General features: G+C 59.9%; 53 protein-coding genes, 1 pseudogene and 1 riboswitch (1 of these 55 cut by a window edge). Of the genes and pseudogenes, 41 read left to right on the plus strand and 13 right to left on the minus strand.

From position 1 onward, the window contains the following. Nucleotides 1–150 precede the first annotated feature (150 nt). The 29 genes from argF (at nt 151) to DXD94_RS00145 (ending at nt 32151) form a co-directional block, all read left to right on the plus strand. Entirely contained in the window at nt 151–1146 is a 996-nt protein-coding gene (argF, locus tag DXD94_RS00005; RefSeq protein WP_006234279.1) for an ornithine carbamoyltransferase, read from the plus strand. A 138-nt stretch (nt 1147–1284) separates the two neighbouring features. Continuing rightward, on the plus strand, nt 1285–2772 hold the full coding sequence (locus DXD94_RS00010; protein ID WP_369831392.1) for a YfcC family protein: 1488 nt from the start codon (nt 1285–1287) through the stop codon (nt 2770–2772). A gap of 481 nt (nt 2773–3253) precedes the next feature. Next, a complete protein-coding gene (locus DXD94_RS00015) occupies nt 3254–4735 on the plus strand; it encodes a DUF1846 domain-containing protein (RefSeq protein ID WP_117743749.1) in 1482 nt (493 codons plus the stop codon). A gap of 212 nt (nt 4736–4947) precedes the next feature. Continuing rightward, a complete protein-coding gene (locus DXD94_RS00020; RefSeq protein WP_117762837.1) occupies nt 4948–5286 on the plus strand; it encodes a hypothetical protein in 339 nt (112 codons plus the stop codon). Nucleotides 5287–5464: 178 nt separating this feature from the next. Beyond that, the gene (locus tag DXD94_RS00025) at nt 5465–7126 is read left to right on the plus strand and encodes a CTP synthase (RefSeq protein ID WP_117762838.1); all 1662 of its coding nucleotides are present in this window, start codon (nt 5465–5467) and stop codon (nt 7124–7126) included. A gap of 2 nt (nt 7127–7128) precedes the next feature. After that, entirely contained in the window at nt 7129–8070 is a 942-nt protein-coding gene (gene xerD, locus DXD94_RS00030; RefSeq protein WP_199406619.1) for a site-specific tyrosine recombinase XerD, read from the plus strand. A gap of 461 nt (nt 8071–8531) precedes the next feature. After that, on the plus strand, nt 8532–8966 hold the full coding sequence (locus DXD94_RS00035; protein ID WP_006234269.1) for a division/cell wall cluster transcriptional repressor MraZ: 435 nt from the start codon (nt 8532–8534) through the stop codon (nt 8964–8966). 20 nt (nt 8967–8986) lie between these two features. After that, on the plus strand, nt 8987–9952 hold the full coding sequence (rsmH, locus tag DXD94_RS00040) for a 16S rRNA (cytosine(1402)-N(4))-methyltransferase RsmH (RefSeq protein ID WP_006234266.1): 966 nt from the start codon (nt 8987–8989) through the stop codon (nt 9950–9952). A 90-nt stretch (nt 9953–10042) separates the two neighbouring features. Further along, on the plus strand, nt 10043–10513 hold the full coding sequence (locus DXD94_RS00045; protein ID WP_022094483.1) for a hypothetical protein: 471 nt from the start codon (nt 10043–10045) through the stop codon (nt 10511–10513). Between the two features lie 182 nt (nt 10514–10695). Further along, the gene (locus DXD94_RS00050) at nt 10696–12396 is read left to right on the plus strand and encodes a peptidoglycan D,D-transpeptidase FtsI family protein (RefSeq protein WP_370448111.1); all 1701 of its coding nucleotides are present in this window, start codon (nt 10696–10698) and stop codon (nt 12394–12396) included. A gap of 127 nt (nt 12397–12523) precedes the next feature. Then, nucleotides 12524–13948 carry a UDP-N-acetylmuramoyl-tripeptide--D-alanyl-D-alanine ligase gene (murF, locus tag DXD94_RS00055; RefSeq protein ID WP_117762840.1) on the plus strand — a complete coding sequence of 475 codons (1425 nt, stop codon included), beginning with the start codon at nt 12524–12526 and terminating at the stop codon, nt 13946–13948. A 3-nt stretch (nt 13949–13951) separates the two neighbouring features. Beyond that, the gene (mraY, locus tag DXD94_RS00060) at nt 13952–14971 is read left to right on the plus strand and encodes a phospho-N-acetylmuramoyl-pentapeptide-transferase (RefSeq protein ID WP_089571579.1); all 1020 of its coding nucleotides are present in this window, start codon (nt 13952–13954) and stop codon (nt 14969–14971) included. Nucleotides 14972–14980: 9 nt separating this feature from the next. Further along, nucleotides 14981–16387, plus strand: coding sequence for a UDP-N-acetylmuramoyl-L-alanine--D-glutamate ligase (gene murD, locus DXD94_RS00065; protein WP_117762841.1), 1407 nt, complete (start codon nt 14981–14983; stop codon nt 16385–16387). 36 nt (nt 16388–16423) lie between these two features. Next, nucleotides 16424–17917 carry a putative lipid II flippase FtsW gene (gene ftsW / locus DXD94_RS00070; RefSeq protein WP_117762842.1) on the plus strand — a complete coding sequence of 498 codons (1494 nt, stop codon included), beginning with the start codon at nt 16424–16426 and terminating at the stop codon, nt 17915–17917. Continuing rightward, nucleotides 17907–19022: an undecaprenyldiphospho-muramoylpentapeptide beta-N-acetylglucosaminyltransferase gene (gene murG, locus DXD94_RS00075; RefSeq protein WP_117762843.1), complete on the plus strand. Its 1116-nt coding sequence runs from the start codon at nt 17907–17909 to the stop codon at nt 19020–19022. Before ftsW ends, murG begins: the two co-directional genes overlap by 11 nt. 97 nt (nt 19023–19119) lie before the next feature. Then, on the plus strand, nt 19120–20538 hold the full coding sequence (gene murC, locus DXD94_RS00080) for a UDP-N-acetylmuramate--L-alanine ligase (protein WP_117734949.1): 1419 nt from the start codon (nt 19120–19122) through the stop codon (nt 20536–20538). A 5-nt stretch (nt 20539–20543) separates the two neighbouring features. Next, nucleotides 20544–21455, plus strand: a complete 912-nt coding sequence (murB, locus tag DXD94_RS00085) for a UDP-N-acetylmuramate dehydrogenase (RefSeq protein ID WP_006234257.1) — start codon at nt 20544–20546, stop codon at nt 21453–21455. A gap of 370 nt (nt 21456–21825) precedes the next feature. After that, nucleotides 21826–22668 (plus strand): cell division protein FtsQ/DivIB, encoded by an 843-nt coding sequence (locus DXD94_RS00090; RefSeq protein WP_117762844.1) that lies wholly within the window; start codon nt 21826–21828, stop codon nt 22666–22668. 199 nt (nt 22669–22867) lie between these two features. Continuing rightward, nucleotides 22868–24022 carry a cell division protein FtsZ gene (gene ftsZ, locus DXD94_RS00095; RefSeq protein WP_117734951.1) on the plus strand — a complete coding sequence of 385 codons (1155 nt, stop codon included), beginning with the start codon at nt 22868–22870 and terminating at the stop codon, nt 24020–24022. Nucleotides 24023–24231: 209 nt separating this feature from the next. Beyond that, on the plus strand, nt 24232–25032 hold the full coding sequence (locus tag DXD94_RS00100; RefSeq protein WP_117734952.1) for a polyphenol oxidase family protein: 801 nt from the start codon (nt 24232–24234) through the stop codon (nt 25030–25032). Continuing rightward, a complete protein-coding gene (locus tag DXD94_RS00105) occupies nt 25029–25865 on the plus strand; it encodes a phosphate ABC transporter substrate-binding protein (RefSeq protein ID WP_117734953.1) in 837 nt (278 codons plus the stop codon). The genes DXD94_RS00100 and DXD94_RS00105 overlap by 4 nt, the downstream gene beginning before the upstream one ends. A 1-nt stretch (nt 25866) precedes the next feature. Next, nucleotides 25867–26793: a phosphate ABC transporter permease subunit PstC gene (gene pstC, locus DXD94_RS00110; RefSeq protein WP_117762845.1), complete on the plus strand. Its 927-nt coding sequence runs from the start codon at nt 25867–25869 to the stop codon at nt 26791–26793. A 3-nt stretch (nt 26794–26796) separates the two neighbouring features. Beyond that, nucleotides 26797–27702: a phosphate ABC transporter permease PstA gene (pstA, locus tag DXD94_RS00115; protein WP_117762846.1), complete on the plus strand. Its 906-nt coding sequence runs from the start codon at nt 26797–26799 to the stop codon at nt 27700–27702. Nucleotides 27703–27714: 12 nt separating this feature from the next. Next, nucleotides 27715–28518, plus strand: a complete 804-nt coding sequence (gene pstB / locus DXD94_RS00120) for a phosphate ABC transporter ATP-binding protein PstB (RefSeq protein WP_117647229.1) — start codon at nt 27715–27717, stop codon at nt 28516–28518. Between the two features lie 92 nt (nt 28519–28610). Next, nucleotides 28611–29468: a PhoU domain-containing protein gene (locus DXD94_RS00125; protein ID WP_117734956.1), complete on the plus strand. Its 858-nt coding sequence runs from the start codon at nt 28611–28613 to the stop codon at nt 29466–29468. Nucleotides 29469–29588: 120 nt separating this feature from the next. Then, a complete protein-coding gene (locus DXD94_RS00130; RefSeq protein ID WP_117762847.1) occupies nt 29589–30326 on the plus strand; it encodes a YggS family pyridoxal phosphate-dependent enzyme in 738 nt (245 codons plus the stop codon). A gap of 60 nt (nt 30327–30386) precedes the next feature. Next, nucleotides 30387–31112, plus strand: coding sequence for a cell division protein SepF (locus tag DXD94_RS00135; RefSeq protein ID WP_117734958.1), 726 nt, complete (start codon nt 30387–30389; stop codon nt 31110–31112). 57 nt (nt 31113–31169) lie between these two features. Then, a complete protein-coding gene (locus tag DXD94_RS00140; RefSeq protein ID WP_199406628.1) occupies nt 31170–31415 on the plus strand; it encodes a YggT family protein in 246 nt (81 codons plus the stop codon). Nucleotides 31416–31476: 61 nt separating this feature from the next. After that, nucleotides 31477–32151: a DivIVA domain-containing protein gene (locus DXD94_RS00145; protein ID WP_117734960.1), complete on the plus strand. Its 675-nt coding sequence runs from the start codon at nt 31477–31479 to the stop codon at nt 32149–32151. 176 nt (nt 32152–32327) lie between these two features. On the opposite strand, the gene DXD94_RS00150 is transcribed toward DXD94_RS00145, so the two are convergent. The 3 genes from DXD94_RS00150 to DXD94_RS00160 form a co-directional block, all read right to left on the minus strand. After that, entirely contained in the window at nt 32328–32858 is a 531-nt protein-coding gene (locus DXD94_RS00150) for a nitroreductase family protein (protein ID WP_117762848.1), read from the minus strand. A gap of 283 nt (nt 32859–33141) precedes the next feature. Beyond that, nucleotides 33142–33765 (minus strand): DUF47 domain-containing protein, encoded by a 624-nt coding sequence (locus DXD94_RS00155; protein ID WP_117734961.1) that lies wholly within the window; start codon nt 33763–33765, stop codon nt 33142–33144. 67 nt (nt 33766–33832) lie between these two features. Further along, the gene (locus DXD94_RS00160; protein ID WP_117734962.1) at nt 33833–34882 is read right to left on the minus strand and encodes an inorganic phosphate transporter; all 1050 of its coding nucleotides are present in this window, start codon (nt 34880–34882) and stop codon (nt 33833–33835) included. A gap of 249 nt (nt 34883–35131) precedes the next feature. On the opposite strand from DXD94_RS00160, the gene DXD94_RS00165 reads away from it, so the two are divergent. The 5 genes from DXD94_RS00165 (at nt 35132) to DXD94_RS00185 (ending at nt 38943) form a co-directional block, all read left to right on the plus strand. Beyond that, the gene (locus DXD94_RS00165; protein WP_158564758.1) at nt 35132–35470 is read left to right on the plus strand and encodes a hypothetical protein; all 339 of its coding nucleotides are present in this window, start codon (nt 35132–35134) and stop codon (nt 35468–35470) included. 83 nt (nt 35471–35553) lie between these two features. Beyond that, the gene (locus tag DXD94_RS00170; protein ID WP_117762850.1) at nt 35554–36249 is read left to right on the plus strand and encodes a Bax inhibitor-1 family protein; all 696 of its coding nucleotides are present in this window, start codon (nt 35554–35556) and stop codon (nt 36247–36249) included. Between the two features lie 137 nt (nt 36250–36386). Next, nucleotides 36387–37517 carry a TIGR02452 family protein gene (locus DXD94_RS00175; RefSeq protein WP_117762851.1) on the plus strand — a complete coding sequence of 377 codons (1131 nt, stop codon included), beginning with the start codon at nt 36387–36389 and terminating at the stop codon, nt 37515–37517. A gap of 75 nt (nt 37518–37592) precedes the next feature. Next, nucleotides 37593–38252 (plus strand): SGNH/GDSL hydrolase family protein, encoded by a 660-nt coding sequence (locus DXD94_RS00180; protein WP_158550217.1) that lies wholly within the window; start codon nt 37593–37595, stop codon nt 38250–38252. A gap of 85 nt (nt 38253–38337) precedes the next feature. Further along, nucleotides 38338–38943, plus strand: coding sequence for a pentapeptide repeat-containing protein (locus DXD94_RS00185; RefSeq protein ID WP_233505133.1), 606 nt, complete (start codon nt 38338–38340; stop codon nt 38941–38943). A 61-nt stretch (nt 38944–39004) separates the two neighbouring features. On the opposite strand, the gene thiD is transcribed toward DXD94_RS00185, so the two are convergent. Continuing rightward, on the minus strand, nt 39005–39835 hold the full coding sequence (gene thiD, locus DXD94_RS00190) for a bifunctional hydroxymethylpyrimidine kinase/phosphomethylpyrimidine kinase (RefSeq protein ID WP_117734968.1): 831 nt from the start codon (nt 39833–39835) through the stop codon (nt 39005–39007). A 180-nt stretch (nt 39836–40015) separates the two neighbouring features. Beyond that, nucleotides 40016–41350, minus strand: coding sequence for a phosphomethylpyrimidine synthase ThiC (gene thiC, locus DXD94_RS00195; RefSeq protein ID WP_117762853.1), 1335 nt, complete (start codon nt 41348–41350; stop codon nt 40016–40018). Further along, nucleotides 41342–41458: riboswitch (TPP riboswitch) on the minus strand. (Overlaps the previous gene by 9 nt.) Nucleotides 41459–41520: 62 nt before the next feature. Here thiC and DXD94_RS00200 point away from each other — a divergent pair. Next, a complete protein-coding gene (locus DXD94_RS00200) occupies nt 41521–42042 on the plus strand; it encodes a hypothetical protein (RefSeq protein WP_117762854.1) in 522 nt (173 codons plus the stop codon). A 39-nt stretch (nt 42043–42081) separates the two neighbouring features. On the opposite strand, the gene DXD94_RS00205 is transcribed toward DXD94_RS00200, so the two are convergent. Next, on the minus strand, nt 42082–42891 hold the full coding sequence (locus tag DXD94_RS00205) for a YaaA family protein (protein WP_117762855.1): 810 nt from the start codon (nt 42889–42891) through the stop codon (nt 42082–42084). Nucleotides 42892–42994: 103 nt separating this feature from the next. Continuing rightward, nucleotides 42995–44392: an aminopeptidase gene (locus DXD94_RS00210; RefSeq protein WP_117762856.1), complete on the minus strand. Its 1398-nt coding sequence runs from the start codon at nt 44390–44392 to the stop codon at nt 42995–42997. A 166-nt stretch (nt 44393–44558) separates the two neighbouring features. Here DXD94_RS00210 and polA point away from each other — a divergent pair, with 166 nt between their 5' ends. Next, nucleotides 44559–47309 (plus strand): DNA polymerase I, encoded by a 2751-nt coding sequence (gene polA / locus DXD94_RS00215; RefSeq protein ID WP_117762857.1) that lies wholly within the window; start codon nt 44559–44561, stop codon nt 47307–47309. Nucleotides 47310–47587: 278 nt separating this feature from the next. Here polA and DXD94_RS00220 read toward each other — a convergent pair whose 3' ends face one another. Further along, nucleotides 47588–48415 (minus strand): Cof-type HAD-IIB family hydrolase, encoded by an 828-nt coding sequence (locus DXD94_RS00220; RefSeq protein WP_117762858.1) that lies wholly within the window; start codon nt 48413–48415, stop codon nt 47588–47590. Nucleotides 48416–48968: 553 nt separating this feature from the next. On the opposite strand from DXD94_RS00220, the gene DXD94_RS00225 reads away from it, so the two are divergent. The 4 genes from DXD94_RS00225 to ndk all read left to right on the plus strand — a co-directional run bounded on the left by DXD94_RS00225 (nt 48969) and on the right by ndk (nt 52946). Beyond that, nucleotides 48969–50195 carry an argininosuccinate synthase gene (locus tag DXD94_RS00225; RefSeq protein ID WP_035138001.1) on the plus strand — a complete coding sequence of 409 codons (1227 nt, stop codon included), beginning with the start codon at nt 48969–48971 and terminating at the stop codon, nt 50193–50195. A 239-nt stretch (nt 50196–50434) separates the two neighbouring features. Continuing rightward, entirely contained in the window at nt 50435–50605 is a 171-nt protein-coding gene (locus DXD94_RS09605; RefSeq protein ID WP_158564759.1) for a hypothetical protein, read from the plus strand. A gap of 120 nt (nt 50606–50725) precedes the next feature. Then, nucleotides 50726–52156 (plus strand): argininosuccinate lyase, encoded by a 1431-nt coding sequence (gene argH / locus DXD94_RS00230; protein WP_117762859.1) that lies wholly within the window; start codon nt 50726–50728, stop codon nt 52154–52156. Between the two features lie 385 nt (nt 52157–52541). Continuing rightward, nucleotides 52542–52946, plus strand: a complete 405-nt coding sequence (ndk, locus tag DXD94_RS00235) for a nucleoside-diphosphate kinase (RefSeq protein WP_035138006.1) — start codon at nt 52542–52544, stop codon at nt 52944–52946. A gap of 151 nt (nt 52947–53097) precedes the next feature. On the opposite strand, the gene rpiB is transcribed toward ndk, so the two are convergent. Continuing rightward, complete coding sequence (gene rpiB, locus DXD94_RS00240) at nt 53098–53565, minus strand: ribose 5-phosphate isomerase B (RefSeq protein WP_117762860.1); 468 nt, start codon at nt 53563–53565, stop codon at nt 53098–53100. Nucleotides 53566–53832: 267 nt separating this feature from the next. On the opposite strand from rpiB, the gene DXD94_RS00245 reads away from it, so the two are divergent. Continuing rightward, nucleotides 53833–55155, plus strand: coding sequence for a serine dehydratase subunit alpha family protein (locus tag DXD94_RS00245; protein WP_117762861.1), 1323 nt, complete (start codon nt 53833–53835; stop codon nt 55153–55155). 414 nt (nt 55156–55569) lie between these two features. On the opposite strand, the pseudogene DXD94_RS09910 reads toward DXD94_RS00245, so the two are convergent. The 4 genes and pseudogenes from DXD94_RS09910 to DXD94_RS00265 all read right to left on the minus strand — a co-directional run. Next, a pseudogene (locus DXD94_RS09910) lies at nt 55570–55692 on the minus strand (helix-turn-helix transcriptional regulator); the annotation flags it as partial. A gap of 146 nt (nt 55693–55838) precedes the next feature. After that, nucleotides 55839–56192: a hypothetical protein gene (locus DXD94_RS00255; RefSeq protein ID WP_117762862.1), complete on the minus strand. Its 354-nt coding sequence runs from the start codon at nt 56190–56192 to the stop codon at nt 55839–55841. A gap of 100 nt (nt 56193–56292) precedes the next feature. Next, complete coding sequence (locus DXD94_RS00260; RefSeq protein WP_117762863.1) at nt 56293–56913, minus strand: helix-turn-helix domain-containing protein; 621 nt, start codon at nt 56911–56913, stop codon at nt 56293–56295. Nucleotides 56914–57259: 346 nt separating this feature from the next. After that, nucleotides 57260–57361, minus strand: the 3' portion of a protein-coding gene (locus tag DXD94_RS00265) for an Arc family DNA binding domain-containing protein (protein ID WP_117734980.1). It continues 90 nt past the right edge of the window; only the last 102 of its 192 coding nucleotides appear in the window; its start codon lies beyond the right edge, outside the window; its stop codon occupies nt 57260–57262.

Below are 57361 nucleotides of genomic sequence, written 5' to 3' on the forward strand. Positions count from 1 at the left end.
GCGCTGCATGAGCATGCCCTTCTGGCGCGAGGACCTCTAAGTCTTTTCGTTTCCGGTGCGGTCTCCCTACAACCGCACCGGTTTCGCCCGTCAAACGGGTAGCATTACGTAAGTAATTAAGGAATTCATTTCTTCGAAAGGAAACGAACCATGGGTGTTAACCTCTCCGGCCGTAGCTTCCTCAAGCTTCTCGACCTCACCACCGAGGAGATCGAGTACCTGCTCAAGCTCTCCAAGAACTTCAAGGATATGAAGCGCGCTGGCGTTCCGCACCGCTATCTCGAGGGCAAGAACATCGTCCTGCTCTTCCAGAAGACCTCCACTCGTACCCGCTGCGCCTTCGAGGTCGGCGGCATGGATCTGGGCATGGGCGTCACCTATCTCGATCCCGGTTCGTCCCAGATGGGCAAGAAGGAGTCCATCGAGGACACCGCCCGCGTTCTCGGCCGCATGTATGACGGCATCGAGTTCCGTGGCTTTGCCCAGGACGACGTCGAGGAGCTCGCCGCTAAGTCCGGCGTGCCCGTGTGGAACGGCCTGACCACTGAGTGGCACCCCACTCAGATGCTCGCCGACATCCTGACCGTCCAGGAGAACTTCAACTACGACATCAAGGGCAAGACCCTCGTCTTCATGGGTGACTGCAAGAACAACGTCGCTCGCTCCCTCATGGTTGTCTGCTCCAAGCTCGGCATGAACTTCGTGGCCTGCGGCCCCGAGGAGTGCATGCCCGCTGACGACGTCATCGAGGCCTGCAAGCCCATCGCCGAGGCCAACGGCTGCACCATCAAGCTGACCACCGACGTCAAGGACGGCGTCACCGGTGCCGACGTCATCTACACCGACGTGTGGGTCTCCATGGGCGAGCCCGACGAGGTCTGGGCCGAGCGCATCGCTCAGCTCACCCCGTATCGTGTCACCTCCGAGGTCATGGCTATGGCCAACCCGGGTGCCATCTTCCTGCACTGCCTGCCCAGCTTCCACGACACCAACACTACGATTGGCGCCGAGAAGTGCGAGCAGTTCGGCATCACCGAGCAGGAGGTCACCGACGAGGTCTTCGAGAGCCCCGCTTCCAAGGTCTTCGACGAGGCTGAGAACCGCATGCACACCATCAAGGCTGTCATGTACGCTACGCTCAAGTAAGAGCATCTAGCATCTCGCTCGGGGTGCATTGCTGCGCACCCCGAGCGCTTTTGTCTGGTAAAAATCTCGCACCGAGCGACATGCACGGCACGGAAGAGCCGCTTTGGGCGAGATCAGTAAATGATTTATGAAGGGGGGATGAGAACTATGACTGAGACCGCTAAGAAAAAGCGCGGTATGCCTTCATCGTTCACCATTCTTCTTGCTCTGCTGGCAATTGTCGCGGTTGTTACCGTTATCGTCTCCGGTACGTCCGGCGGCGCGGTTACCGCTGCCCGCCTGAGCGATTTCTGCACCGCCCCGGTCAAGGGCTTCGCTGACGCTCTGCCCGTCTGCCTCTTCGTTATGATCCTCGGCGGCTTCCTCGGCATGATGACCGAGACCGGCGCCCTGGACAACGGCATTGCCGTTCTGGTGCAGAAGCTTAAGGGCAACGAGATCATGCTCATTCCCGTGCTGATGCTCATCTTCTCCCTCGGTGGTACCACCTATGGTATGTGCGAGGAGACCGTTCCCTTCTACGCCCTGCTCGCCGCTACCATGATGGCTGCTGGCTTCGACCCCATGGTCGGCGCTGCTACCGTCCTGCTCGGCGCTGGCTGCGGCTGCCTGGGCTCCACGGTTAACCCGTTCGCCGTCGGCGCTGCCGTCGACGCTCTGACCGGCGTTGGCATTGAGGTCAACCAGTCCATCATCATCGGCCTCGGTGCCGTCCTGTGGATTGTTACCACTGCCATGTCCATCGTCTTCGTCATGAGCTATGCCAAGAAGGTCAAGGCTGACAAGGGTTCCACCATCCTTTCGATGCAGGAGCTCAAGGACGCCGAAGAGGCTCACGGCAAGGCTGCTTCCGAGGTTAACAAGGAGGTCAAGCTCACCGGTCGTCAGAAGGGTGTTCTGATCGCCTTTGCCTTCACCTTCGTCGTCATGATCGTCGGCTTCATCCCGCTGGCCGACCTCAACGAGGGCGTCGCCAACTTCTTCGATGCTGGCGCTGTCTATGACGCCGACGGTAACGCCATCGTTCAGGGCTGGTCTGCCCTGATCACCGGCCTGCCCATTGGCCAGTGGTACTTCGACGAGGCTTCCACTTGGTTCTTCCTCATGGCTATCCTGATCGGTATCATTGGTGGCCTGTCCGAGAAGCAGATCGTCAACACCTTCATCACCGGCGCTGCCGACATGATGTCCGTTGTCCTCGTCATCGCTCTCGCCCGTGGTATCTCCGTCCTCATGGCTAGCACCGGCCTCGACGTCTACGTCCTCGACGCTGCCGCCAATGCTCTGGCTGGTCTGTCCGGCGTGATCTTCGCTCCCATGAGCTTCCTAGTCTACTTTGGCCTGTCCTTCCTGATCCCCTCGACCTCCGGTATGGCTACTGTCTCCATGCCCATCATGGGACCGCTGGCTGTTAAGCTCGGCTTCTCGCCCGAGGTCATGGTCATGATCTTCTCCGCCGCCATCGGCGTCGTGAACCTGTTCACCCCGACCTCTGGCGCCATCATGGGCGGTCTTGCCCTGGCCAAGATCGAGTGGACGACCTGGCTCAAGTTTGCTCTTAAGCTCATCGTCGCTCTCTCCGTCGTCTGCGCCGTCATCCTGACCATCGCTTGCGTGATGCTCTAAGTACCCCTTGGGTACCCCACGGAAACCATGACGATCCTGTAAAGGATCACCTGGTCATCGTCTGTCCGGTGGGGTAACCCCACCGGTAGACTCCTACCTTTAGCCTCCTCCCGTTCCGTGCGCGGGGGGAGGCGCTCTTGTGTTCCGGCGTTTTACCAAACGCCGGAACCACTCGACGCTGCAAGCCCGCCAGAGCGGCAATCTGACGTTCAATCGTCGGGCATGGCCAAAAGGCCTATGCCCTCCTCTTTCACGTCACCTTGCTCGCTCTGGCGGGCTTTCGCTGGCTTATGCTCAACCTGCGGCGCTGCCATTGTTGGTGCTGAGTGCCTTGTTTCCCGTCCCAAATGAGCTACCTCGGGTCCCCGGTGGTTGCGGTGGGCGTGTTTGGTTGGTGCCTGTTGATGGTCTGGGTATCGGGGAGGGCGGGCTCCGTTATAATCGCCTAGAACATTAAATGGAAACGGGACGGGAGCCATACATGCGCCAGGGTTTCGACAATGCGAAGTATATCGCGCTGCAGGCTGCTCATATTAAGGAGCGCATCTCGCAGTTTGGCGGCAAGCTGTATTTGGAGTTTGGCGGCAAGCTGTTCGATGACTATCATGCCAGCCGCGTGCTGCCGGGCTTTGAGCCGGACAGCAAGTTTCGCATGCTCAAGAGCATCGCCGATGACGTCGAGGTCATCATTGCAATCAATGCGAACCATATCGAGAAGAACAAGGCCCGTGGCGACTTGGGTATTACCTATGATGAAGACGTCCTGCGCCTGGTCGATCTGTTCCGAGGGAATGGATTTGCCGTTGCCGCCGTGGTAATCACGCAGTATGCCGGCCAGCCCGCTGCCGATGTCTTCCGCAATCGTCTGAACGCGCTCGGTATTCCCGCCAAGCTGCATTATCCCATCGAGGGCTATCCGCACGATGTCGATCTGATTGTTTCTGACGAAGGCTACGGCAAGAACGAGTTTGTCGAGACCACGCGTCCGCTCGTTGTCGTGACGGCACCCGGCCCTGGCTCGGGCAAGCTTGCCACCTGCCTGTCGCAGCTGTATCACGAGCATAAGCACGGTACCGCCGCTGGCTATGCCAAGTTCGAGACCTTCCCGGTCTGGAATCTTCCTCTGACGCATCCGGTCAATATCGCCTACGAGGCCGCCACGGCAGACCTTGACGATGCCAACATCATCGATTCGTTCCATCTTGAGGCTTACAACAAGACCACGGTCAATTACAACCGTGATGTTGAGGCATTCCCGGTTGTTCGCGCCCTTATGGAAAAGATTCTGGGCGAGAGCCCCTATCAGAGCCCTACGGACATGGGCGTCAACATGGTTGGCTTTGCCATTACCGACGACGATGCCTGCCGTGATGCCTCCAAGATGGAGATCGTGCGCCGCTATTTTGCCGCAGTTGAAAGCGTGCGCCGTACCGGCGTGGGCGACGAACAGGTCGATCGTCTCAAACTCATCATGAAAAAGGCCGGCATCGATAAGAACTATTCGCCGGCGCGCTCGGCTGCCCTCACCAGAGAGCAACTGACGGGCGGTCCCGTGGGCGCCATGGTCATGCCGGACGGTTCTGTTGTGACCGGTAAGACCTCAACGCGCCTGGGTGCCGCGAGCTCGCTGATCATGAACGCCCTCAAGCATGTCTCGGGCGTGGACCTAGAGCTCGAAGTCATCAGCGACGAGGCGATCGAGCCCATCAGCAAGCTCAAGACGCATTTCCTGGGTAGCAAAAACCCTCGCCTCCATACCGACGAGACGCTTATGGCGCTGTCGATCACCTCGGCTACGAGCGAGACTGCCGCCCGTGTCCTTTCGGGCCTGGAGCAGCTCCGTGGCTGCGACGCCTTCTTTAGCGTTATCATCTCGCCGACTGATGAGACGGTGCTGCGCAAGCTGGGCATCAACGTGTGCTGCGAGCCTAAATTCGAGCGTCGTGGATTCTTTCACCGCTAAAACGAGACGATTGGTCTGATTAGGCCGCATGGGGTATATGCCCTATGCGGCTTAATTTATCAACATTGTCTTTGTTTGGGTTAAAAATAGCCCGTTTACCTGCCTAAAAGTGATTTGAGCGGTATACAATAACGCTGATGTAACATCCTTTGCGGGATACGCCGGTCGCGCACGGCGCGTTAAATGCTCGTGCTCGGTTTGAGGAGGCTGCTATGGCGGGCAAGGGTCGTGCGAGTGTCAACGATATGAAGCGTGTCGAGGTGCTGGTGTTGATGGAGATCGACCAGCAAACCGAAGACAATGGCGGGCCGTATGGTTTCTCGCGCAAAACGCTTGCCGAGTGCGTGGGGGTTTCGCCGTATCGTGCCCGCGCCGCAATCGATCGCTTGGATTCCGAAGGCATGATTGATGTCGTCTCGCGTTATAGCGACGACGGCGGTCAGCTTGCAAATGGCATTTGCCTCACCGAACGTGGCGAGTGGTATCTTGAGGGCGTCCGTACCGGTATGCTCGTTCAAGAAATGCTTGAGGACGAGGTTGCTGATCGATAGCAGCGTGTAGCCCTTGCCATAACAGCGCCGCCTGGGAAACCGGGCGGCGTTTTGTTTCAAGACTGAGAAATGCAATCGCACGCGAGAAAAAATGCGAACGGTCCGCGGCGCGAGTATTACAATGAAGACCCGTAAGATGTGGATAAACAACTTCTACGGGAAGCGCAGGTAACTCAATATGACCAAGCATGTGTTCGTAACCGGTGGCGTGGTTTCGTCCCTGGGCAAGGGTATTACCGCGGCCTCGCTGGGCCGTCTGCTCAAGTCGCGTGGCTACAAAGTAACGATGCAAAAGGCCGACCCGTATCTGAACGTCGACCCCGGTACCATGAGTCCCTTCCAGCATGGTGAGGTCTTCGTTACCGAGGACGGTTACGAGTCCGACCTGGACCTGGGTCATTACGAGCGCTTTATTGATGAGAACCTGACCCGCGATTCCAACTTTACGACCGGTGCCATCTACAAAAGCCTAATCGCCCGCGAGCGTCGCGGCGACTTTTTGGGCGGTACCGTGCAGGTGATTCCTCACGTCACCAATGCCATTAAGGACAAGTTTCGCCGCATCGAGGAGCAGACCGGCTCCGATGTAGTCATCACCGAGCTGGGCGGCACGATCGGCGACATCGAGTCCCAACCGTTTGTCGAGGCCATCCGTCAGTACCGCAAGGAGGCCGGCCCCGAGAACGTCTGCTACATCCACGTGTCGCTCGTTCCCTATATTGCTGCCGCCCACGAGGTCAAGACCAAGCCCACACAGCACTCCGTCAAAGAGCTCCGCAGCTTTGGTATCCAGCCCGACATCATCGTGCTACGCTCCGATCACCATATTGACGACGCCATCCGCGGCAAGATCGCGAGTTTCTGTGACGTCGACACCGACTGCGTCTTTACCAACGAGGACTGCGCGAGCATCTACGACGTGCCGCAGCTGCTTGCCGAGCAGGACTTTGACCTGCGCATTTGCGAGCGTCTGGGTCTGGATCCGCGTGAGCGCGACATGAGCGAGTGGAACGAGTTCCTGCGCAAACAGAATCACGCCAACCATCACACCGACAAGGTGAAGATCGCCGTCGTGGGCAAGTACACGCAGCTGCCCGATGCGTACCTGTCGGTTATCGAGGCCCTGCACCATGCGGGCGTCTTCTACGATCGCCATGTGGACGTCCAGCTGGTCGACGGCGAGAGCCTCGACGAGCAGAATGTCTCCGAGGTTCTGGGCGACGCCTCGGGCATCCTGGTCCCCGGCGGCTTTGGCAAGCGCGCCCTGGAGGGCAAGATCCTCGCGGCCGAGTTTGCCCGTGAGCACAAGATTCCGTATCTGGGCATTTGCCTGGGTATGCAGGTGGCCGTGTGCGAGTTCGCCCGCAACGTCGTCGGCCTTGCCGGCGCCAGCTCCTCTGAGTTCGATCCGGACGGCCCGTTTAGCGTCATCGATTTGATGAGCTCGCAGGAGGACGTGACCGAGAAGGGCGGCACCATGCGCCTGGGCGCCTATCCGTGCAAGCTCGCCGCCGATACCCTTGCTCGCGAGGCATATGGCGAGGAACTCGTCTACGAGCGTCACCGTCACCGCTTTGAGTTCAACAACGCCTTCCGCGACCAGCTCGAGGACGCCGGCTTGGTTATCTCTGGCCTCTCGCCCGACGAGCGCTTGGTCGAGATGGTCGAGCTGCCGCGCGATGTGCATCCGTGGTATGTGGCAACCCAGGCTCACCCCGAGTTCAAGAGCCGTCCGACCAACCCGCAGCCGCTGTTCCGAGAGTTCGTGCGTGCCTCGATCGGTCGGCACGAGGGTGTCGATCGCCTGCAGGTGACGCCCATGAACCTCGCTACGGACTAAGGGTGCCGGCGAACAAAGAACATACCGGAGCTACTCCCTCGTCGCTCGCCGTGGCGGCGGGGGAGTATCTCGATTACCTCGCGGTCGAGCGGGGTTTGGCGCGCAACACGATTGCGGCCTATCGTCGTGACCTGACGACGTACTGCGTCTATCTGGAGCGGGCGGGCATCATGTCTTTTGAAGAGGTGACCCGTCAGGTCGTGGAGGGCTTTGTCGCCGACCGTCGCGATGGGGGCTATTCCGATGCCTCGGTGGAGCGTGCGCTTGCGGCAGTGAAGGGCCTGCATGCCTTTTTGGTGCGCGATGGGGCTGTGGCCCAAAATCCAACGGCGGCGTTGCGCCTGCCTAAAAAAGCTGAGCGTTTGCCGGAGTATCTATCGGTGGAGGATGTCTCGGCGCTGCTCGATCAAGACTTCCCCGAGGGCGAGATGGGCTTGCGCGACCATGCCATCTTGGAAGTGCTCTACGGATGCGGTTTGCGTGTGAGCGAGTTGGTGGGGCTCGATGTGGGCGATATCCATATCGACGATGGCTTTGTGCTCGTCCGCGGTAAGGGCTCAAAGGAACGCCTGTCCCCGCTGGTGGGAAGCGCGGCGCGAGCTCTGACGCTCTATGTAACTGAGGGGCGTTCTCGCTTGGCGGCCCATGCCCGCGGAACCGAGACCTCGGCGGTCTTTTTAAATAAGAACGGCCGCCGTTTGTCGCGCCAGGGCATCCATGCCATCTGTGAGCGCTACGGACGCCAGGTGGGGTTGGTGGGACTCCACCCCCATACGCTGCGTCACTCCTTTGCCACTCATATGCTTGCGGGCGGCGCGGATCTCCGTGTGCTACAGGAGATTTTGGGACATGCCGATATATCGACCACGCAGGTCTACACGCATGTCGATCGTACGCAACTGACCGAGGTCTATCTGGCAGCGCACCCGCTGGCACATCGTTAGCACATCGCTGACCTGCAAATTAATAGATATTTGGAACGGGCCCCAGATTGCCGCGGCGTGCTTTTGCGCGCGCATGGGCAATCTGGGGCCCGTTCTATTTTTCGCCACATGTCGTCGCGGTGGTGGGCCGCACGTGCCTTGGGTGGGGGAGTTTGGGGGCGATGTGAACGGGATGTAAAGGGACGCAAAAATCGCCTCAAGGTCAACTTGAAGGTTGAGATTGAACGGCGGGATGCCACAGGTGGCATCCCGCCGTTGCTGTAAACACAACATATTGTGTTTTCGAACATATGATTGGGGGTGTTTTGCAATATATGGTGGGTGGAGTGGTGGGGCGGAGTGGGGGAAGGGGTGGGGAAAGGTGTTGAAAAATGGGGCGGTTCCCCATATTATTAATGACGTCGACAGGCGGGGTGGTTCCCCGCGTACGTGCCATCTGAGTAACCGAGGGGAGGGCGCACATGGGAATGACTGGTGCATACGAGCGCAATCTCGATGCAAAAGGCCGTCTGTCCCTGCCTGCACCCCTTCGCGAGGAGCTTGGAGAGCACGTTCGCGTGTTCAAAGCCCTGGATGTCGATGCTCTGTACGTGTTCTCTGCCGAGGCCTTCGATAAGTGGGTCGAAGGACTCTTCGCGGGTCGTGAGGGCCACGAGGGTTTTAACCCGCGCGACATCAACGACCAGAAGCTCATGAGGGCGATCAACAAACGCACCACGTCGATGGACGTGGACAGCGCCGGTCGTATCGGTCTTTCCGAGTCTCTCCGCAAGCAAGCGAACCTCGACCGCGAGGTCACGGTTGTGGGCAACTACGACCACCTTGAGGTTTGGGATCGCGCCGCGGCCGATGAGGATGATGACGACGAGGCCCTGCTGGACCTCTTCTTCTCGTAAGGGCAAGGCACGGGTAACGGATGGAGCGTGGGATCTTGACACAAGAATATCGGCATGAACCTGTCATGCTCGGCGAAGTGCTTGAGTCGCTGCGGCTAAAGAGCGGCTCCGTTGTCTGCGATTGCACCCTTGGCGGTGCCGGCCATTCGGTAAAGATGGCTGCGCAGGTGGGGGAGACGGGCCTTTTACTCGGCGTCGATCAGGACGACATGGCCCTCGAGGCCGCTGGCGCCCGTCTGGACCGCGAGGTTCCCGGCGTTCCGCACCAGCTGCTGAAGGGCAACTTCGGCGACTTGGACGAGCTGCTTTGCTCGGCCGAGGTGCCCGGGGTCGATGGCTTCCTGTTCGATTTGGGCGTTTCGTCACCGCAACTCGATATCCCTGGCAGGGGCTTTTCGTATAACGAGGACGCCCCATTGGACATGCGGATGGATCCGGGTAATAACACCTTAAACGCAGCTGAGGTCATCAACACCTATAACGAACACGACCTCGCCCGGATTCTACGCGTCTACGGCGAAGAGAAGTTCGCCTCGCAGATCGCGCGCGAGATCGTGCGCCGCCGCGAGCAAGAACCGATCGAAACCACCGGCCAATTTGTCGAGATCATCAAGGCGGGTATCCCGGCTGCCGCTCGTCGGCATGGCGGACACCCGGCCAAGAAAAGTTTTCAGGCCATTCGCATCGAGGTCAATCACGAACTCGATGTGCTCGAACGAGGGCTTGATGCCGCCACCAGGTGGCTCAACCCGGGCGGACGTATCTGCGTCATCTCGTATCACTCGCTCGAGGACCGTATCGTAAAGAACCACTTTAAGGAGATGAGCCAGGGGTGCACGTGTCCGCCGGAGATTCCGGTGTGCGTGTGCGGCAACGTGCCGATACTCAAGGTCATCACCCGCAAACCCTTGGTTGCCCAGCCTGATGAGGTTGAGCGCAACCCTCGGGCGAGATCAGCCAAAATCCGCGTGGCGCAGCGTCTGTAGGCGCGACCGCGCGATATTGGACCTCCCGCTCGCACCATAAACGAAGCTTAAACACACTACCAACGTACTCGGGATGGGAGGCGGCATATCATGGGCTACAACACTTCAAGCGCAGCACTTGCCTATGATATGAACGCCATGCCCGCCTATCGTGAGACACCGCAGGCCCCCGTTGCTCCCCGTGAGCAGCGCACGCCGCGCTTTGATGTCTACACGGGCGCGGGCCGTCAGGCAAACCAGGCGGTAAGCCCGGTTTTCATGAGCGTTCTTAAAACGTTTTGCATCATTGCGGCTATCTTCATGACGATCGGCGTCGCCCGCGTGGCGCTCGCCGGCGTTACGGCCCAGGTGCTCAACAGCAACGCCGAGCTAACCAACACGCTCGAAAAGGCGACCGATGAGAGCTCCGACCTGGAGGTCATGCATTCGGTCTATGGCGCCGACACGCGCATTCGCGACCTTGCGGGCGCTTATGGCATGGTGGAGCCCAGCGAGAGCGTTACACTTGACTTTTCGCAGGATGCAGCCGCGGGCGCCAACGCGACCGCGACCGCTCAGTAGCAAGACGGTAGCTGAGTATGACAAATGACTATCGCCGCGGTTCCGATGGGGGCCGCGGTTCTGGACGTCCCTCGTCGCGGGGACGTTCTGGTTATCAAGGAACGGGTCGGCAATCTTACAACGCCGGGCGGTCCCGTGGCAACGACCCGGCGTCGCGACTTCGCGGCTCGGGCGGCCCTCAAGTGCATAACACCAGGTCGCGCAAGAGTTCGTCGACCGAATGGCTCACAGGCACGCCGCTGCCTCGCCGCAAAGCCGTCATGGGATTCATTGGGCTTGGCTTGGGCTTGGGCGTCTTTCGCCTTGCCGACTATCAAATTGTCGAAGCCGATAAACTGCGCGAGCGTGCCGATGCGCGGCGCCTGCTTGTACAGACCCTCTATGCCAAACGTGGCACCATCTACGACCGCAACGGTAACGTGCTGGCGTCGTCGGTCGAATGTCGCAACATCGCCGTGAACCCGCAGCTTGTCGAGGATGTTGACAAGACGGTGTCGGCGCTGGTCAAGGCAACTGGAATCGATAAAAAGACCTGCCGTAAGCTCGTCGAGTCCGATGGAACCTGGGTGTATATCAAGCGCCAGGTGGACGAAGACGATGCTGCGGCGCTGGAGAAGAAGAACCTGCCCGGCGTGCTTTTTGAGCAGGCCATGAAGCGCGTATATCCATACGGCAATCTGGCATCGCAGGTGCTGGGTGTAGTGAATGTAGACAACGACGGCTTGACGGGTCTCGAAAAGCAATACAACAAGCTTTTGACCGGCACGAACGGTTCTCTCGTACGCGAGCGCGCGAGGGACGGCAGCTATATCGCGGGCGGTGCCTATAAAAAGGTGGCTGCGGTCGACGGCGTTGATATCGTGACGACGCTCGATGTCAATATCCAGCGTACGGCTGAGGACGCTCTGGCAGAGGCTGTCGAGAAGACAAAGGCCAAGAACGGCTCGGCTTTGGTCACCGACCCCACGACCGGCGAAATTCTCGCCGCCTGCTCGTATCCGACCTACGACCAGACCGATTTGGCAAACGCCAAGACCGAGGATATGAACCTGCGCCTGGTAACCGACGCCTACGAGCCCGGCTCGGTCTTTAAGACACTCGTGGCGGGCGCCGGCTTCGACTTGGGCGTAGTGCGATCGAGTACGTCGTTTGAGGTGCCGGCGAGTATCAAGGTGGGCGACGATACCGTCACCGATGCCGACAAGCGCGACTATGCCATGACCATGGATGTGCGCGAGATGATGCGCCGTTCGTCCAACGTGGGCTTTGTCCTGGTGGGGCGCAAAATCGGTGCCGACGACTTTGCCGCCTATGTGGACAAGTGGGGCATCGGTCACAGCTCGGGTGTCGATTTTCCGGGCGAGAGCCTGGGCATCGTCAAGGAGCGTGACCAGTATGACGGCGCCACGCTGGGCTCGATGAGCTTTGGGCAGGCGCTGTCTGTCTCGCCGATTGAGATCGCACGTGCCGTGGGCGGCATCGCCAACGGCGGCGTGATGATGACCCCACACTTCTATAAGTCCAGCAAAGGCGACGAGAAGGACTGGGGCGAAGGCGAGCGCGCGATTTCGGAGGACGCCGCATCGCAGGTGACATCGTGCATGCAGACGGTCGTGTCCGAGGGAACGGGCGTTGGCGGCGCGGTTGACGGCTATGACGTGGCGGGCAAGACCGGTACGGCCGAACGTGCCGACGAGAACGGCGGCTACCTCAAGGAGAACTACATGTCGTCCTTTATGGGCTTTGCGCCGGCGCAATCGCCCAAGGTGCTGTGCTATATCACGCTCGACGGAACGCCGAGCGGCTCAGATGCCGCTGCGGTGCCGTTCCAGTCCATTATGGCCAACGCGCTCGACGTGCTGGGTATCCCGCGCACGAAGTAGGGGGTTACAATCTTTGGGGCGTGGTTTGTTGTCCCATATGAGGGGTGTTCACATGCCCTGCACCACGCATGCGCGGCGCTGGGATACAATACGCCGATAGCATTATTAGGTTTACAGGGGAGCTGCAATGATAGAGATCGCCGTCAACAACCTCGCGGCCGCAACAGGGACCCGAACCGTGACGGGAGAAGTCGATCGGGTATGCCGCGGGTGTGTTATCGACTCGCGCCAGGTCGAGGAAGGGACGATTTTCGTCGCCTTTCCCGGTGAAAACGTCGACGGCAATGATTTTGCTTCCCGTGCCGTCCAGTCGGGTGCCGGCGCCGTCGTGATGACGCGCGAGCCCGAGGCCGAGCTGGTCTCGCTGGCGCAGGACAAGGGCTGTGCCATCCTGCTGACCGATGATCCCGAGGAGTTTCTGCTGCATTTGGCGCACGCGTATCGCCTGGAGCTTGGCTGCCTGGTCGTTGGCATTACCGGTTCCATCGGCAAGACGACGACTAAGGACGTGCTCGCCGCTGTACTCGCCAAGCGCTATCGTGTCTGGGCCACCAAGGGCAATTTCAATAACCTGATCGGCATGCCGCTCACGGTGCTTTCCGCCCCGGCCGATACCGAGGTCCTGGTGCTCGAGATGGGCATGAACCATTTCCACGAGATCGAGCGCCTGTCCCAGTCCGCCAATCCCAACCTTGCCATTGTGAGCAAGATCGGTACCTCTCATATCGGTATTTTGGGCAGCCGCGAGAACATCGCCCGCGCTAAGGCCGAGATTGTCCAGGGCATGTGCGCCGCCGGCGACTATTTGCCGCTGCTGGTTTTGGGTGGCGAGGACGACTTTACGCCGTTCATTCGCGATACGTTCGCCCAGCCTGCTGGTATCGACGTGATGCTTGCCGGCGTCTCGGACGATGATGAGGTCCGCGCCCGCGACGTTCGTGTTGATGACGAGGGCCGTCCGGTCTTTACGCTCGATTTTGGCCAGGGCGAGACGATCGATACCATGCTTGCCATCCCCGGCGTGCAGTCCGTTCCTAATGCCGTTAAGGCCGCCGCGGTTGCCTATCGCCTGGGCGTGACGCCCGAGCAGATCGATGCTGCCTTTAGGGGCCTCACGATCACCGGACACCGCCAGGAGATCAAGCGCGCCAAGAGCGGTGCACGCATCATCGATGACTCCTATAACGCTAGCGCCGAATCGATGGCTGCCGGTCTCGATCTATTGTGCTCGCTTTCGTGCACGGGGTCTCGCATGGCGATCCTGGGCGAGATGGGCGAGATGGGCGATGAGGCTCCTCGCATGCATGAGCTCGTGGGCGCCTATGCCGCCGCCAAGGAGCTCGACATGCTGGCGTGCGTGGGTGGTGAACTGGCCCAGCTTATGGCCGATGCCGCGCGCATGATGGGCATGGACGAGGACCGCATCCAGGTGTTCTCCGATTATCAGCAGGTGCTCGACCGCATGGGCGGCGCGCTTGAAAAACATGATGTTGTACTGGTCAAGGGTTCCCGCTTTGTTGAGCTCGACCGCTTTGTGGAAGGTGTGTGCTAGCCCATGTTCGGCAATCCCTCGTATCCAACGTATCAGGCTTTTTTGGGGCTTGGCATCGCCGCCGCCATTGCGCTGCTGCTCATGCCGTGGTGGATCAAGCTGCTCAAGGTTGAGGGTATCGGCCAGCAGGTTCGTGCCGACGGCCCCAAGCGTCATTTGGTTAAGCAGGGAACGCCCACCATGGGTGGCGTTGTCATCCTCGTCGCGATCTCGCTGACCTGCCTGCTGATGGGCAAGCTCACCACCGAGCTCGTGCTCGTGCTCCTCGCCACGCTGGCGACCGGCGTGCTGGGCCTGATCGACGACCTGACCTCCGTTACGCATGGGCGCTCGCTCGGTCTGACGCCCCATGCCAAGATGATCGGCCTAACCATTATCTGTGTCACCTTTACGGTACTTGCCGTCAACTGGTGCGGCGTCGCCCCCGAGATTCGTTTTCCCGGTGGGTTGACGATCGACCTTGGCGTACTTTCGACTACCATCTGCGGCTATTCGTTCCCGTGGCTCTATATTGTCTTTTGCTGGCTGATGATTGCCGGTCTTTCTAATGCCGTGAACCTGACCGATGGCCTTGACGGTCTTGCTGGCGGTACCTCCATGATTGCCATGCTCGCCATGGCTGCCATGGCATTTTTGCACGGAGACGTGAACCTGTCCATCTTCTGCACCGCGTGTGCCGGTGCCTGCTTGGGCTTTCTGTGGTTCAACTGCTATCCGGCGAGCATCTTTATGGGCGATACCGGATCGCTTGCCCTGGGCGCCGCGTTTGCCTGCACGTCCATCATGACCAACACCGAGGTCGTCTCCCTCATCATCGGCGGCCTGTTTATCGTTGAGACCCTTTCGGTCATGATTCAGGTTGTCTACTTCCACTTTACGCACAAGCGCGTCTTCCTTATGGCGCCCATCCATCATCATTTCGAAAAGAAGGGCTGGGCCGAGACCAAGGTCGTCATCCGTTTTTGGATTATCGCTGCGGCCTTTGGTGCCGTTGGCCTTGCTCTGTTCTTCCAGTTGGGATAGTGGTCTTTCATGCCTCTTGCTGATGTCTTTAGCCTGCTCGTTTTGGGTCAGGGCAAATCCGGTCTCGATGTCGCCCGCTGGGCGCTGGCGCATCCCGAGCGCGTAAGCGCCGTTACCGTGTATGGCGGCGGCACCTCTGAGCCCAATGACGCCACGCGTGCGCTCGAGGCTGCTGGTGCGTCGTTTGTCTATGGGACCGAACAGGTCGAGGGCGCCTATGACGTATGCGTGACGTGCCCGGGCATCTCGGAGTTCTCGGGCTTCTTTAAGGCCGGGCACGAGCATGCCGCCCAGATTATGGGTGAGCCCGAGTTTGCCTATCGCCTGTCGCCCGATAACTGGATTGCCATCACGGGCACCAACGGCAAGACGACCACCACGTCGCTGACTGATTATCTGCTCAAGGCTGCCGGCGAGGCCAGCGTAGCTGTCGGCAACATCGGCGAGCCGCCGGTCAACGAGATTGACGGCCGAGCCCACAACGAGTGGTTTGTGGCTGAGCTCTCGAGCTATCAGATTGCTACGACCACCGAGCTCCACCCTCGCGTGGCGGTGCTGCTCAACATCACTCCAGACCACTTGGGCTGGCATAAGAGCCATAAGAACTACGCGCTTGCCAAGGTCAAACTGTTTGACAATATGGGCGATGACGATCTGGTGGTTGTCGACGTCGAAGACGCCGGCATTCACGAGTTCGATGAGTACATCTACACGCCGGGTCGTCGCATCTGCAAGGTTGCCTTTGACGAGCCTGAGGGCGAGGATGTCGCCTTTGTGCGCGATGGCAAGATGATCGTGCGCCTGAAGGGCGTCGAGACCCCGCTGATCGCTACATCCGAGCTCAAGATCTCGGGCCATCACAATGTTATCAATGCCCTGTGCGCTGCCACGGCTGCCTTGGCAGTCGGTGCCGATGTCGATGGTGTCTGTCGCGGCCTGGCCTCGTTCCAGCCGCTCGAGCACCGCGTGGAGCCGTGTGGCGAGATTGACGGCGTGCGCTACGTCAACGATTCCAAGGCGACCAACACCGATGCGGTCGAGAAGGCCCTGACGGCATTTCCCGGTGACGATGTGATCTTGCTGCTCGGCGGCCACGATAAGGGCACGCCGCTCACGGACTTCGCGCGCTTCGTTATGGATAACGTACGCTCGGTCGTCTGCTTTGGCGATGCACGCGAGCGCTTCACCGCCGCTATGGACGAGGCCGATGTCGATGGCGATGTGGATATCGCCCAGGCGGATGACCTACGCGACGCCGTGGACGTTGCCCGTTCGCTGTCGAGCCGTGGCGACGTGATCTTACTTTCTCCTGCCTGCTCTTCGTTCGATGAGTTCTCGGGCTATGAGGAGCGCGGCCGCGTGTTTAAGGACTATGTTGCCCAGCTTGCCGCTGCGGCGAAATCGCAAATGGAATAGGGGCTGCCGGTGAGAGAGGAGAGCCCCCGACAAGGTATGAGGAGGCCCGACTCGGACCGTGCTTCCTCGTGGCGCAGCAATCCGCGTTCCGGTCGCGGCGGGCAGACGTTTAGCGAACGCTATATTGCCGGCGTTCCCGCCCGTATCATGCGCCCCCGTTTGATATTCATGGCCTGCCTGTTTACCTTGGTGTGCTTTGGCCTGCTGATGGTGTACTCGGCATCTTCGGTCGAGGCGCTGCACGAGAATGGCTCGGCGACGTTTTTTTTGGGTCGACAGGCCGCGTTTACCGCGATCGGTGTTCTAGCGCTGATTGCCATCGTGCGCGTTTTGCCGGACAGCTGGTTTGGGGAGGATGTGCTCAGGATCTTCCTTATCGGCATGATGCTCTTGCTTCTGCTGGTTTTCTTGGTGGGCAGCGGCAGCCGTGGCGCCACGCGCTGGCTCAACATCGCCGGCATTCAGTTCCAGCCTTCCGAGTTTTTAAAGCCATTTGCCATCGCGTATTCGGCCATCATGCTCGACCGCTTCTTTTCGCCCGGTGGCAACATCAACGAATTCCTTCGCAAGATGGGCATCTACCTGGGCATTTCGCTCTTTCTGATCTTTATCCAGCCCGATTTCGGTACCGTCCTGATTATCCTGTTGACCCTCATGTGCATGGCGTTGTTCGCGGGTCTCGACCCCAAATTCATCCTCGGCGTGATAATCTTCGGCATTCTCGTGATCGTGATTGCGCTTGTTGCAGAGCCGTACCGTATGGTGCGTATTCAGGTTGCCTTGAACCCTTGGGCCGACGAGTATGGTGACGGCTATCAGGCCACGCTTGCCATCATGGCCTTTGCCTCGGGCGGCCTGTTCGGCCGTGGCATCGGCAACTCAACCATGAAGTACTCGTATCTGCCCGAGGCGCACAACGACTACATCCTGGCCATCATTGGCGAGGAGGCCGGTTTTGTCGGAACCGTGCTGTTCTTCTTGGTGTTTGCGATGCTGATCTACTCGGCGTTTCGCATTGCCGAGCAGGCGACCGACCGTCGCGGAGCGCTTATGGCGTCTGGCTCCGCGGTCATCCTTGCGGTGCAGTTTTTGATCAACGCGCTGGGCATTCTCAATGTGTTTCCCATGACGGGCAAGCCGCTGCCGTTTATTAGCTACGGCGGCTCGTCGATTATTGTGTCGCTTATGCTCGCCGGGTTGATCCTGCGCGTTTCGTACGAGAGCGCCCGCCGCGATGAGCATGACCGCCGCCGTGAGAGCTTTGCCGTTATGGACGAGAGCACCGCCGGCGTTGCCCATGTGCGCGGTGAACGACCTTCGCGTAGCGGCTTTACCGTTCTGGATGGTTCTGCATCCGAGCCGGTAGCCCGTCCACGCCCGCGAACGGCTCCGCAAGGTCGTCCGCAGCGCCCCAGCCCTCGCAACGCGGGCGGCGGATATAATCGAATCGATTTGAACTCGGACCCGTCGGCGCGTCTGCGCACCGACGACCAGGGACCGCGTGTACGAAGGGACTACCATGACCGATAAGATGACCGTTGCTATTGCAGCCGGCGGCACGGCAGGACACATCAACCCTGCGCTCGCCTTGGCCGAAGAGCTGCGTGACCGTGGTCACTACGTTGTGTTCGTGGGCCAGTCGCGCAAGCTCGAGGGTCGTCTGGTCCCCGAGGCCGGGTTTGATTTTGTGCCCATTACGGTCACGGGCTTCGACCGCTCCCGTCCTTGGACGGCGCTGACCTCGCTGTGGCGTGTCAACAAGGCCAAGCGTGCGCTCGCCAGTTATTTCTCAAAGGTCGGCAAGCCCGATGCCGGCATCGGTTTTGGTGCCTATGTCGAGGTTCCGCTGCTGGGGTGGTGCAAGGGCGCGGGCGTTCCGTATCTGCTGCATGAGCAGAACTCTGTTCCGGGCCTGGCCAACAAGATGATGAACTCCCACGCCGCCCGCGTGTGCATCTCGGTGCCGGCAGCGCGCGCGGTCTTTGAGCGCGAAGGCGACCCTGACCATGTGCTCATGACCGGCAACCCCGTACGTCGCTCGGTGATCGAGGGCGATCGCGCTCGCGGCCGCAAGGCACTTGGCGTTCCCGAGGACGCTACGCTGCTGCTCGTCTTTGGCGGTTCACTTGGCGCCCAGCACCTCAACGAGCGCGTGGTTTCGCTCAAAAACGAGCTGCTTTCGCGCAAGAACCTCTATGTGTTGCATTCGACGGGTGCCGACGGCTTTGAGGAGACCGAGCGCGCTTTGGCGCTGACGCCCGAGGAAGCGAAGCGTTACCGCGTCCAGTCTTACATCGACAACATGGGCGATATGCTGGCTTCTGCCGATTTGGCGCTCTCGCGTTCGGGCGCATCGAGCGTGGCCGAGATCGCTGCGCTTGCCGTGCCCTCGGTGCTCGTGCCGTATCCGCATGCGACGGCCGACCACCAAACCACCAATGCCCGTTATCTGGTCGACGCCGGGGCCGGCGTACTTTGCGCCGATGCCGATATCGACGGTTCTGCCTTTGCCGATGAGCTGCTGCACCTGGTCGATGATGCGTCGGCGCGCGACGCCATGCGTCAGGCGGCGCGTGGTCTGGCTCAGGATAGGGCCGCCGCTCTTCTGGCGGATGCGGTAGAGGGTTTGCGTTAGTTAGACGGGATATCGTCGGTCGCCCTCGCGCTGATGCGGTAGGTGCGGTACAGTTAACGGGTTACAGGCAGTGTTTACGCAAGGAGTACACGAGCACATGGCTGATTCCCAGACTGCAACCTCCGCGCCCAAGTTTAAGAGCGCCCACTTTATCGGTATCGGCGGCGCCGGCATGAGTGGCATCGCCCTCGTTCTGCACGAGCGCGGTTATGCCGTTACCGGCTCTGACCTTAAGACGTCACGTTATATCCGCCAGCTTACCCGCGCTGGTGTGAAGGTGCATGTGGGCCATGAGGCCGCCACGATCGACGAGGTCAAGCCCGACGTGGTTGTTGTCTCCACCGCTATTCCGGAGTCTAACCCTGAACTTGTGCGCGCTCGCGAGCTTGGTATTCCCGTGTGGCCCCGTGCCAAGATGCTCTCTGCTTTGGGCCACGGCTACACCACCGTCGCTGTTGCCGGCACGCATGGCAAGACCACCACGTCTTCGATGTGCGCCACCATGCTCGACCGCATGGGCCTGGATCCGAGCTTCTTGATCGGCGGCATCGTCGAGGGCTATGACACGAACGGCAAGAACGGCTCGGGCGACTACTTTGTCGCCGAGGCCGACGAGTCCGACAGCTCCTTCCTGTTCCTGAACCCCAACGTGGTCATTGTGACCAACGTCGAGGCCGACCACCTCGATCACTACTCGGGTATCGAGGAGATCGAGGCAACTTTCGCCAAATTCATGAGCCTGGTGGGCGAGGACGGCACCGTCATCGTCTGCGGTGAGGATCCGCATCTGGTCGAGCTCGCCAAGTCGACGGGCCGTCACGTGCTTTCCTACGGCTTTGCCGAGAGCAACGATGTCGTCTGCGTGCATCCGGATGTCAAGGGCATCCAGAGTGACTTTATCGTTCGCTTTGAGGACGGCACTGAGCACGCTGTGGAGATCAAGAGCAATCCCGGTCGCCACAACATGCTCAACGCCACGGCGGTGCTCACCGTCGCCCATGTCCTGGGCCTTGACATCGACGCCGCCGCCAAGGCGCTCTCGAGCTTTGAGGGCGTCCGCCGTCGTTTTACCCACGTGGGCGATATCGATGGCATCACCGTGGTCGATGATTACGGCCATCACCCCACTGAGATCAAGGCGACGCTTGCTGCCGCTTCGTCGCTGGGCTACAAGCACGTCGACGTCGTATTCCAGCCGCACCGCTATTCGCGCCTGCAGGCCCTGTGCGACGACTTTGCCGATGCATTTGCCAATGCCGATAAACTGCTGCTGATCGATGTGTTCTCGGCTGGCGAGATGCCCATTCCGGGTGTCACCTCTAAGATGCTCGCCGATACCGTGCGCGCCAAGCATCCTGGCAAGGAGGTCGTGTACTGCTCCAGCCGTCTTGAGCTCAATCAGGAGCTCGAGCAGATGGTGGGCGAGGGCGACCTGCTGCTCACCATGGGTGCCGGTGACGTTACGACCGTCGGTCCCGAGTTCATCGAGTATCTGACTGCCAAGAAAGACGCTTAAGTCAAATGGGTCTGTTTAACGCCGTCATGGCGCTCTCGGGCATGATCGACACGGATGTGATCGAGGACGAGCGCCTTGCGCGTCATACGAGCTATCGTATCGGCGGCAAGGCCGACCTCTTCGTGACGTGCCATAGCTATCATGCCCTCCGCCGCGCCGTGGCGGTGCTCGATCGCGAGCAGGTGCCGTGGGTCATCATCGGCAAGGGCTCCAATCTGCTGGTTGCCGATGGTGGTTATCGCGGTGCTGTCATTTCGCTCGGACGTGAGTTTCAGCGCACGGTTGTTGCCGATGACGGCTGTACGCTGACGGTCGGTGCGGGCGTGATGTTTGCGCGCCTGGTCAACGATGCCCTGTCGCGTAGCCTCTCGGGCCTTGAGTTTGCCGTTGGCATCCCTGGTTCGGTCGGCGGTGCGATATCTATGAATGCCGGCACACGGACCGAGTGGATTGGCTCGCTGGTCGAGGATGTCGTAACGTTTGACCCGGCATCCGGTATCAAGCATTATGCGGGGTCCGAGATCACTTGGGGCTACCGCGAATGTAGCCTTCCCCGCAATGAGATTATCCTCGAGTGCGTGCTCAAGCTTAAACCGGCGCCCAAGGCCGACATTCGCGAGCGCATGGAGCGGTACCTGACGAGGCGCAAGCGTACACAGCCCATGGGTCGCGCATCCTGCGGGTCGGTCTTTCGCAACCCGCCCGATGCGAGTGTGGGCAAGCTTATCGAGGATTGTGGATTAAAGGGTTTTTCGATTGGCGGCGCGGAAGTTTCGCCCGTTCACGCTAATTTTATCGTTAATAACGGAACTGCCTCGGCCGATGACGTTGCCGCGGTTATCAGACATGTGCACGGAAAGGTGAGGGAGGCGTATGGCATCGAGCTCAGACCGGAAGTTAAATTCCTCGGCTTCTAGAGCATCGAAACCCACCTTCCGCCGCGCCGGAGGGCGTTCCGGCGCGCCTGCCAAACCTCAACGCAATACCGTCGCGCACTCTAAGTCTGTCGGGCATGCTCGACAGACCAGTCGTCCGGTCGTCGGCTCGCAGCTCGGTAATCGTCCGGCCGCAAAAAAGTCCTCGCGTCCCTCGGTGACGTCAAAGCCTGTTATGGGCGCCAAGCCTGCCCGTCCCATGGCAGCTCCTAAGCCCTCGACGGGAACTAAAGCGGCGCGTCCGGGTCGCATGCTAGGCGCATCGAAACCGCGCTCGCTGACATCGGTGTCGGCTACCGCCGAGAAGCCTTCGGGTAAAAAAGGCGTCAACCCGTTGTCTTCACTTGGGGCGATGGCAAATAAAACATCAGACGCCGCTTCTGTCGTTGCAGGCAAAGGCAAAATCCTGGGCGGCGTTCTAGCCGTCTTGGCCGTGCTCGTCGTCGTTGCCATCGTGGTGATCAACTCTGGATTGTTTACCGCCACTGATATTCAGATTCAAGGCAGCGAGCATGTGACGAAGCACGATGCTGTCCAGCTGATCGATTTGCCCGAGGGAACGTCGCTTTTTAACGTCAATCCCGACCAGATTACCGAGGACCTCAAGCAGAACCCGTGGGTCTCGGGCGTGGATGTCCAGCGTCAGTTCCCGCATACGCTCATCATTACGCCGATGGAGCGCAAGGTCATCGCAATTGCCTATATCAGCTCCGATGACCTTGCCTGGGCCATCGGTGATGATGACACCTGGATCGCCCCGCTGTCGACGTCGGTCGAAGTGGACGACCAGGGCAACGTCATCACGACAGGGCAGGGCTCAAATACCCTGACCGGCATTGATGCCGCACTGGCGCTCGCTAAACACTATGGCGCGGTGTTGCTGACTGATGTCTCGGCGGATGTCGCTCCGGTTTCCGGCCAGGCGGTGAGCTCCAAGGCCGTTAAGGCTGGCTTGGATTATGTGCGTGGTTTTTCGAGCGAGTTCTTGGGACAAGTCAAGGATATTTCCACGCCTTCGGTCGAAGCCATCTCGGCAAACCTCAATAACGGCATTGAGGTGTCGCTGGGCGATTCGGACGATATCGCCAAGAAAGAACGCGTAGTCACTAAGTTGCTTTCGCAGGTAGAGGGCGTAACGTATATCAATGTGCGCTCTCCGGGCAACTACACATTCAGGAACGCTCCGACCTCGTAGCGCTGGTTGATGCTTTGTTGAGGGGCCATACCACGCCGTTTATCTGGTTTGTTTGGTTTTCACGGTCAATTATTTGACTGATACGTTCATAATGTGCAAACATAATACGGTTTACCTTTGCATTTACTTTCAACCTGAAGGTTAATGTGCGCAGGGGTCGACCCATGCTATGGCTATAACCTTTGTTCGGAGGACCGACATGCACGAGACAGAGATCAACAACTACCTTGCCGTCATTAAGGTGGTCGGCGTCGGCGGCGGCGGTACCAACGCGGTCAATCGAATGATCGAAGAGGGCATTCGCGGCGTCGAGTTTGTTGCCATCAACACCGATGCTCAGGCACTCGCGATCTCTGATGCCGATATCAAGGTGCACATCGGCACCGACCTTACCCGCGGCCTGGGCGCCGGCGCCAACCCCGAGGTTGGCCGCAAGGCTGCCGATGAGTCCCGCGACGACATTGCCGAGGCGCTCGCTGGCGCCGACATGGTGTTCATCACCTGCGGCGAGGGCGGTGGCACCGGTACCGGTGCTGCTCCCATCGTTGCCGATATCGCGATGAACGAGGTCGGCGCACTGACCGTCGCCGTCGTGACCAAGCCCTTCACCTTCGAGGGCCGCAAGCGCAAGAAGAGCGCCGAGGAGGGCATCAAGACCCTCTCCGATTGCGTCGACACCATGATCGTCATTCCTAACGATAAGCTGCTCGATATCGCCGAGAAGAAGACCACCATGCTCGAGGCCTTCGCGATTGCCGATGGCGTCCTTTCCCAGGGCACCCAGGGCATCACCGACCTCATCACCGTCCCCGGTATCATCAACCTGGACTTCGCCGATGTTAAGACCATCATGAAGCAGGCCGGTACCGCCATGATGGGTATTGGTACCTCTTCTGGGGATACCCGTGCCGTCGACGCTGCCCAGCAGGCCATCTCCAGCCCGCTGCTCGAGAGCTCCATCGATGGCGCCACGCGCGTGCTGCTCTCCATCGCCGGTTCCAAGGATCTGGGCATCCAGGAGATCAGCGACGCCGCCGACGTTGTCGCCAACGCCGTCGACCCCGAGGCCAACATCATCTTCGGTACCGTTGTCGACGAGTCCCTGGGCGATCAGGTGCGTATCACCGTCATCGCTACGGGCTTCTCCGACTCCAACGTCAACCGTCAGGACGAGCTCTTTGCTGCTCAGCAGTCTCAGAGCAAGGTCGCTGCCTCCGCTGAGCCGCAGCGCACCGCTCCTGCCGCCAGCCCGGCTCAGGCCGCTCCGACCCGCAACGTCGGTGGCACCGAGCTTCCTAACTTCGGCAACGATCAGTTCGAGCTTCCCGACTTCCTGAAGCGCGGTAGCTTCTAAGTCGTTCTTTGCATTGTTGTGCACAGGGGCGTGTCCGTATGGATGCGCCCTTTTTATTTCGACTTTGTAAACTAGAACCTCCAATCTCTTTACGTTCCCTTTACGATTGCCTCCAGTGCAGCAGGTATCCTTTTAAGGAAGTATGACAGCCGTATAAACGCGGGCTGTAGCGGCGATGCCGCGTACTTGTGTTATTAGGAGGCTTTAGTATGGCAGCGCGTGCGGACAAAGTTTCGCGTGTCGACCATGATGGAGTTACGTTGGTGGAGGGCGCGACATCCTATGTTCGCTTTGCCTTCACCGAGCGCGTCGGTGGTGTTTCCGAAGATGCGTACTCCTCACTCAACTTGGGCTCGCATGTTGGCGATGATCCCTTTGCTGTTCAAGAAAATCGTCGTCGCGCGCTCGAGGCTATGGGTGCCGCCGAGTGCGAGCACAACCTGCTCGTTCCCAATCAGATCCATGGTGACCATATCGTTGCGGTGACCTCGAACGGCGCCGATGACCTTGAGGACGTTCGCGAGCAGATTGCCGAGGGCTGCGATGCCATCGTCTGTACGGCGCATAACGTGCCCGTGCTGCTCTGCTTTGCCGACTGCGTTCCCGTGGTGCTGGTGGCCCCCGGCGGATTTGCCGTGGTGCACTCCGGTTGGAAGGGCACGATTGCACGTATTTCCGCCAAGGCGTGCCAGGCGCTTTGCGATGCTGCCGGCTGCGATGCGAGCGACGTTTCCGCCTATATCGGTCCCCATATCTTGGGTGACGAATATGAGGTGTCCCAGGAACTCATGGATCGCTTTGCTGCCGAGTTCTCGTGCATCGATGCGAGCATCTCTCGCATGCTCGATCTTTCCGCTGCCATTTGCGAGGCACTGGTAGATGTCGGTGTCGACGCGGATAATATCGTGGATACCCAGCTTTCGACTGTGCGTCAGAACGACCGCTTTTATTCCTACCGTAACGAGAACGGCACCTGTGGGCGCCATGCTGCGATCGGCGTGATGCTATGAGAAAGATCGTATCGGTCCTGAGCGCCGCCGTGCTTACGCTTACGCTGTGCGCCTGTTCTTCGGGATCTTCTACTTCTTCCATTACCGTCGCCGGCTCGACCACCTGCCTACCCATTGCCGAGATTGCGGCCGAGGGCTTTAAGGAAGAGACCGGCATCGACGTACTTGTCTCCGGTCTGGGCTCCTCTGCGGGCATCGAGGCCGTCAGCAACGGCACGGCCGATATCGCCAGCTCATCTCGCGGCCTCAATGCCGACGAGCAGGATCTGGGCCTGACCCCGATTGTGATCGCGCACGACGGCATCGCGGTCATCGTGAACGACGATAACCCGGTCGATAACCTCTCGACCGGGCAGCTCCGCGATATTTACGCCGGCAAGATCACCAACTGGAAGGAAGTCGGCGGAGAGGACCTGAAGATCCAGGTCATCAACCGAGATGAGGCGTCCGGCACGCGTGAGGCCTTTCGCACCATCGTGATGGACGGTACCCCGTTCGATCGTCGCTCGGCCGTTCTTTCGGGCACGGGTCAGGTGCGCGACGTGGTATCTCGTTCGCGCGGTGCCATTGGCTACATTTCGCTGGGCTTCGTCGATAGCCTCAACGCCAAGACCTCGGTCAAGGCCGCCTCGGTCAATCATGTTGAGGCGTCCGAGAAGACGGTCGCGAGCGGCGGCTATCCCATCTCGCGTGACCTGTACTTCTTTGTGAAGGGTGCGCCTTCGCAGCAGGCGCAGGATTACATCGACTACGTGACGTCCGAAAAGATGGACAAGCAGATTCGCGAGGCGGGCTTTATTCCCGTCACCAACGACGAGAAGGGGAGTGAGTAGCATGGAAACACGGGAAAACTCCCAGACTGAGCAGAATGTTCAGGCGCCCAAGAAGCGCGAGCTGGCGCTCGTATCGCGCAGTACCTATATCAAGGAGAAGGCGCTGCAGTGGGTCTTCTTCGCCTGCGCGTTCTTGGCGGTCGTTACCGTCATCCTGATTTTTGTCTTTACCACGTACTCGGCGCTGCCCGTCTTTACCGACATTGGCCTGGCGGACTTCTTCAGCTTTACGTGGGCGCCCTCCGAGGGCCACTACGGCATTATGTCGCTGCTGGCCGGCTCGGGTCTCGTGACCGTCGGTGCGCTCGCCATGGGTGTGCCCCTGGGCGTGGGCACGGCCGTGTATCTGGTCGAGATCGCCAGCAAGCGCGTGCGCAAACTCATCAGCCCCGCCGTCGACCTGCTGGCGGGCATTCCCTCCATCATCTACGGTTTCTTTGGCATGATCATCATCCGTCCGTTTATCGCGCAACTGACCGGCGGTCTTGGTTTTGGTGCGCTGACGGCGTGGTTCGTGCTTGCTATCATGATCGTCCCTACCATCACCACGCTCACCATCGATGCTCTCAATTCCATTCCCATGGGCATTCGCGAGGCATCGTATGCCATGGGCGCCACCAAGTGGCAGACCATCTATAAGGTCGTGCTACCTGCCGCCAAGCTGGGTATCGTGGATGCCATCGTGCTGGGTATGGGCCGTGCCATCGGTGAGACCATGGCCGTGCTCATGGTCGTGGGTAACGCTCCGGTTATTCCCGACAGCATTGCGAGCCCCATCTCGACGCTCACGAGCCAGATCGCGCTCGACATGAGCTATTCCTCGGGTCTGCACCGCTCGGCGCTGTTCGGCATGGGTGTGGTCCTGTTTATCATCTCCGCCGCGCTGGTGGGCATCGTCCGTCTGATTTCCAAGAAGAAGAGGGGGTAGGCTATGTCCGATTCCGTTGACACGACGGTCGATACGACCTCGTCGCGCGAGCGCATCAAGCGTGCCCTTTCCCACGGCAAGAAGGGCCGCATCAACAAAGACCTGTCCAATAAGATCATGCTTGGCGTGTTCCGTGCCGCAGCATACATCACCACGCTGGTGCTGGTCGCTATCATCGCTTACGTGGTCATTAACGGTCTGCCGCATATCTCGTTCGACTTTATCTTCGGTTGGCCCCAGGGCGTCAACGCCGAGGGCGGCATTTGGCCCACGATCGTCTCGACCGTCTACGTGACGGCGCTCGCCATGCTTATCTGCACGCCGATCGCTGTGCTGGCAGCCGTCTATCTGGCCGAGTACGCCAAGCAGGGCAAGGTCGTCGAGCTCATACGCTACGCTGCTGACGCTTTGGCGTCGGTGCCCTCCATCGTTATGGGCCTGTTTGGCTACGCCTTGTTTGTCGAGGCCATGGGCCTGGGCCTTTCGATGGTCTCTGCCGCTCTGGCGCTGGCGCTTCTGATGCTGCCTATCGTCATGCGCACCACCGAAGAGGCCATTCGCGCCGTTCCGCGCTATATCCGTTGGGGCGCGTACGGCTTGGGCGCCACCAAGTGGCAGGTCGTCTCCAAGATCGTACTTCCTTCGGCCTTTGGTCGCATTGCCACCGGCATCGTCCTTGCCATCGGCCGCGCCATCGGCGAGACCGCCGTGGTGCTCTACACCATGGGCCAGGCCATCAATCTACCTATTTCGCCGCTCGATTCCGGCCGCCCCATGACGGTTCACCTGTACCTGCTTGCCAACGACGGCATCAACATGAACGCGGCCTACGGCACCGCGCTTTTGCTGATGGCGATTATTCTGGCCTTCAACCTGTTTGCGCGCTACCTGTCGCGCAAACGCCGCTAATTAAGGAGTCCCATGTCCGTCTATCAGTCCGCTCCCACGCCGGAGCAAGCAGCCATCACGGCCAAGGATTTCAACTTTTGGTACGGTGACTTTCATGCGCTGACGGGGCTCGACCTCAACATCGCAAAAAACGCCATCACCGCCTTCATTGGCCCTTCAGGCTGCGGCAAGTCAACGTTTTTGCGTTGCATCAACCGTATGAATGACCTTATCGAGGGTACCCGCGTCGAGGGTACCATGACGCTCGACGGCAATGATATCTATGCCGAGGGTGTCGACCCGGTCGACCTCCGTCGTCGCGTGGGCATGATCTTTCAGCAGCCCAACCCGTTTCCCAAATCCATCTACGAGAATGTCGCCTTTGGCCCTCGTCTGCAGGGCGTGACTAGCAAAAGCGACCTCGATGACATCGTGGAAGAATCGCTCAAGCGCGCCAACCTCTGGAAAGAGGTATCCAATCAGCTCAACAAGGATGGTTTGGCGCTCTCGGGCGGTCAGCAGCAGCGTCTGTGCATCGCCCGCGTGCTTGCGGTGCAACCCGATGTCCTTCTGATGGACGAGCCCTGCTCCGCCATCGACCCCACGTCCGTCTCTAAGGTCGAGGATCTGATGGCCGAGCTGGCGCCCGAGATGACGATTATCATCGTCACGCATTCTATGCAGCAGGCAGCTCGTATCAGCGACTACACCGCATTCTTCTTGCAGGAAGTTGCCGGCGAGCCCGCCACGCTCATCGAGTATGGTCAAACCGACGCGATCTTCACCAGCCCGGTGGACTCGCGTACGGAAGACTATATCACCGGCCGCTTTGGCTGATCGGTGCGACTAGTCCCAAGCCGATCGGACCTAGTCCGGTGCGTATTCACTGTGCGGGCGGCATGACCGCACCCAACTGATTGGAGTGAACCATGCGCAAACTGTTTTCCCGTCAGCTCATCGAGGCCCGTCACGAGATGCTGAGCATCTATGAGGCCGTCGATCTGGCCCTCCACGATGCCGTAAAGGCCTATGTGACCGACGACCGCAAGCTCGCCACCAAGACCAAGAAGCGCACGCTTTCGATTGACGCACGCTGCGCCAACCTGGAGGCCGTCTGCTACAACCTGATTGCCACGCAGTCACCGGTCGCCTCCGACTTCCGCCTGCTTCAGACGATCATCTATGTTGACTTTAACCTGCAGCGCATGACCGATAAGGTCCGTCAGATTTGCCGCGCCACGCGTCATATGATCAAGGCCGACATCTCGCTGCCCAAGGAGCTTGTCGGCACGGTCGAGGCCGAGGCTGAGGCCGTCTACCAGGTGCTGGGCTCTTCGCTTTCTGCGCTCGTCACCAATGACATGTCCATCATCTGCAACCTGGCCGTCGAGGACGAGCCAGTGCACGCTGCCTACGAGAAGTTCTTCCGCACCTTTAACCGTATGGATACGGGCGACTTTATGGACGACGACAGCAACTATGACGACCTGCGTCGCGCCATCATGGTTTCACGCTACCTCGATCGCATCGCTTCGATTTCCATCGATGCCGCTTGCCGTCTGACCTTCCTGTTGACTGGTCAGCGTATGAACGCCGGCGATATCGCCCGCACTGATGAGGATGAGCTCGAGAGCATGCGTGTGCCTTCGGGCGAGGGTGTTATCATGAGGCCCGCCGTCGACGCGCGCTACGTTGCCAAGGTGCCTGCTAACGAGGTTAGCGAGGGCCTGCGCTACCTGCTGGATCATCTTGAGGATGAAGACGATGGCGAGGACGACGAGGAGTAGGGTAGCTCCGCTCGTTGAGAGATTGTAAATACCTGAGGGAGCGCGGCCTTGCGGATGCGGGGCCGCGCTCTTGCGTTAGCATGGAACTACTTGTTGTGCTGTCTGCGGAGGCGATTTGCCATGGATAACAATTTTGACTTGATGCGCGCTCGCCGCGAGCAGATACTCGAGCGCTTTTATGCCGCGCTCGATCGCGCTGGGAGGCCCCACGATGCCGCGCGTTTGATTGCCGTGTCCAAGACCGTTGGCGTCGACGAGACCATCGCGGCCATTCGGGCGGGGTATCGCCATTTTGCCGAGAACCGCCCGCAAGAGCTCGTCCGCAAGCTTACGGGTCTGGCGGAGCATCCGGAGCTGCCCGAGGTGCGTTTCGATATGATCGGCAACCTTCAGACTAACAAGATCAATGCGGTGCTGGGCTCAGCCGAGCTAATCCATTCGGTGGGGTCGCTTCATCTGGCGCAGGCTATCTCGAGCCGTGCGACTCGTAAGATCGAGGCGGGCGAGCTGGTTGCTCCCCAGCAGGTGCTGATTGAGGTCAACGTGAGCGGCGAGGAGTCCAAGGGCGGTTTTTCGCCCGATGAGATTCGCGCCGCCGCGGGTGAGCTTGCAGAGCTTGAGGGAATTTGCGTGCAGGGGCTTATGACTATGGCGCCCCGGGGGAATAAGGATGTGGCACGCCGCACCTTTGCGGGGCTTCGTGAGCTGAGGGATGAGCTGGAGGCAGCGCATCCCGATTTGAACCTGCCTGAGCTTTCCTGCGGCATGAGCGAGGACTTTGAGCCTGCCCTTGAGGAGGGCTCTACGCTCGTTCGCCTGGGCAGGGTAGTATTTAGCCCGGAGTTTGCAGTAAAATAGGGCTCTGAAGTGCGCACTGGTTTACAGAGCGCCTGCACTAAACCGTGAGAGGACACAACCATGGGCTTCCTTGACGAGATTAAAAATAAGATGCACCTGGGCGGCCAGCAGGGTTACGACCAGGGCTATAGCCAGGATGACGACTACGGCTACGATGACGGCTACGACGACGGCTATCAGGGCGGCGGCTACAGTGGTGCTTCGGGCGAGGGCTTCTATACCCAGGACGAGCCGAGCAACGGCCTGCTGGGCCAGACGCGCCGCGGTGAAGCTGAGTCGGTTGCCGTGTATACGCGCTCCGGTCAGCTGGTCGGCGATGACTCGCGTCATGCAACGACGTACAATCCGCCGTCGCGTTCTCAGGATACGGTCACCGGTGGCTATCGTCCCGGCGCCTACGACACGCCGTCGAGCTATGCCGAGAGCGCCCGTGCTCGCGCCGCGGCGCCTGCGCCCGCCCCTGCGCCGAGCGACGCCTCGGCCTATGCGAGCAACATCATCAACGCCACGCCGCAGCTGCCTGCCTATGTCCTGCGTCCCGAGAGCTATGATGACGTTGAGACCGTTGTCCGTCGTGTGCGTACCAAACAGCCCGTCGCGCTGATTTTTGTCGGCGTTCGCACCGAGGTCGCCAAGCGTGTCCTGGACTTTAGCTATGGCTTTGCCTGTGGCCTGGGCGCTACGGTCAAAGAAGTGGGCGATCGCGTGTTCATGGTGCTGCCCGCCGGCTGCGAGGTCAAGGATTCGGACCTCAAGAAGCTTCGTGCCGACGGCTACCTTAAGTAAACCCAAGACGAGGAGATTCTCATCAACATCTACACCATTGTCCAGCTGGTCAACACGCTGTTCAACTTCTACTCCACGCTCATCGTGGTCTATTGCTTTATGACGTGGATTCCCATGAAGCAGGGCGGCCTGCTGCAGGATATCGCTGCAGTGCTCGATAGCGTCTGCGGCCCGTGGCTCAACCTCTTTCGTCGGTTTATCCCGCCGATGGGCGGCGTTGATTTTTCGCCGGTCGTTGCGATTATTGCGTTGCAGTTGGTGCAGAGACTGGTTCTGCAGCTTCTTATAGGTATACTCGTATAGAACTGACTTAGTAACTTACGTCGGGCGTGTAGCGCCGAGGCGATGAAAAAGGAGACTTGTTATGGCTATTACCCCTGCAGACATCCAGGCTCAGACTTTCTCTGAGGCCAAGCGTGGCTACGATCCTGCCGAGGTCGACGTCTTCTTGGAGACGCTGTCTTCCGAGGTTGACGCTATGCTCGCTAAGATCGTCGACCTTAAGGGCCGTCTGACTGCTACTGAGCAGCAGCTTGCCGATGCACAGGCTCAGCTTGCCCAGGCTCAGGATACCGCCGCCCAGGCCGCCCCTGCCGCCCCCGTGGCCGCTCCCGCCCCTGACTTCTCCGCTCAGGAGCGCCAGATTTCCGCTGCCCTGATCGCTGCCCAGCAGACCGCTGAGACCATCGTCAACGATGCCAATGAGAACGCTGAGCGTATCCGCAACGAGGCTGACGCCAAGGCCCGCGAGGTTATCCGCCAGGCTCTGACCGAGAAGCAGGCCGAGCTCGAGGAAATCGACCGTCTGAAGGCTTCCCGCGAGGAGTTCAAGGCCGAGTACCTCAAGCTCATCCAGCACTTTATGGACGACGCCCAGAACTCCTTCCCGGCCGACCTCATGGCCTCCACGCCGGTTGGTTCTGCCGCTTCTCCTGCGGTGACTGTTCCCGCCGAGCCGCTGCCCGTCGCCGATCCGGTTGTCCCCGTGGCCGATCCCTTCGCCCCGATCGACAACTTCGCTGCCGACGACCTGGACTAACATTCGGCCTACAATTTAGTGCCTAGAAAGGACCCGCAGCTTGCGGGTCTTTTTTTATGACTGTGCAGGGTGTGCAGGGGTGCGCAACATAAAAAACCGAGCCCTGCACATAGTGGCGCAGAACTCGGTGAACGGGTGAGCGGTCAAGGGTAGGTTTTGCGGCATGTCCCAAAAATCTACTTGAGGAGGAAGTCGGAGAGGGGAATGGTGCGGGCCTCTCGATGCTCGGGGTCGGCGATATGGTCGGCAGGATAGCCACAGACGAGCATGTGATAGGGATAGACACCCTCGGGCAGGTCGAACTGCTCACGGGCCACCTCAGGCTTAAAATGGCACACCCAGCACGTTCCCAGGCCCTGCTCGGTGGCCTCCATCATCATCTGATCACACACGATGGACGTATCGATTTCACTGGAATTCATCTGATCATACGGGCGCACCCAAGCATCATCGGTAACGCTGCAAATGAGGAAGACAAGCGGAGCCCCAAAGATAGACCCATCACGAGCAAACCGAGGCTGACAAGCAGCAGCCTTCTCCAACAGCTCGGGCGTATCCAGCACCATCACACGAGAAGGATGATTATTACAAGCAGAAGGAGCAATCCGCCCAGCTTCAACAACAGCATCAATCACCGCCCGCTCCACAGCACGATCCTCAAACAAACGACAAGAATACCGAGAACGAGCCAAATCCAAGTAGCTCATAACAAAGCCCTCCAAAGTCAACGAATCAATCCCAAGTCAACCAAAAAGGTACCCAAAGCAACACCCACCCAAACGCTCAGCACAGCCCCAAAGTATTCTTTCGAGCATCAAGGGCCGCATCAGCCAAGACCTCATTACACCCAAACCATCAGCCAAAGTTTCAATGGCGGTACGTAAGGGAGCGGGCCCGACCACTAATACCTTTCGAACGACTCTGCAAAGCAGCCGGAGTGAGAAAGGCATTAGTGGTCGGGCCCGCGACCGGTGGGATACGTACAGCTAATTAACTGTTCTTCATGACAATCGAATCCACGACATCGGCCACATTCTCACAGCAGTCGGCGCAGTACTCCAGGAAGGCATATACGTCACGCCAGGCGATGACCTCGAGCGGGTCCTTGCCGTTGACGTGCAGGTTGCGCATGGCGTTGATGTAGAGCTCGTCGGCCTCGGACTCGATGGTGTTGATCTGGATGACCAGTTCGCGCAGCGTTTTGGACTTGCGGTAGTTGGGCAGCTCGACCATCAGGTCCTTCATGGCGCGGCAAGCGTCGGTCACCTTGTGGGCGATGACGATGGCGTCGGGATGGATGCTCTGAATGTTGGTGAAGTAGACGCGCTGCACGACGCCCTCGATGCGGTCGAGCACGGTGTCGAGTGAGCAGCTCATCAGATTCAGATCCTCGCGCTCGAGCGGGGTGATAAAGGCGGTGAGCAGGGCGTCTTCAAGCTCGTGGTGCTTCTTGTCTGCCGCATGCTCAATGGCATGCATCTCCTCGAGCATATCGTGAATCTTCGCGGGATCGAAGTTCTCAAAAATCTGGGTAAGCAGCTCGGCGGCCTGGACGGCGAGGTCGGCGCAGGCGACGTAGTTGTCAAAGTAGAACGAATTGGGTTTCTTTGCCATGGGTGGGTCCTTTCGAGGCGAAGACGGGTAGGCGAAGTGTTGCGGTCCGGATGGACACTCGGTTTGACTAGAGGAACATCATGAACAGCTTGGCCATGAAAAAGCTGATGAGTCCGCAAGCGGGGAAGGTGAAGAACCAGGTGAACATCATGTCCTTGACGACGCCGAAGTTGATGGCTGAGAGGCGCTTGACGGCGCCGACGCCCATGATGGCGCAGGTTTTGATGTGCGTGGATGACACGGGGATGCCGGTAAGGGTGGCAAGTAGCAGGTTCGCGGCGCCCGCGAGGTCGGCAGAGAAACCCTGATACTTCTCGAGCTTAACCATGCTCTGGCCGACGGACTTGATGATGCGCTCGCCGCCCACGCTGGTGCCGATACCCATAGTGGCCGAGCACAGCAGCATAATCCAGATGGGGATGCCGGCATCGCCGACGCTCGTCTGGCCGTTGGCGAAGGCCACGCCTAAAAAGAGCACGCCGATGAACTTTTGTCCATCCTGCGCGCCGTGCATGAAGCTCATGGCCGCGGCACTCGCGATCTGAGCGTATTTAAAGAAGACGTTGGCACGTCGCCTGTTGGCGGCGGCAAAAAGAATCGAGACGAGCTTGCACAGGACCCAGCCCATGACAAAGCCCAGGCCGATGGAGAGCGCCAGGCCGTAGATGACCTTCATCCACTCGTGGACGTTGACGCTGCTCGCGCCGCCGAGGGCGATAGCGGCACCGGTCAGGCCGGCGATAAGGCTGTGGCTTTGCGAGGTGGGGATGCCAAAACGCGACGCTGTGGCGCCGTAGACGACGATGGAGAACAGCGCCGCGCACAGGCACGCGAGCGCCATGGTGCTATTTCCGCCAAAGTCGACGATATGTGAGATGGTGTTGGCGACGCTCGCGTTAAAGTGCGTCATGATGAGCACGCCGAGGAAGTTGAATGCGGCGCTCATGAGAATGGCAGCGCGGGCGGGCATGCAACGCGTAGTGACGCAGGTCGCGATGGCGTTGGGCGCGTCGGTCCATCCGTTGACGAAGATGGCGCCGAGCGCGAGAATCACGGTGACGGCAAGGACTGGGTTCGACACAAGTTGGCCGAGGAAGGTTGAGAACGTTACGTCCATATATGGGCTTTCTCGAAGTTTGCAGACACGTTACAAAAACATGATAAATCGTATCACCTCCTGCGGGTTTCTTTACCGAGTTCTGATGGGAGAAGTGAATTATTGGGTACTAAAATTGAATATTAGCCCTGTTGACCTCCGGTGTTCTTTTTGCTAACACGTCGTGCGGACGTGCGCATGCGGTCCGACACGCCAAAACCACAGCCTGTTCGCTTTACAATATGCAAACATGCGTTCGATAATAGGGGCATGGAATATCGACAGGCAGATGGCAAAACTCGGCGCGTGCACAAGCAGTATGTGGACGTCGTGGCTCGCATCCTCGCGGGCGGACAAGTCGTGCCGGTCACCGTCTGCTGGGTTGACGGTCGCTGCTTTACGATTGACGAGATTGTCTCGACCACTGGGTTTGGCCTGACGGTTCACGGCATTCGTACGGCAACCTATAAGGTTCGTTTTGGCGGTCATGCGACCGAGTTGTATCTGGAGGACCAGGCGCACGAACGGCCGGACGGCTCGCAGACCCACGTGATGCGTTGGTGGGTCTGGGCGTTTGACCGCACGCTCGAGGGTGAGCGCCGCAGGTAAGAGGGCGCGGCATTCGGGTACAATGGCAGGAATCTTGTCGCTTAAGGCGCTGCTGTCGCGGCGCTATCTGAAAGGACGAAAGCATGAATGATATCCAGGGCTATCAGAACGGCCCCATCGAGACCGGTGCAAGCCGTGCCAAGGAGATGTCGCCGCGTGCGTACAACCTTGTCATGTCCGCCCTGATCTTTTTGGGCTTTTGCGCCATGGGTGCCGGCGCCTACTTTACGAGCACCATGGCGTTTGCCCGCATGATGATGAGCGGCGCCGCTTTGCCGCTGGTCTTTGGCTCGTTTATTTTGACCATCGTCGGCATTGTCATGATGTCGGCTGCCGCGGGCAAGCAGTCTGTGGGCCTGTCGCTCACGGGTTACGTGATCTTTGCGAGCACCTTTGGCCTGACCGCGTCGTTTGGCCTTGCCAACTACGACCTGCCCACCATCAACACCGCCTTTATCGCCACCGCCGCCATCACCTTTGTCTTTGGCGCGCTGGGCGTGACCTTCCCCAAGTTCTTCCAGCGCGTGTACGGCATCGGTTTTGGCGTTCTGCTTGCCACGATCCTGATCGAGATCGTGCTGATGTTTATGGGTGTTTCGCAGTCTATTACCGACCTGATCGTAATCGTGGTGTTCGCCGGTTTTATTGGCTACGACACCTATGTGGCCACGACGGTGCCGCCCACGCTGCCCAACGCCGTGCTCATGGCGTCCAACCTGTTCGTGGATATCATCAACGTGTTCCTGCGCATCCTGAATATCCTTGGTCGTCGCGACTAGCGGCGAGTTGCAGCGGTGCTTGCCGTGCGCGTAAATCAATGCGAAAGGCGGTCCTTCGGGGCCGTCTTTTTTGTACGCGGCGGGGTATCATGGATGGGAAAAGCCGATAACGGCAGCGACAGGAAAGGTGACCACTTATGGCAGACGTCGACAACAGGAACCGTAACCGCAGGACCGGCCGCGCAGGGCAGCCCAACCCCAAGCGCGAGGCCCGTGCCAAGGCCGCCGAGCGTCACGTGGCAACTGTGTCCGAGGCGTGTGCCAAGGATATCGAGCGCTCGCTTGCCGGCGTGCGCGAATTCGACGGTATGCCTGCCGGTTTTGTCGCGGCGATGAAGGCCAAGGCCCAGGCGGCTGCGGCTGCCGAGGAGCAGGTTGCCGAGGAGTCTGAGTCCGCCGAGGTCGAGGCCGCTGAGGTTGCGTCCGTCGAGACCGAGGTCACGGACGAGTCTGCGCCTGCCGAGGAACCCGCAGAGACCGAGTCCGCGCCTACCGAGGAGCCCGCTCCGACTCTGCCCGAGGTCACCGTGCTTGATGCCTCCGCCACGCAGGCCATTCTGGACAACGGCCGCGGCTATGCGCAGTTCTGCGACATGGCAGTGCTCGCCTTTGCCTCGTTCACCAACCCGGGTGGCGGCTACATCCAGGGCTATCTGGGCCAGGAGGCTACGCTCTGCGCCGATTCGTATCTGTACAACGTGCTCGACAAGCAGCGCAAGTGGTATGGCGAGAACCGTCGCCGCAATATCAACTGCGAGCTCTACCGCAACCGTGCGCTGGTAGTGCCTGCGGTGCGTTTTGACCGCAACCATGTGCATGCGTATGCCGATGTGATCGTGGCCGCCGCGCCCAATGCCAAGCGCGCACGCCAGGAGTACCGCGTGAGCGACGATGCGCTGCTGGACGCGCTGCGCGACCGTATCCGCTTTGTGCTCGCCATCTGCGACGAGCTGGGTCGCGAGAAGCTCGTACTGGGCGCTTGGGGCTGCGACAACAACGGCTTTGACGCCGAGGCCGTGGCTGAGCTCTTCCGCAAGGAGCTCGCATCGGGCGACTTCAAGGTCAAGCAGGTCTTCTTTGCTGTGCCCTCTACGCGCTGGGACGAGGACTTCGCCAAGTTCGAGCACGTGTTGGCAAACTTCCCCGAGCGCAACGAGGAGTCCTATGCCCAGGTTGCCGCCCGCGCTGCGGCCGCCCGTGCCGCCGAGCAGGCTCGGGCCGCTGCCGAGGACGATGAGGATGACGACGACTGGCGCAAATACTTGTAAACTGTGCGCGTGATGCGACATGCCGAGCCGACGGGGGCTGCTCCCGTCGGCTTTTTATTGAGTGGGGAGCTTACGATGAAAAACGTTCTATGCTTTGGCGACAGCAACACCTATGGTTACGATCCGGCTGGTATGCGCGACGGCACCGCGGTGCGCTATGCGCAGGATGTGCGCTGGTGCGGCGTGGCGCAGCGTGACCTGGGCGAGGGCTGGCATGTGATTGAGGAGGGGCTCAACGGCCGTACGACGGTGCGCGACGATATGTGCCACCTGGACACTAACCTCAACGGCATTCGCGCGCTTCCGATGCTGCTCGAGGCCCATAAGCCGCTGGACGCCATTGTGATCATGCTGGGCACCAACGACTGTAAGACGGTCTTTAACGTGACGGCTTCCGATATAGCCCGTGGCGCCATGGCGCTGATTCGCGCCGTCCGCGCGTTTTCGTGGACCGACGCTGCGCCTTGTCCGCGCATTCTGCTGATGGCTCCCATCAAGATCAAGCCGCAAATCGCCGATGTGTATATGACCGATTTTGACGAGCATTCCGTCGAGGCCTCGGAGCATTTTGCCGAGTACTACGCGCACGTAGCCGAGCAGCTTGGCTGCGACTTTTTGAATGCCGCCGACTTTGCCGAGCCGGGCGATATCGACTATCTGCATATGATGCCCGAAAGCCACGAGAGCTTGGGACATGCCGTGGCAGCCAAGCTCCAAGAGATGCTCGGTGAGTAGCGCAGCCCCAAACCACCACAAAGGGGACAGGCACTTTTGTGGTGGTTTTGCCCGGGTAAACGAGCGGCTTGGCTGCCACATGGGCATGGATGAGCTCATTGACCTGTTTGCCGAGGGGGATGAGCTTGTCTCCAATACCGCTTTTGAGGAGCTGGAGCTCGCCTATGACGTGGCGAACGGTGCGACCTTTGACGGCATCGTGTTCCGCTCCTGCGTATTCGATGGCGTCGATTGGAGTGGTTCGACGTTTCGTGACGTCGTATTTCGCGGTTGTCGCTTTATCCGCTGCAATATGGAAGGCTGCTGGCTCAACCGATGCGACTTTGTTGATTGCTCGGCGCCGGGGCTCAACTTGGTCAAGGCGCGCCTGTCGAACGTTTCGTTTGCATCATGCGACCTGAGCTACGCGAACCTTTCGGAGGGACGCATTGGCCCCATCACGGCGTGCGATGTGCGCCTGACCGAGGCGGCGCTCCAGGGGGCCAAGCTGGGGCAGCTGCGGCTGGATAGCTGCGACCTGACACGAGTTGATGTGTTCAAGACACCGCTGTGTGGTGTTGATGTATCGCGCTGCACGTTTGAGGCTCCCGTTGTTTCGGGCGACTACCGTGAGTTGCGAGGCCTGACAGTCAATGCCGAACAGGCGCTCGCGCTTTCGGGCTTGCTCGGCATCCAACTCGCAGACGATTAAGTGGTAAAAGAAAAACCACCACAAAGGTGCCTGTCCCCTTTGTGGTGGTTTTGCTGCAGGGCTAGTAATTCCACATGTGGTTGACGGGGCCGGAACCTTTGCCCATGTCAAAGCCGGCGGCGAGGGCGCCCGTTAGGTAGGCCTTGCCGGCGTTGACGGCGTCGGCAAGATCCATGCCCTGGGCCAGCGCGCAGGCGATAGCGGACGAGAGCGTGCAGCCGGTGCCATGCGTGTTGCCGGTCTCGATGCGCTTGTGACGGAACCACGTGGTGAGCGGATCGCCCAGGTGGTTGCCCTCGTCATCGAGCGGCGCGGGCTCCGCCAGCACGTCGTTGGCCTCGTTGACAAGATGTCCGCCTTTAACCAAAGACGCGCATCCAAAGCGGCGGGTGAGGAGCATGGCGGCATTTTGCTGCGTGCGCTCGGAATCGACCTCGTAGTCGAGCAGTGCCATGGCCTCGGGGATATTGGGCGTGATGACCGTTGCCAACGGGAACAGGCGACGCGTGAGCGCCTCGGCGGCATCCTCGGCAATGAGTCGAGCGCCCGAGGTGGCTACCATGACGGGGTCCACGACCACGTTCGTTGCGTTCCAGGCGCTCAAGCGGTCGGCGATGACTTCGATAATCTCGACAGAAGAAACCATGCCGATCTTGACGGCGCTCGGGCGGATGTCGTCAAAGACGGCGTCGATCTGCGCGGCGACGATATCTGGCGAGATATTCTGCACGGCGGTGATGCCCAGGGTGTTTTGCGCCGTGATGGCGGTTATGGCCGTCTCGGCATACAGACGGTGCGCCGTAATGGTTTTGATGTCGGCTTGAATGCCGGCGCCACCGCTGGAATCGGATCCTGCGATGGACAGGACGGCAGGTACCTTGCTGCGATCCATGTTCGCTCCCTTGTTCGGTCGGAATCAAATGGGTCTTTAAGCTAGCATTATAAAGATGCCCGGGCCGACTCTATGTCGAACCCGGGCGGGCGGTGCAATCTTTACGCAAATGCAAGAAAATGTTCACACGTCAACAACGGTCGACGTCGCGGTGCTTCCAAAAGCAATCGTGGCGACGAGTTAGTCCTCCATGCCGAGGTCGATCGTCGTGCCTTCGAACACCTTGTTGACAGTGCGAACGGCGCACATCTTGCCGCACATGGTGCAGGTGCCCTCGGTGGCGGCGGGGGATTCCTCGTAGCGCTTCTTGCCGGTGACCGGGTCGAGGGCGCACTTCCACATGGCGTCCCAGTCGAGCTTGCGGCGTGCCTGACCCATCCTGTCGTCCATGTCACGGGCGTGCGGTACCTTCTTGGCGATGTCGGCGGCGTGTGCGGCAATCTTGGTGGCCATGAGGCCATCGAGCACATCCTGAGCGTTGGGCAGGCACAGGTGCTCGGCCGGCGTCACGTAGCACAAAAAGTCGGCACCCGAGCTCGCGGAGATGGCGCCACCAATGGCGGCGGTGATGTGGTCGTAGCCCACGCCGATATCGGTCACCAGCGGCCCCAGCACATAGAACGGGGCGTTGTGGCACAGGCGCTTCTGCAGCTTCATGTTGGCGGCGATCTCGTCGAGCGCCATGTGACCCGGACCCTCGACCATGACCTGGACGCCGGTGGCCCAGGCGCGCTTGCACAGCTTGCCCAGCTCGATCATCTCGGCGGTCTCGGTTGCGTCGTTGGAGTCGTAGAGACAGCCCGGGCGGCAGGAGTCGCCGAGCGAAATCGTCACGTCGTACTCGTGGCAGATCTCGAGCACCTCGTCGTAGAACTCGTAGAAGGGGTTCTCGTTACCGGTGACCTCCATCCAACCAAACAGCAGCGAGCCGCCGCGGCTGACGATGTTCATGAGGCGGCCAGTCTCCTTAAAGGTCTTGATGACCGACTTGTTGATGCCGCAGTGGATGGTCATAAAGTCCACGCCGTCCTCGGCATGCGCGCGCACGACCTCGAGCAGATCGTCCTTGGTCAGCTTGACCAGCGGCTTTTCCATGTAGCCGATGGCATCGTACATCGGCACCGTGCCCACCATGAGCGGCGTCTCGTCGATGAGCTGCTGGCGGAACTGGCGCGTCTTGCCCGAGTTGGAGAGGTCCATGATGGCGTCGGCGCCAAAGTCCTCGGCGATCTTGACCTTCTTCCACTCCTCGGCGGCATCGGCCTTATCGCCCGAGATGCCCAGGTTGACGTTGACCTTGGTGGACAGGCCCTCACCGACGCCAAAGGCGCGCATGCCTTTTTTGATATGCACGATGTTGGCGGGGATGGCGATGCGGCCGTCGGCCACGCGCTCGCGGATGTACTCGGGGTCGCGATGCTCGCGCTCGGCAACCTCCTTCATCTGCGGCGTGATCTGCCCGGCGCGGGCGAAGTCGATTTGCGTGACGAGCTTGGGCTCGGTCTGTGTGCTCATTGGCACGGCTCCCTTCGTTGGCATTACCCATATCAGGTTTGCGGGTCAGGGCGGGCGCGCCCAATCTCAGCCTGCCGTCTTGTCCTGCAAGCCCCCCGTTATGTCATGGGCTCAAGTATAGCCTGAATGGGTACGATTGGGCCAACGAGCGTGCCTGCGGGGAGGCGAACATGGAAGACAAGCATCTATATCGAGAGACGCAATGGGATGTATCGGCCGAGGAGGGCCGTGCGCACCATGGCCTTGTCGCGATTGGTTTTGCGGTGCTTGCCGTGTTGGTGATTGCCTTTTGTATTTGGACGTTTGGCGGTCGCGGCGGCGCTGGCTGGGAGTTCGAGGTTGATGATAGCCTACCGATTATGACGGTGAGGAGTACTGGCGGTAATGCCAATACGCTCGCCGTTCCGGGCGATTATTGGTACCCGCGCGATGAGTTTGTGCAGCTGCAGCTGAGTGGTGGGTCCATTCCAGGTGAAGAAATCGAACGCGTGACGTTTGATGCGGCGCTCAAAACGCTGACGGTGAAGCTCAAAAATCAAGGAGACGTTCCCACGACGATGGATATCGCGCTGACGGAATGGCGCCTGGAGCCCCCGTCGGGCGTCAAAGTGTCCGAGGTGGAGTACGTCAAGATTACCTATCAGGACGGCTTGACAAATGAAATTGCCAAAGCCGACGGCTTGGCGGAATAGACGCCGTGCCTAGGTAGCACATTCAAAGTAGCGGTGGTCCTACAAGGCCTGTTCGTTCAGGAAGACCAAAGTGTTTTTATTTGAAAGCTCGGGAAAGTGACGATAACCAACGTCGAACGCGGTGAGCCCGCTTATATCCTCGAGCTTGTTTTCTGCCATCCACCGCACCATGGAGCCGCGCGCCTTTTTGCTGGCGGTCGACCGTTGGATGGGCTTCCCGTTGCGGATACCCTCGCCAAAGAGGCATGTGACGGCCGTGGCGTCGCCCGCGAGGTGGGGCAGAACGGCTTTGGCATACTCTACGCTAGCGAGGTTGACGATCGTGGTGTTTGAGTCCGCCGGGGCGATAGCCCGCGCGAGCTTGTCGCTCCAAAACGCGTAGAGGTCTCGGGCATCGTCAACGGCGAGCTTCGCGCCCATCTCCAGCCGATACGGTTCGACGGCATGAAAGGGACGAACGCACCCGTAGAGGCCGGAGAGGATCCATAGATGGTCTTGTAGCCATGCGAGCTGCGCGGAATCCATCACCTCGGGCGCCATACTCTGGTATTGAATGCCGTGATAGGACATGACGGCAGGGGAGAGGTGACGGGCGAGTTCGGGATTGTCGAGATCGCCGTTTTTCAGGATGGGCCCGAACTCATGCAGGGTGTTGAGGCAAGGCCCCAGCAGTTTGTCACTCACGTTCCATAGCGCTTGCAGGCCGCCGCTGCCTTCATTTCGCTCGATATCTAGCAGTGCGCAGTGGAGGCGAGCCGTCTCGTGCGCAAAAGGTGGAATGCCCAGGACTTCAAAAGCATCTTGGGCCGCGCGCATCTGCTTGGCGGGCGAAATGATGATCTGCAGCATGGACTCTCCTCTGCCAAAAAGGAAGTTGCGGTGGAATACAGTCTGTTTGGGCCGTTTATGGGCCAGTTTAGTCCGTATTTCACCGCAACTGATGAAGGGCTGGTTAGGCGCGCTCGATGAAGGCCTTGTAGCCGCGATAGGCCTCGTAGATATCGGCCTTGTTGGCGACCTCCCACAGGGCGTGCATGGACAGGACGGCAACGCCGGAGTCGATAACGTTCATGCCATACTCGGCCATGATGTAGGCGATGGTGCCGCCGCCGCCCGCGTTGACGCGGCCGAGCTCGCAGGTCTGGAAGTCCACGCCCGCCTCGTCCATGATGTCGCGGACGAGGGCCACATACTCGGCGTCGGCATCGTTGGAGCCTCCCTTGCCGCGGCTGCCCGTGTACTTGTTAAAGCACAGGCCGCGACCCATAAAAGCTGCATTCTTAGTCTCGAACTTACCGGCATAGCCCGGGTCAAAGCCGGCGGACACGTCAGAGGAGAGCATGCGGCTGCGGGCGAGTGCGCGGCGCAGGGCCAGCGGGCTGCTCTCGCCGGCGAGCGTCATGATCTCGGCGACGGTGTTCTCGAAGAAGCGGCTCGTCATGCCGGTGGCGCCCACGGAGCCGATCTCCTCCTTGTCGACGATGAGCGTGATGCTCGTGCGCTCGACGTCTGCCACGTTGATCTGGGCGAGCATGGAGGGGTAGGCGCAGACGCGGTCGTCGTGGCCATAGCCCAAAATCATGGAGCGGTCGAGGCCCATGTCGCGGGCGGGGCCGGCGGGCACGACCTCGATCTCGGCGGAGAGGAAGTCCTCCTCCTCGACGTCGTACTGTTCCTTGAGGATATCCAGGAACATCTGCTTGACGGGCTCCTTGGGGGCGTCCTTGTCGTCCTCGTCAAACTTGACGGGGCGGCCGCCCACGATCACGTCGAGGATCTCGGCGTCGACGGCGTCCTTGGCCGGCTTGGACATCTGCTCGCTCGAGAGGTGGATCAGCAGGTCGGAGATGGTAAAGACCGGGTCGTCTGCCTTGTCGCCGATGTTGATGTCGACGGTGGTGCCGTCCTTTTTGCAGATGACGCCCACAAGCGCGAGCGGGGAGGCCACCCAGTGGTAGCTCTTGACGCCGCCGTAGTAGTGCGTGTCGAGGTAGGCCATGTCGCCGGCCTCGAAGGCGGGATTCTGCTTGAGGTCCAGGCGCGGCGAGTCCACGTGGGCGCCCAGGATGTTAAAGCCCTGCTCGAGCGGGGCGGTGCCAAGGTTGACGAGCATAAGGTCCTTGCCGTGGTTGGCGGCGTACACCTTGTCGCCTGCCTTGAGCTCGCGGCCCTCGGCGATCGCGGTCTCCAGGTCGACGTAGCCCGCCTCCTCGGCCATCTTGATGCCGGCCTTGACACACAGGCGCTCGGTCTTGTTCTCACTCAAAAACTTCTTATAGCCGCGGCAAAGCTCCTCGAGCTCCTCGATCTGCTGTGGCGTGTACTTTTTCCATGCGCAGGGACGCTCCATGACGCAGGCTCCTTTCGGATCGATCGTGCTGGTTAATGTACCGCGAGCCATCGTATCACGCGCGGGCGCGCGGTGGCGGGGGAGCTTGATGTGCGGTGGCCGCGAGGCGGGGAGCGTGTAAACTGGTGGGAGCAAATCGTGCCCAGCCCAAAGCGAGGTATTCAATATGTCTGACAAGCACCGCACCTTTGCCGTTATCGACGGTAACTCGCTCATGCACCGCGCCTTCCACGCCGTGCCGCCCACCATGAACGCGCCGGACGGTCGCCCCACCAACGCGATCTTTGGCTTTCTGAACATGTTTCTCAAGATGATCGACGCCTTTAACCCCGACGGTGTGGTCGTGGCGTTTGATAAGGGCAAGCCGCGCGTGCGCATGGAGATGCTGCCGCAGTATAAGGCGCAGCGCCCGCCCATGGACCCCGACCTGCACGCGCAGTTTCCGATGATCAAGGAGCTGCTCGGTGCGCTCAATGTGCCGATTTTGCAGTCCGAGGGTTGGGAAGGCGACGATATCCTGGGCACCATGGCGCGCCTGGGCGAGGAAGCCGGCTGCGACATGCTGCTGGTGACCGGCGACCGCGACATGTATCAGCTCGTGACCGAGCACGTCAACGTGGTCTCGACCCGCAAAGGCCTGTCCGACGTGGCGATTATGACGCCCGAGAGCGTGGACGACCTGTATCACGGCATTACACCGGCGCTCGTGCCCGATTTTTACGGCCTGAAGGGCGATACGTCCGACAACATTCCCGGCGTGCCGGGCATCGGCCCCAAAAAGGCGAGCGCGCTCATCGCGCAGTACGGCAGCTTGGACGAGGTCATCGCACATGCCGACGAGGTCAAGGGCAAGATGGGCGAGAACCTGCGCGCGCATATCGACGACGCGCTGCTGAGCCGCAAGGTCGCAACCATTCGTACCGATGCGCCTGTCGAGCTCGACTTTGATGCGACGTCCTTCCCGGCGTTTTCTGCCGACGAGGTGTCCGCTGCGCTGGGCACGCTCGGCATTACGGCCATGCAGAACCGTTTTTTGGCGCTGATTGGCGGCGAGGGCGGGGCTGCGGCCGCTGCCAGCACGTTCGAGATGCCTGCTGTTTTGCGTGCCGCCGCCGGCGATGCCGAGGCGCTTGCTGCCGCCGCCGCCGAGGTCGCTCGCGCGATTGATGCGGGCGAGTGGATTGCCGCTGTGGTGGACGATGACAAGGAGGAAGGCGCACTTTTTGGCCTGACGCGCACGCTGTGGCTGGCGACGTCCAAGGGGTTGCTTGCGCTCGAGGAGGGCGACGGCGGTGCGTCTGCCGTGGTCGATGGCTTCAACGTTGCCCACGGCGTGATCGCCGGCGTGCTCGCGCGCCTGTTTATGGAGGGCCGCGTGGCGAGCCCGGACATGAAGGCGCTGCTGCACGAGCTTTCGCCCATCGATTCCTCTGAGCCCGAGCTCATGGATCCGCTGGCCGTCGATTCCACGCGCATCTTCGATACTGTGGTCGCCGCCTATCTGTTGGATTCCGACCGCTCCGAGTTTGATGAGGCGTATCTGGCCGATACCTATCTGCAGATGACGCTGCCTGCGGCGCGCGGCGCGGAGGGTGCTGGCGAGGACGCTCCTGCGCCTGCTGCCCGCACTGCGGCCCTGACGCTGGCGCTCGTGGCGCCGCTGCGCGACCGCATGGCCCGCGAGAACGCCGCCAACGTGTTCGATGGCATCGAGATGCCGCTCGTGCCGGTGCTTGCCAAGATGGAGCGCGCGGGCATGCTCGTGGACCCCGATCGCCTGCATAGTCTGTCCGAGGGTTTGGCGACCCAGATTGCCGAGGTCGAGCGGAGCATTCGCGACCTGGCCGGTGACGAGGCCTTTAACATCGGCAGTCCCATGCAGCTCTCGCACGTGCTGTTTGACGTGATGGGCCTTCCGACCAAGGGCCTCAAAAAGACCAAGCGCGGCTATTATTCGACCAACGCCAAGGTACTGAGCGACCTTGCCCGTGACCACGAAATCGTGCGTCTGATCTTGGACTGGCGTGAGAAGTCCAAGATCAAGTCCACCTATCTGGACACACTGGGCCCGCTGCGTCGCGGTGACGGTCGCGTGCACACTACGTACAACCAAACCATCACGGCGACGGGTCGTCTTTCCTCGAGTGACCCGAACTTGCAGAACATCCCGACGCGCTCGGAGCTGGGCCGTACCGTCAAGACGGCGTTTTCGGCAGGCGAGGGAAGCGTCTTTTTAGCGGTGGACTACTCGCAGATCGAGCTGCGTCTGTTGGCGCATCTCTCGGGTGATGAACACCTGGTGCGTGCCTTTAACGAGGGCGAGGACTTCCATGCCGAGACAGCCGCGCGCGTGTTTGGCGTACCGGTGTCCGAGGTAACGCCCGATTTGCGCAGCCGCGCCAAGGCCGTGAACTTTGGCATCGTGTACGGTCAGCAGGCCTACGGCCTGTCGCAGTCGCTGCATATCTCGATGGCCGAGGCACGCGACATGATCGACCGCTACTACGAGGCATATCCGGGCGTGCGCACGTTCCTCGACAACGTGGTGGCACGTGCCAAGCAGACGGGCTACGCCGAGACCATGTACGGCCGCCGTCGCCATATTCCTGAGCTCAAGGCCAAAAACCCGCAGCTCCGCGGCTTTGGTGAGCGCACGGCCATGAACCACCCCATGCAGGGAACCGCGGCCGACATCATCAAGATCGCGATGGCCCGCGTAAGCCGCCGCCTGGAAGAAGAGGGCTTTGCCGCCCACATGATTCTGCAGGTACACGACGAACTGGACTTTGAGTGCCCCGTCGACGAAGTCGAGCGCCTCACCGCCATGGTCCGCGACGTCATGGAGCACGTAGTAGACCTCCGCGTCCCCCTAATCGCCGAAGCTTCGACTGGAGTGACCTGGGCAGACGCCAAGTAAGGGCATGACCACAATTCCAAAGTAATACAAAATCAGAAGGACGCCCCTCATCAACAAGGAGCGTCCTTCGTTCAATAAAAATCAGCCAAAGTATCTAGGCGATAAGACGTCATCCAAGCGGCAAGCAAGTCACCGCAGGACCTGGCCGGGCGAGGCGGGTAAGTTTTTCGTAGATTCCGCACGAGCCGGAAAGCACTTAATGTGCTTTCCGAGCGAGCCCAGGACCTGACCGAACGAAAAACTTACCCGCCTCGCCCGGCCAGGTCCGACGAGCCACGTTAACGAGCCGCCAAAATGGCATCGATGAGCGTCAGTACGCCCCCGTCGTTGTTGCTCGGAATGCGCCACTTAGCATGCGCGTTCATATGCTCCTCGGCATTGTCCACGATAAAGCTGTGACCGACACGCTCCAGCATGGGGATATCGTTGTAGGTGTCGCCCACGGCGGCGGCATCGGCGATGTCGATGCCCAGTTGCTCGCACAGATGCGCCACGCCGGCGCCCTTGTCGACGCCTAGGTTCATAAAGTCGATCCACTCGCGACCGGCATTGGTGACATAGAGCTGGTCACAGAACGCGGGGTTATAGGTCTCGCGGAACGCGGGCTCGGCATCGTAGGCAGGGAAGAAGATCGAGATCTTGTTGGACTCGAGATCGAGGCCCTCAAAGGTGTCGACGTAGTTGATCGTGTTGTAGTAGACGCTGATCTCGTCGTGATACTGGTGGTCGCGGGCGAGCACATAGAACTCGTCGTAGCAGCACAGTACGGGAACGGCGCGCGAGTCCTCCGAGGCACGGGCAAGCACCTGCTGATACAGCTCCACGTCGATGTTGCTCTTATAGATATAGTTGCCGCGATAGATGACGCAGGCACCGTTGTCGGGACAAAACGCGAGTCGGTTCTTGATGCCCTCGAACATTTCCTCGAGTTTGGGGGCGGGGCGTCCGCTGGCGGGGCAGAATACGATACCGGCATCGGCGAGCTTGTCCAGACGCTCATCGAGGCCCTGGGGCAGCACGCGCTCGTCAGTGAGAAGCGTCTTGTCCATATCGACGGCGAGAATCTTAATGTTGCCGATATTGGCATCCGATTCGTAAGTTTGCATAAAAACGCGCCTTTCGTTTCGAAATTGTTTCAGACGTTATAACCATCAACTGGTAGTCGGGCGTATTTTCGCAGGATTGGCGCGTATTTGCACCATGATTCACAAAGTAATGAAAAAACTTTTCAGAAATTTGAATTTGTCGCTTGTGAAGCGGGCACTTTAGCGTAATATAGCGACCATCGAAAACGGAGGCGGAAAAACAGCCGTTTACCGAGGAATAGGTACCGTTTACGATATATGAATTGCGCCCGGCGATAAGCGAAAGGAGAGGCAGATGCAGTTCGTACAGATCATCACCACTGCAGACTATGCCATCCGACGCCAGCGCGCAATTTCCCGACGACGATAACAATCGTCTCTGTCCGCATGGGGCGAAATGCTCCAACAGAGTCATTTTGAGGTCGTTGGGTTTTAGCACGACATAGACGCATGTTTCTAGGGCATGTTGTGCTGCTTTTTGCTATTTAACCTGATATTGCACGGTTTTTGACCTCAGAGTGACTTGCAACTGACCGATGTTCTAACTAGCTACCAAGGGCGAAAGGAAACAGCCATGAGCAAGGAAAAAGTCGTTCTCGCATATTCCGGTGGTCTTGATACATCCGTATGTGTCAAGTGGCTCCAAGACGAGAAGAATCTTGATGTCGTTTGCGTCTGCGGCAACGTGGGCCAGGAGGAGACCGGCCTGGATGCCAAGAAGCAGAAGGCTCTCGACCTGGGCGTTCTGGACTGCCAGGTGCTCGACCTGCGCGACGAGTTCTCCGATGAGTTCCTGACCAAGGCCATCGCCGCCAACTCTATGTACGAGAATAAGTACCCGCTGCTCTCCGCTCTGTCCCGTCCGCTGCTTGCCAAGAAGCTCGTCGAGGTCGCTCACGAGTTCGGCGCCACCTATGTCGCCCATGGCTGCACCGGCAAGGGCAACGACCAGGTCCGTTTTGAGGCCGCCGTCAAGGCCCTCGACCCTGAGCTCAAGGTTATCGCCCCGGTTCGTGAGTGGGATCTGAAGTGCCGTCCGGACGAGGTCGCCTATGCTCACGCTCACAACGTGCCGGTTCCCGAGGGTGCCAACGACAACCCCTATTCCATCGATGACAACCTGTGGGGTCGCGCCATCGAGTGCGGCCATCTGGAGGATCCCTGGAACGAGCCGCTCGACGATGCCTGGGTTATGACCAAGAACCCCGAGGACACGCCCGACACCCCGACCTACACCGAGATCGAGTTCGAGGCCGGCAAGCCCGTTGCGGTTGACGGTAAGAAGATGAAGCTCTCCGAGATCGTCATCGCGCTCAACAAGATCTCCGGCGACAACGGCTTTGGTCGTCTGGACCTGGTCGAGGATCGTCTGGTTGGCCTCAAGAGCCGCGAGTGCTACGAGGTCCCCGGCGCCCTGACGCTCATCACCGCCCACAAGGCGCTCGAGGACATCTGCGTCGAGGGTGACCTGCTCAAGACCAAGATCAAGCTCGAGCAGGATTGGGCCACCGCCGTGTACAACGGCCAGTGGTACAGCCCGCTCAAGAACGCGCTCGACGCCTTTATGGCCGATACCCAGAAGTTCGTGACCGGCACCGTCCGTCTGAAGTTCTTTAAGGGCAACTGCCATGTCGTCGGCCGCAAGAGCCCGTTTAGCCTCTATGACTACGGTCTGGCTACCTACGATCGTGACACCACGTTTGACGAGAAGGCCAGCGCCGGCTTTATCGAAATCGACACGTTGTCGCTCAAGACGTGGGCTAAGGTCCAGGGCCCCAGCTCCGCTGCTGCCCAGGCGTAAGGCTTCTTTCCTTCCCTTGGTATCCGCGCGGCCCATCCGCGTGATACATAACGGGCGCATGGGGTCCCTACCTTTCGTTATGCTTGCTGACACTTCTTAACATTGGTGGCCCCTACGTTCCGCCCGCATATATGATGCCGCGTCTGCGGCTGAGTCCGAGCCCCGCCGGGGTTGTCCGGCGGGGCTCTTGCTATCAATTTGACGGCCTTGTGCCTATCTATATCCGAGGAGTACCTATTATGTTTGATGCTATTGCACACGCTTTGCTTTCTCTTGCCCCTGAGCTCGATACTGCCAAGGTCGAGGATGTTCCCATGAGCCTGAAGGCTTGGATTGACGGTTCGCAGGGCAACCTCAGGAGGGAGTCGATGGGCGCCAAGTGCCTGACCCGTCACTTCTTTGCTATTTAGCTTGTCAGCCCCGCACGTGGCGGGGGATGTGCAAAACTAACAGTTGATAAATCGCTTTAGCGGCATGGCGTAGCGCTTTGTGCGCCGATGTTTTGGTATTTGATGAAAGGGGACGGTCCCATGGCTCTTTGGGGTGGTCGTTTTGAGGCGGGCGTGGCCGAGGTCACGCAGGAGTTTGGCGCGTCGCTGCCGGTCGACAAGCATCTCTATAAGCAGGATATCGCCGGTTCCAAGGCGCATGCCAAGATGTTGGCCGCACAGGGCATCATCAGTGCCGAGGACGAGCAGACGATTGCCAAGGGCCTGACCGGAATCGAACAGGATATCGATGCCGGCAACTTTACCTTCGATATCAACGATGAGGACATTCATATGTCCATCGAGAGCGAGTTGACGCGCCGCATCGGCGAGGCCGGTAAGCGCTTGCATACCGGCCGTTCGCGCAACGACCAGGTGGCGACCGATACGCGCCTGGGCGTCAAGGCGCTGGCCAAGGAGCTCATGGAGGCCAATCTTGAGCTGCGCCATGTGCTGGTGGATGCGGCTAAGAAGTACGACAAGGTGATTCTGCCGGGCTACACGCATATGCAGCACGCTCAGCCCGTGCTGCTCTCGCATCATCTGCTGGCGTATTCCTGGATGTTCGCGCGCGACTTTACGCGCCTGAAGGCCGCCTTTGATGCCGCCGACAACTGCCCGCTGGGCGCTGCCGCGCTTGCCGGTACGAGCTATCCGCTCGATCGTCAGATGACGGCTGCCGAACTTGGCTTTGCGGGCGTGATCCCCAATTCGCTCGATGCTGTTTCCGACCGTGATTTCCTGCTCGATCTGCATTACGCCGGTTCCGTCATGGCCATGCACCTGTCGCGTCTTTCCGAGGAGATTGTGCTGTGGTCGAGCTCCGAATTTGGCTTTATCACGCTTTCCGACTCGTACTCCACCGGCTCGTCCATCATGCCGCAGAAGAAGAACCCCGACTTTGCCGAGCTTATCCGCGGCAAGAGCGGTCGCGTGTACGGCAACCTGGTGCAGCTGCTGGTAACCATGAAGGGCTTGCCGCTTGCTTATAACAAGGACTTGCAGGAGGACAAGGAGGGCGCGCTCGATACCGCCCATACGCTCATGCAGTGCCTGTCCGTTATGGCCGGAATGATTTCGACTTGGACCGTCAACGAGGATGCCATGGCGCGCGAGTGCGGCGTGGGACACCTTGCCGCCACCGATGTTGCCGATTACCTGGCTAAGCGTGGTCTGCCGTTCCGCGAGGCACATGCCGTGGTGGGCCATCTGGTCCTGATGTGTGAGAAGCACGGCTGCAATCTTGAGGACCTGCCGTTTGAGGTGTTCCAGGAGGCAAGCTCGCTCTTTGAGCACGACATTACCGAGGCGCTCGACATCCCGTCGATTGTCGCTGCACGCACGACCGAGGGCGGTACCGCCCCTGCCGCCGTTGCCTTGCAGCTGGAGCGCGCCAAGGCACAGCTTTCGGCCGACGAGGGCGTGTTTGGATCGCTGACCAAGGTCGTCGAGATGGGCCACGGGGCAAAGTAGGGATTTGACTGAAGCGGCTTTGGCCATTTATCGATAAATCGTTTTTGCTTTTACGGGTATCTGCTGATGCGGACGCCCGTATTTTGTTGCTATGGGGGAGGGGCTTGTCGAGAACTTCTGTAGGACCTTTGGGCAGGTTGTGAAGGGGTTACGTTCGCGGGCGGCAACCGACCGCCTGCTCTGTTCGATGCGGTTGATGGGCGGTCGGATGGTACTCTAATCGGGCTTCGAAACAGAAGTGACACATATGGAACGCTTCAATAAATTGCAACGTTTCAATAAACAGCTTTTTGTTTAACTGCAGCTAAAACTCTGTTACGATGCAGTCCAGGCGGGTGCCGGAATGGGACTTGGGCACGCGCGAACCTACTTGAAAGGCTACCTTATGGCTATCGAGAAGACCTTCATCATGATTAAGCCCGACGCCGTGCGCGACCGCAAGATCGGCGAGATTGTTGCTCGCATTGAGCGCAGCGGCCTTGTCATCGAGCGCATGGAGATGACCACGCTCGAGCGCGCTACCGTCGAGGAGCACTACGCCCATCTGGCCGACAAGCCCTTCTTTGGCGGTCTCTGTGACTTTATGACGAGCGGTCCGGTCGTCAAGATGGTCGTTTCCGGTCTCTCCGCTGTTGCTAAGATGCGCACCCTCATGGGCGCTACCAACCCGCTTGAGGCTGCTCCTGGTACCATCCGCGGCGACTTTGCCGTCGATGTCAACGCCAACGTGATCCACGGCTCCGACTGCCTGGAGAACGCCGAGATTGAGATCAAGCGCTTCTTTGGCTAAACCAGCTTTGACTCCTTAAAGCTGTTAGCGTGTGGCTTGGGCGCCGCGGAACTCCATCCGCGGCGCCCTTTTATTCCAAAATCTATGCAGGGGCCCGCTCGGACATGTGTTCCGAGCGGGCCCCTGCTGTTAGCTTGTGGCACTGAATAGTTTAGGCTTCGTCGACGATCTTAAGGGCGCGCGTGTGATCGATCTCGTTGAGGAGGTTAACGCGACGCTCGTGACGACCACCCTCAAACTCGGCGTCGAGCCACTCGTCGACGATCATCTTGGCGAGCTCGGAGCCCACGACGCGGGCGCCAAAAGCGAGCACGTTGGTATTGTTGTGCATGCGGGAGAGCTTGGCGCTGAAGGGCTCGGAGCACACGACGGCGCGTACGCCCTCGACCTTGTTGGCAGCCAGGCTGATACCGACGCCGGTGCCACAGATCAGGATGCCTAGATCGACATCGCCGTTGGCAACGGCCTTACCCACCTTGTAGCCGGCGATGGGGTAGTCAAAGCTCTCGGAGGTGTCGGTGCCAAAGTTCACGACCTCGCAGCCGCGCTCCTTCAGGTGCTCGGAAATGATGTTCTTGAGCTCGACGGCGGCGTGGTCGTTGCCGATACCGATCTTCATGAGTGGTTCCTCTCTGGTCCGTGCGGCGGAATTGCTAAAGGTTTTACCGCGTTCGACTGCATGATAGCGCGTCTTTTGCCTAAACACTCGGGCGTTTTTTGGTCAAACGCTTTAGCGGACGCGAACATCAGCCCATCACGAAAAATGCCGCCAATTTGCTTCTGGCGGCCGTCTGCCGGAACTCGACTTGCGGTTTTTGGTGCCTTGTTATCAAATGGAGAAGTTGATACTTGCGAGAGCAACCCGTTATACATGTAGGAGATACCTATGCCTACCGATTCCATCCGTGATACCGCGTTTTGTGATGTTTTGAACCGCGAGCTTGTCTGTGCGCTCGGCTGCACCGAGCCCATTGCCGTTGCCTATGCGGCGGCGCTGGCGAGCCAGACGCTCGGTTGCGAACCCGAACATATGGATGTTGTCTGCTCAGGCAACATCATCAAGAACGTAAAGAGCGTGACCGTGCCCAACTCGGGCGGTATGCACGGTATTGAGGCCGCGGCCGTGCTGGGTGCTGTGGGCGGTGACGCCAAGAGCGCGCTCGAGGTGCTCGAGAGTGTTGGCGATGCAGACCGTGCTCGCGTGACCGAGCTGCTCTCCGATGCCGACTACTGCGATGTGTCGCTTGTCGAGGGTGTGCCCAACCTCTACATTAAGGTGACTGCCACGGCCGGAGGTCATACTGCGGTCGTCGAGATCACCGACCATCACACCAATGTTACGTGCCATACACTCGATGGCATTCCGGTGTGTGGCAAGTCGGCGGGGGAGTGTGCCGCCTGCGCCGAGCGCGTCGTGGCCGAGCGTGCCGCCGATAACGCCGATACGCCCATGTCGATTGATTCTATCATTGACTTTATCGAGGACGGCGACATCGAGGGCGCCCGCGCTGCCGTTGAGCGTCAGATTGAGCTGAACGGCGCTATTAGCGCCGAGGGCTTGGCGAACGCTTGGGGCGCCGAGGTGGGCCGTACGCTGCTGGGCGCTCGCGCCGACGACGTCGCCTGCCGTGCGCGTGCGCGTGCCGCCGCCGGGTCTGACGCCCGTATGAACGGCTGTGCGCTACCGGTCGCCATTGTGTGCGGCTCGGGCAACCAGGGTATTACCTGTGCGTTGCCCGTTATGGAATATGCCGACTACCTGCGCTGCGACCACGAGCGCCTGGTGCGCGCCGTGATGCTGTCCGATCTTATTGCCGTGCATATCAAGAGCTATATTGGTGCGCTCTCGGCGTTTTGCGGTGCTATTTGCGCTGCGTGCGGTGCCGGCGCGGCGATTACCTGGCTGTGCGGTGGCACGCGCGAGCAGATCGGCGCGACGGTCTCCAATACGCTCGGTAACGTGGGCGGCATCGTGTGCGATGGCGCCAAGGCAAGCTGCGCCGCTAAGATTTCCGCTGCCGTTGATGCGGCGATTCTGGGCCACGATATGGCCATGCAGGGCCGCGGCTTCCGTGCCGGCGAGGGCCTGATTCAGGATACGGTGGAAGAGACGATCGCCAGCATGGGCTATGTGGGCCGCGTTGGCATGAAGGATACCGACGTCGAGATCCTCAACATCATGATCGGCAAGACCATCGTCGACTGCTAGGGGCTCTGGGGCACTGCATCTTGTTGTTGAAACTATCGCGCTTGTGGCTGTAAAGCACCTGTCTGCATTGCGGACAGCGAGGATCTCGCGGTATGTCACCAGGTCGTTCTCGCGCTTGATGCGCTCGAGGACGGTCGCGACAACAAGCGCCGCTATAGCCGGCAGGAACGCCGCAGCCGCGGCGACGCCGGCGCCCCAGGTGCCCTCCATCCAGTTAAACGCCGGCGACAGTATCAGTGCGAACGCCACCGCCAGCAACGCGAGCATCAGCACGGCCAGCCATAGCATCCGCGTTCCCATGCGCTTGCGATCTCTTTCGACCGCCTCTTCCATAACGGTCACGTCTCCCTTCACGAGCGTGTCTATGGAGGTGTCGAATAGGATGCTCAGCATGAGCAGACTCTGGACGTCCGGATACGTCTTGTCCCGCTCCCAGTTGCTGATCGTCTGACGCGACACGTAGAGTTTCTCGGCGAGTTGTTCTTGGGAGAGCCCCATCGCCTCGCGCCGCGTCTTGATCTGGTTGCTGATGTCCATCGTCACCTCCCGGTCGTGAAGGAGCGTCCCGCGAACACGCCGGGTGCGCTATCGAATCTGTTGTACATCATATGCGGCAAGGCTTGCCGGGCGCTGCAAAAACTGTTTTGCACGGGGTTTACCTGCATGATTGTTGCTGCGATGGCTTAGCGATGTTGTCGAGCAGTCATCCAAGTGTACAGGCCCATGGCGGCGCAGCTGATTGCGGTATAGGCGACCCCATGGAACGCAAGGTCCTGGCTGCCCTCGACCTTGAGGGGAAACAGGACCGCGGGTCCGATTCCGAGCGCCGCGGGTACCCAGAAGAGCGTCCTCGCGGAGTTTGCGGCGAGCAGGCCGAGGGCGATCGCAGTTACGGGGAGCACGAGGTAGATCAGCGCCATCATGGCGATCATACCGGCATCGGATGGGACGAAGCTCACCAGGAGGGCGGGGATTGCCCAGCAGGCGCCAACGATTGCGATCAATGCGATGAGGGACGCGCGTACGGTGACGTTCATGGGGCACCTCCTAACGGGAATCGCCCCCATTCTGGCATACATCTTCAGAATGGGGGCTAAGGGGGATACCATTTCGGGGAACGGGCGCGTACCCGCGCTTTTAACTCAGCATCTTGGCGAGCATGCCGATGCCGACGCCCACCAGTCCGCCGGCGATGGCGCCGATGATGATCTGCACCGCGTTGCGCGTGCCCTTGACCCAAGGGTTCATCTCGCGCTCACGGCGCCCCTCGAGCGTGTCGCGATCGACCTGCTCGCCGCGGCTAAACGCCAACACCTCGCGGTACGTGACGAGGTCGTGTTGCTTCTTCATGCGTTCCATATACACGAACGCCACGAGCATCACGACGAGCGCCACGGCGGCAAACGCCGCGGTGGGCGCGATGTGCATGCCCCAGCCCCATTCGAACTGGAACGCCGCCCACGCGCTCAGCACCAAAAACACGACCGCACTCACGACCGTGATTGTGGATAGGGCGTTGTACTTCTTGACCGCTTCGTTCATTACCTGTGCCATGGTTTCCACATCTCCTTTGATGAGGGAGTCCACGGTCACCCCGAACACGTTGGAAAGCAGCAGCAGGCTCTGGACATCCGGATACGTACGGCCGCACTCCCAGTTGCTGATGGTCTGGCGCGACACGTAGATGCGCTCCGCCAGATCGTCTTGGGACAGTCCGAGCTCCGTGCGATGCTCCTTGATGTGCGAGCCCAGCTCCATGCGTTTGCTCCCTAGAGGGTCGGGGTGACCCCTGTCGAGAGCCACCATGTCATTGACGCGAGCATCGTACCATCAAAGGTCTTTATATTTGACCCCCACGGGGCAAAATCGAGCTGTCAAAAGGCTTTATATACGACATCTAGCTGGGAAAAGAACGGTCCCCAAAGGCGGATGCCTCCGGGGACCGGTTGGTGCGTATAGAGGGGGCGAGCTTGCTTTGGGTTGGTGTTGGCCCCGCCGCTCGGCTCGACTTTGGAGCGGCGGGGCTCAGCTCTGCCTCGGCGCTGGCGAGGCAGAGCGCGGCTTTGCCCCGACGTCGGCAGCGGCCGAGCCCTGTCTTCCCGGCTTAGCCCTCTTCGCCTTTGGGCGTGCCCTTGAACGAGGGCTCTTTCTTTGGCAGCCTTCCCGCGCGTTTGAGGGCGTCTCGCAAGATCCATTCCACCTGACC

The organism is Collinsella sp. TM10-22, assembly GCF_003466125.1.
Taxonomy (GTDB): Bacteria; Actinomycetota; Coriobacteriia; order Coriobacteriales; family Coriobacteriaceae; genus Collinsella.

Bases quoted from the DNA above. Each gene is read 5' to 3' on its own strand.
- argF (WP_006234279.1), top strand. From the start codon at position 151: ATGGGTGTTAACCTCTCCGGCCGTAGCTTCCTCAAGCTTCTCGACCTC.
- DXD94_RS00010 (WP_369831392.1), top strand. From the start codon at position 1,285: ATGAGAACTATGACTGAGACCGCTAAGAAAAAGCGCGGTATGCCTTCA.
- DXD94_RS00015 (WP_117743749.1), top strand. From the start codon at position 3,254: ATGCGCCAGGGTTTCGACAATGCGAAGTATATCGCGCTGCAGGCTGCT.
- DXD94_RS00020 (WP_117762837.1), top strand. From the start codon at position 4,948: ATGGCGGGCAAGGGTCGTGCGAGTGTCAACGATATGAAGCGTGTCGAG.
- DXD94_RS00025 (WP_117762838.1), top strand. From the start codon at position 5,465: ATGACCAAGCATGTGTTCGTAACCGGTGGCGTGGTTTCGTCCCTGGGC.
- DXD94_RS00035 (WP_006234269.1), top strand. From the start codon at position 8,532: ATGGGAATGACTGGTGCATACGAGCGCAATCTCGATGCAAAAGGCCGT.
- rsmH (WP_006234266.1), top strand. From the start codon at position 8,987: ATGGAGCGTGGGATCTTGACACAAGAATATCGGCATGAACCTGTCATG.
- DXD94_RS00045 (WP_022094483.1), top strand. From the start codon at position 10,043: ATGGGCTACAACACTTCAAGCGCAGCACTTGCCTATGATATGAACGCC.
- murF (WP_117762840.1), top strand. From the start codon at position 12,524: ATGATAGAGATCGCCGTCAACAACCTCGCGGCCGCAACAGGGACCCGA.
- mraY (WP_089571579.1), top strand. From the start codon at position 13,952: ATGTTCGGCAATCCCTCGTATCCAACGTATCAGGCTTTTTTGGGGCTT.
- murD (WP_117762841.1), top strand. From the start codon at position 14,981: ATGCCTCTTGCTGATGTCTTTAGCCTGCTCGTTTTGGGTCAGGGCAAA.
- ftsW (WP_117762842.1), top strand. From the start codon at position 16,424: ATGAGGAGGCCCGACTCGGACCGTGCTTCCTCGTGGCGCAGCAATCCG.
- murG (WP_117762843.1), top strand. From the start codon at position 17,907: ATGACCGATAAGATGACCGTTGCTATTGCAGCCGGCGGCACGGCAGGA.
- murC (WP_117734949.1), top strand. From the start codon at position 19,120: ATGGCTGATTCCCAGACTGCAACCTCCGCGCCCAAGTTTAAGAGCGCC.
- murB (WP_006234257.1), top strand. From the start codon at position 20,544: ATGGGTCTGTTTAACGCCGTCATGGCGCTCTCGGGCATGATCGACACG.
- DXD94_RS00090 (WP_117762844.1), top strand. From the start codon at position 21,826: ATGGCAAATAAAACATCAGACGCCGCTTCTGTCGTTGCAGGCAAAGGC.
- ftsZ (WP_117734951.1), top strand. From the start codon at position 22,868: ATGCACGAGACAGAGATCAACAACTACCTTGCCGTCATTAAGGTGGTC.
- DXD94_RS00100 (WP_117734952.1), top strand. From the start codon at position 24,232: ATGGCAGCGCGTGCGGACAAAGTTTCGCGTGTCGACCATGATGGAGTT.
- DXD94_RS00105 (WP_117734953.1), top strand. From the start codon at position 25,029: ATGAGAAAGATCGTATCGGTCCTGAGCGCCGCCGTGCTTACGCTTACG.
- pstC (WP_117762845.1), top strand. From the start codon at position 25,867: ATGGAAACACGGGAAAACTCCCAGACTGAGCAGAATGTTCAGGCGCCC.
- pstA (WP_117762846.1), top strand. From the start codon at position 26,797: ATGTCCGATTCCGTTGACACGACGGTCGATACGACCTCGTCGCGCGAG.
- pstB (WP_117647229.1), top strand. From the start codon at position 27,715: ATGTCCGTCTATCAGTCCGCTCCCACGCCGGAGCAAGCAGCCATCACG.
- DXD94_RS00125 (WP_117734956.1), top strand. From the start codon at position 28,611: ATGCGCAAACTGTTTTCCCGTCAGCTCATCGAGGCCCGTCACGAGATG.
- DXD94_RS00130 (WP_117762847.1), top strand. From the start codon at position 29,589: ATGGATAACAATTTTGACTTGATGCGCGCTCGCCGCGAGCAGATACTC.
- DXD94_RS00135 (WP_117734958.1), top strand. From the start codon at position 30,387: ATGGGCTTCCTTGACGAGATTAAAAATAAGATGCACCTGGGCGGCCAG.
- DXD94_RS00145 (WP_117734960.1), top strand. From the start codon at position 31,477: ATGGCTATTACCCCTGCAGACATCCAGGCTCAGACTTTCTCTGAGGCC.
- DXD94_RS00150 (WP_117762848.1), bottom strand. From the start codon at position 32,858: ATGAGCTACTTGGATTTGGCTCGTTCTCGGTATTCTTGTCGTTTGTTT.
- DXD94_RS00155 (WP_117734961.1), bottom strand. From the start codon at position 33,765: ATGGCAAAGAAACCCAATTCGTTCTACTTTGACAACTACGTCGCCTGC.
- DXD94_RS00160 (WP_117734962.1), bottom strand. From the start codon at position 34,882: ATGGACGTAACGTTCTCAACCTTCCTCGGCCAACTTGTGTCGAACCCA.
- DXD94_RS00165 (WP_158564758.1), top strand. From the start codon at position 35,132: ATGGAATATCGACAGGCAGATGGCAAAACTCGGCGCGTGCACAAGCAG.
- DXD94_RS00170 (WP_117762850.1), top strand. From the start codon at position 35,554: ATGAATGATATCCAGGGCTATCAGAACGGCCCCATCGAGACCGGTGCA.
- DXD94_RS00175 (WP_117762851.1), top strand. From the start codon at position 36,387: ATGGCAGACGTCGACAACAGGAACCGTAACCGCAGGACCGGCCGCGCA.
- DXD94_RS00180 (WP_158550217.1), top strand. From the start codon at position 37,593: ATGAAAAACGTTCTATGCTTTGGCGACAGCAACACCTATGGTTACGAT.
- DXD94_RS00185 (WP_233505133.1), top strand. From the start codon at position 38,338: ATGGATGAGCTCATTGACCTGTTTGCCGAGGGGGATGAGCTTGTCTCC.
- thiD (WP_117734968.1), bottom strand. From the start codon at position 39,835: ATGGATCGCAGCAAGGTACCTGCCGTCCTGTCCATCGCAGGATCCGAT.
- thiC (WP_117762853.1), bottom strand. From the start codon at position 41,350: ATGAGCACACAGACCGAGCCCAAGCTCGTCACGCAAATCGACTTCGCC.
- DXD94_RS00200 (WP_117762854.1), top strand. From the start codon at position 41,521: ATGGAAGACAAGCATCTATATCGAGAGACGCAATGGGATGTATCGGCC.
- DXD94_RS00205 (WP_117762855.1), bottom strand. From the start codon at position 42,891: ATGCTGCAGATCATCATTTCGCCCGCCAAGCAGATGCGCGCGGCCCAA.
- DXD94_RS00210 (WP_117762856.1), bottom strand. From the start codon at position 44,392: ATGGAGCGTCCCTGCGCATGGAAAAAGTACACGCCACAGCAGATCGAG.
- polA (WP_117762857.1), top strand. From the start codon at position 44,559: ATGTCTGACAAGCACCGCACCTTTGCCGTTATCGACGGTAACTCGCTC.
- DXD94_RS00220 (WP_117762858.1), bottom strand. From the start codon at position 48,415: ATGCAAACTTACGAATCGGATGCCAATATCGGCAACATTAAGATTCTC.
- DXD94_RS00225 (WP_035138001.1), top strand. From the start codon at position 48,969: ATGAGCAAGGAAAAAGTCGTTCTCGCATATTCCGGTGGTCTTGATACA.
- DXD94_RS09605 (WP_158564759.1), top strand. From the start codon at position 50,435: ATGTTTGATGCTATTGCACACGCTTTGCTTTCTCTTGCCCCTGAGCTC.
- argH (WP_117762859.1), top strand. From the start codon at position 50,726: ATGGCTCTTTGGGGTGGTCGTTTTGAGGCGGGCGTGGCCGAGGTCACG.
- ndk (WP_035138006.1), top strand. From the start codon at position 52,542: ATGGCTATCGAGAAGACCTTCATCATGATTAAGCCCGACGCCGTGCGC.
- rpiB (WP_117762860.1), bottom strand. From the start codon at position 53,565: ATGAAGATCGGTATCGGCAACGACCACGCCGCCGTCGAGCTCAAGAAC.
- DXD94_RS00245 (WP_117762861.1), top strand. From the start codon at position 53,833: ATGCCTACCGATTCCATCCGTGATACCGCGTTTTGTGATGTTTTGAAC.
- DXD94_RS00255 (WP_117762862.1), bottom strand. From the start codon at position 56,192: ATGAACGTCACCGTACGCGCGTCCCTCATCGCATTGATCGCAATCGTT.
- DXD94_RS00260 (WP_117762863.1), bottom strand. From the start codon at position 56,913: ATGGAGCTGGGCTCGCACATCAAGGAGCATCGCACGGAGCTCGGACTG.